Source organism: Lichenicola cladoniae (genome assembly GCF_013201075.1).
Taxonomy (GTDB): domain Bacteria; phylum Pseudomonadota; class Alphaproteobacteria; order Acetobacterales; family Acetobacteraceae; genus Lichenicola; species Lichenicola cladoniae.
Window position 1 is genome coordinate 2641200 of record NZ_CP053708.1, and the last position, 57215, is coordinate 2698414.

The window sequence follows — 57215 nt, forward strand, 5'->3', positions numbered from 1 at the left end:
GTGTCGGGGATGATGATGCCGCCCGCGGTCTTCTCTTCGCCGGTGATGCGCTTAACGACGACGCGGTCGTGCAGTGGACGGAACTTCGCCATAGCGGTTCGCTCCTCAAAGCGTTGGCGGCGCCCCTCTAGAGGCGACGTCGCCGGTTGTTGTGCGTCCGGGCTTCGAGCCGACCACGGTAACCGCGGTTGGCACTCGGGGCCCGGGAGTGCCAAACGCGATGTAGGCGCTGCCATGGAGTGTGTCAAGAAATTGGCAGCACTCTCGGGTATAGAGTGCCAATCCGTTGATCTCGCATGCTTTTTTGTTGCGAACCAGGCCCTGGACCAGCCAGGATCGACGGAGCGTCACGTACTGTTCACGCATCCGACGCTTATCGGAGGTGCCATGTCGCTGTCTCTGCAGCTGAAGGACTACCGGCTGACCACGGCCGAAATCCTCTACCGCCTGCCCGACCATCCCGCCGTGCTGCAAAGCTATATCTGGCAGGAACTGGACATCGCCCCAGCCTATCCGGTGCTGCACAAGTTCCTTGGATTCTGGGAACGCAAGATCGAGGGACGACTGCATTCGGTCAGGGTCGGTTCGCTCGACCTGGTTGCCTCGGCGCGGGTGCGCTTGCCGGGACTGGTCCTCACTCTCCAGTAGCGACGGGGTCCGGGTCGATCCGGGCGCCATCGAGCAAGGCCTTGCCGCGCGCTGCGTCGGCCTCGTCCCGGGCTATTTGGGCGGGCGTGCGGCCGAAGCGGCTGCGATTGTCGGCCGCCTGCTGCGCGTCCTGCTTGCGGGCGCGCTGTCGACGGTGGGTTCTCAGATTGACGATATCGCCCATGCCGCAACCTGCCATGGAACGGCGAGACCAATCCAGCGGCCGGGCTAGTTCACGGCGGGCATGGATGCGGGTGCGGGCCCGTCGCCGCACGCGGCCAGATAGGATGCTGCCTGCGCGCTTCCGGATATCGACTTGGACCAGGACTGTGCAAGCGGCGTGACGAGGACCGTCATCGACCGGGACGTCCCCAGTTTTTCGAGCAGCGCGATGCCCTGCGACTGGGGCAACTCACCGTTGAGTTCGTCGCCGGACGCGTTGGCGAGGGCCGACAGATCGACCGTGCGCGTCCGCAACGTTACGGTTGGCGTCGCCCGGCGCTGGAATGCTCAGCCGTCGTTCCCGAGACTGAACCCGACAGTGTCGGCCCCGGGGCCGGTGGCCGCGAGCATGATGATCATGGCGTGACCCGGCCCACTGATCGGGACGGTGCAACCGATGCCTCGCATGCTGATCCAGTCGCCCATGCGGACGCGATCGGGGGCGGGTACGCGTTCCGGCAGAGCGGAGGCATGCTGGCGTGCGCAGACGAACACCTGATCGAGCTTGGGTCCGACCCGGTCCAGGGCGACGTCGAACCCGGTATGCAGCACATCGTCCAGCGACACATGCATCGTCGTGTTCCGCATCAGCAGCGAGTTCAGCCTGGCGAGGGCGGCGGGACCGCTGAAGTCGGCCAGGACCGCATGGTTTCCGATGCCTGTGCGCGTCCTGACGCCTGCATCTGATCGGACGGTCCAATCCCGGGTGTGAAGGTGATGGTCCAGTGCAGCCACGTCGGCGTACGGTACGACCATCTCGACTGTGTCACCGCGACAAAGAGTTCCTTCGGCCGGACCGGCGCGTACTCCACCGCGATCGTGGCACCGGCGCGGGCAGCATCCTCGTGCGCCCGTCCGGAATAGACGCGGCACGCTACCTTCGACGGCGAAACGGCGACGCCAGGGGGTGCCTTGAAGTCCGTGGCCGCACCATCATCGCCAGAAGCGGCGGCACCCGCGGGTGCAAAGGCGGTCGCGCAGGCGAGCATCACGGCGGCCAATCGGGTTCGGAAAGGCTTCATCGCGGCGGAGCGCTCCGGGCACGGTCGGTCGAAAGCTGACCAGTCGGATACAGTCGGCGACTGCTTGACGCCGCGCGCGCTGTTGTTGCAACGACTCGGTCCAGTGCGAGTGTCTGCCGGCAGGTTGTCCGGCCTGCTGTCACCTAAACGCCACGTTGCGGTGAACGACGCGTTTCGATATCGAACCGGACGATGCAACCGTCGTTGTGACGGCGCGAAGTTCAATTACGAGGGGACGTTACACATGCTCGGCACTATTCTCCTGATCATCCTGATCCTGCTGGTCATCGGTGCGCTGCCGACCTGGGGCTACAGCGGCCAGTGGGGTTATTTCCCCTCAGGTGGCCTCGGGCTGGTCCTGCTGGTCGTGATCATCCTGCTGGTGCTCGGCCGGATCTGATCCCGGTCCAAGCGAAAGCGGCCGGACCATATCGGGTCCGGCCGTTATCCTTCAGGTTCGATCCAGCACGCGGCCGGCGATGACGGTCAGCCGGCTCACCATCTCAGGATCGCGCGCCGCCGGCGCGGTCATGACGGCGTGTTCCAGGGCGCGGTCGCACCCGGCCCAGCAGGGGTCGCGACCCTGGCCCAGCACCGGGATGACGGCGCGGATCAGGTTCCGTGCGTTCTCGGCGTTCGACATCATGACACCGACCACCTCCTCGACCGTCACCGCGTCGTGGCCCTCGCGCCAGCAATCATAGTCGGTCACCATCGCCACGGTGGCGTAACAAATCTCGGCTTCGCGGGCGAGCTTGGCTTCCGGCATGTTGGTCATGCCGACCACCGAGCAGCCCCAACTCCGGTACAGGTTGCTCTCGGCACGCGTCGAGAATTGCGGGCCTTCCATGACGATGTAGGTGCCGCCGCGGGTGACCGGCAGGCCGAGCCCGCGCGCGCTGGTCTCCAGCACGTCCCCGATGCGCGGGCAGAGCGGGTCGGCGACCGAGACGTGGGCGACCAGGCCGGTGCCGAAGAAGCTCTTCTCCCGCGCGAAGGTGCGGTCGATGAACTGGTCGATCACCACGAAATGGCCGGGCGGCAACTCCTCCTTCAGGCTGCCGACGGCGGACAGCGAGACGATGTCGGTGACGCCGGACTGCTTCATCGCCGAGATGTTGGCGCGGTAGTTCAGCTCGGATGGCGGGATCGGGTGCCCGCGTCCGTGGCGCGGCAGGAACACGCAGCGCACGCCGTCGAGACGGCCGAACAGCAGCGCGTCGGAGGGCGCGCCCCAGGGGGTTTCGACCCGGCGCCATTCCTTATCTTCCAGGCCCTCGATGTCGTAGAGGCCGGAGCCGCCGATCAGGCCGATGACAGGCTCGATGAGTTCGTTCGCTTCAACCGACATTCGACCAGATCCGACGCTTGAGGAAAAACAACAGCCCGATCAGCAGGGCCACGTAGAGCACGACACTGGCGCCGACCCGGCGGCGCTGGTCGAGATGCGGTTGCGCCGCCCACCCGAGGAAGGTGGCGACGTCGTGCGCCATCTGCGGCACGGTCGCCTTGATGCCGTTGGTGAAGGCGACCTGCCCGGCATGCAGTGGTGGCGGCATGGCGATCTGCTGCAGGGGGGCGGCGATGTTGTAGTAGCTGCCCGGCGATAGGGCGAGGCCGGCGGGCGGCGGGCGATAGCCGGTCAGCAGGCTCTCGATATACCGCTCGTGGCCGGGCAGCGTCAGAGCAAGCCGCGACATGTCCGGGGGGAGCGCACCGTTATTGGCGGTGCGGGCGGCGGCATCGTTTGGGAACGGCGACGGCAAATGGTCGTCGGGACGGCCGGCGCGACGGACCGGTTGGCCCTCGGCATCGACGCCGTCGAGCCGGGTGTGGGCGGCGGCGAGCGTGGCGATCTGCTCGTGATCCAGGCCGAGCCCGGCGAGGTCGGTGTAGGTGACCTGTTTCATCGAGTGGCAGGCGCTGCAGACCTGGGCATAGACGGCATAGCCGCGCTGGGCGCTGGCGAGGTCGGTGGCCCGGGCCACTAACGGTGCGGCGATGGCGACTGCCAGCGGGAGGAACAAGCGACGCATCAGCGCGCGCCGCCGGCGATGCTGTCGGGTTCCGGCAGGGTACGCTCGAAGCGCGGCAGCAGCGGCAGCACCACCAGGAAATGGATGAACCAGTAGAGCGCGGCGAGCCGGCTGATTGCCAGCCATAGTCCCTCGGGGCGCTTCAGGCCGGCGATGCCGAGCAGCACGAAGGACAGCAGCAACAGCGGCATCAACCAGCGATAGATCGGGCGGTAGCGCGCGCTGCGCACCGGCGAGCGGTCCAGCCAGGGGATCGCGAACAGCACCAGGATGCTGCCGACCGCCAGCACCAGGCCGCCGAGCTTGGAAGGCACGGCGCGCAGGATCGCGTAGAACGGCGCGAAGTACCATTCCGGCGAGATGTCGGCCGGCGTGCTGAGCGGATTGGCCTCGACATAGTTGTCGGACAGGGTCAGCCAGCCTGGCAGGAAGAACACCAGGATCGCGAACACCAGCACGAACACGGCGAGGCCAAGACCGTCCTTCGTGGTGTAGTACGGATGGAACGGGATGGTGTCGCGCGGGCCCTTCACCTCGACGCCGGTCGGGTTGTTGGAGCCTGTGATGTGCAGGGCCGCCACATGCAGCACCACCACGCCGATCGCGGCGAAGGCCATCACGAAGTGCAGCACATAGATCCGGTGCAGCGAGGCGTCGCCGATGGTCGGGCCGCCCTGCAGCAGCCCGGCCAGCCAGTGGCCGAGCACGGGGATTGCAGAGGCGGCGTTGGTGGCGACCACCAAGCCCCAGTAGGACATCTGGCCCCAGGGCAGGATGTAACCGGCGAATGCGGCGGCCATCACCATCGCCAGCAGCGCCATGCCGGTCAGCCAGAGCACCTCGCGCGGGCTCTTGTAGGAGCCGTAGTACAGGCTGCGCCACGTGTGCACATAGAGCACCGCAAAGAACATCGACACGCCGCCCATGTGGATCGAACGGAGTAGCCAGCCGCTCGGCACCTGGCGGTCGATCGCCTCGACGCTGGCGAAGGCGAGCGAGGTGCTGGCGGTGTAGTGCAGCGCCAGGAAGATGCCGCTGAGCAACAGCACTGCTAGCGCCACCGTGGTGAAAGCGCCGAAATTCCACAGATAGTTGAGGTTGCGCGGCATCGGGTAGGCCACGTATTCGCGGCGGAACCCTGAGATCAGCGGCAGTCGGGCATCGAACCAGTGGGCGATCGGATGCGACGCGGCCGGCAATGCCGAGGTCGGTTCGCGGCCATAGCGGTGCTCGGCGATCTGGTCGTCCGCATCGGCCGGCAGGGCGGCGTCGGGCTGCGCGCCGGGAGCAGGGTCGTCCGGCCGCTGGGCCATGCAGTATTCCTCTAGGCAAGCTGGCCGGTCGGAGCGCGACCGGCACGGGATGTATTATGGTTCGCCGGTCTTCACCAGCAAATGGCATGCCTTCGGGTCGAGCATGCCGGCGCGATCCGATATAAGGGCGCGATGACCAGCACGACCGATGATATCCCGTCCCTGCCCCCGGCCCCTGCCGACACGTCCGGCCGGCCGCCGCACGAGGCGTTGAAATCGGCGGCGCGGGCCTGGTTCGAGGGGCTGCGCGACCGGCTGTGCGACACGTTCGAGGCGATCGAGCGGGAGCAGGACGGGCCGCTGTCGGACCGGCCGCCCGGCACGTTCGAGCGCAAGCCCTGGAGCCGGCTCGAGGACGGCGCCGGCGGTGGCGGGGTGATTGGGCTGATGCGCGGCCGGGTGTTCGAGAAGGTCGGCGTCAACGTCTCGACGGTCGAGGGCGAGTTCAGCCCGGAGTTCCGCAGCCAGATCCCGGGTGCGGAGGAGGATCCGCGCTTCTGGGCGTCCGGGATCAGCCTGGTGGCGCACATGCAGAGCCCGCTGGTGCCGGCCGCGCATTTCAACACGCGCATGCTGATCACCACCAAGGGCTGGTTCGGCGGCGGCGGCGACATCACGCCGATGCGGCCCGAGGCGCAGAAGTCCCAGGCGGACGCGATCCGCTTCCACGACGCGTTCCGGGTGGCCTGCGAGAAGCACGACCCGGACTATTACCCGCGCTTCAAGGAGTGGTGCGACCGGTACTTCTTCCTGCCGCATCGCAACGAGCCGCGCGGACTGGGCGGGATCTTCTATGACCGGTTCTTCAGCGGCGACGCGGACGCGGACTTCGCCTTCACCCGCGATGTCGGCGAGGCGTTTCTCGGGTCCTACCCGGGAATTGTCCGGGATCGCATGCGGCAGGGCTGGAGCGAGGAGGAACGCGAGCATCAGCTCGTCCGCCGCGGGCGCTACGTCGAGTTCAACCTGATCCATGATCGCGGGACCCTGTTCGGGCTGAAAACCGGGGGAAACGTTGAGGCAATCCTGATGAGCCTGCCGCCGGAAGTGCGCTGGCCATGACCGGATTGCGCGATTCCGGGGGCGTCGATCCCATCGCACGATCCAGGGACGCCACATTTGGGACATCGTTTGCGGTGATGTATGACGGTCGGATGAACTGCAAGGCCAACCGTCGTTGACCAGGGTATCTCGGTGACTGTGGACAGCCCGCTTCCGCGTCGGGCACTGCTACTGGGTCTTCCGGCTGCGGCGCTTGCGGCGACGATCGGGTCGCGGGCGGCACGCGCAACCGGCGGCAGGCAGACCGATCCGGTCCAACTGGCGTCCGCGACGTTGGAACAAGGCCCCTCCACTCTCCGCGACCCGACGCTCCTGGTTGCCGGCCCTGCCGATGCCGGACCAGGCTTGTGGGCCAAGCTGCTGGCGCCGCGCCTTGGTGCTGCGATGATGACGCAGTCCGCCCTGTCCGTGTCCGCCACCGGTGGGCGCGACGGCGTGACGGGCGCCAACGCGTTCGAGGCGTTGACCACGCCGGACGGATCCACGGCGATGCTGGTCCCAGGAGCTGCGGCGATCGCCTGGCTCGCGGGAGACCCGAGGGTGCATTTCGATGCCGGACGCTGGGTGCCGGCGCTGGCCAGCCTGTCGTCGGGCGTGCTGGTTGCCAAGGTCGATCCGGCCGGGATTCTGGCCGGGCGGCATCTGCGCGTGGCGGCCTCGACCGCGACCGGGCCGGAACTGCCGGCGCTGCTGGGGCTGTCGATGCTCTCGGCCGAGCCCTCCCCGGTTTTCGGTCTGTCGGAGCCGCAGGATGCGGTGGCGGCGCTGAAGGACGGAAGGGTGGATGCGGTGTTCCTGACCGGCCACGACGTGCCGCAGCGGCTCAAGGTGCTGGTGCGTGCGGGCTACGTGCCGCTGTTCTCGCTGGGCGGCAGCGACGACGATATCGAGGTGCGCGATCCGGCGGTGCCGAACGTGGCGACGTTCGCCGAGCGGTTCCGGCAGCAGAATGCGCGGTCGCCGAGCGGACCGCTGTTCTCGGCCTGGCGCTCGACGGCTGCGGCGGCGCGGCTGGATGTGGCGCTGGTGCTGCCGATGCTCTCACCGGCCACGGTGGTCGCGCGGTGGCGGAGTGCCTGCCAGACGGCACTCGGAGATGTAGGGCTGGTGAGTGCGGCCAAGACCGCGCAAGTCAATCCGGTGCCGGCTCCCGAGTGTGTGCAGGCGCTGGCGCGGATCGGGGCGGACGAGACGACGCAGTTGACGCTGCGGCGGTGGCTGGCAGTCAGGAAGGATTGGCGGCCGGCTTGAGAATCTGGAGGGCCACATGGATAAGGTGTTTCTGCTTAACAGAAGCCACTGCTTACCAGTGAAGCCTGAGGCGACATAACCTGAGGTCGAGAACTTCAGATATCACCCGTAGTGGTTAATGTTGTTTCCCACGTAACAGCGCTCGCGGCTCTTTCAGGCACCTATCCGTCGCTCCTAGGGAATACGCCGCGGGCGTTCTGATTCCCGGCTGGCGTCGCAGGCTCCATCCGTTCCAGCGTGTGAAGCAGCATCGTCATACGCAGGCGCTGGCGAGACGGCCGGCGTGACGGCTCTTCCCCGGCGTCAGTCTCACCATCGGCCGATTCCGTAAATCCATCGAACCGCGTAATTCATAAACCGGTGCAGAACCGGATGAATGTTGTGCGCGTTGTCTCGGGCAAAGGCCTGGCTTCGAGGTAATCGAATTAAAGATTAAAGTTAAACCCGTCTCTACAGGCTTATTGATTGGTAACTTATTACCCTCTCTAAATAAAGATCGACTTGAGCGGCTGTAACGAGATTAATTAGGTATATTGACTGTCTGTAGACTTAGCCGTTCTAAACCCGGGGCGAGAAACATGATATTCATACACTCGAGTTTCCGGACCGGGAGCACCTATATCTGGTCGCACTTACGGAAGCCGCGATCCACTCTAGCCTACTACGAAATATTCCATGAATCCCTGCACCAACTTCGACCCGAAAATATCGGCGGCTGGCGCCCAACTCTCTGGGATTCGAGGCACCCACCGGGATCGCCATATTTTCTCGAATTCCTGCCCTTATTAGAGGCAGGCGGGGGCCTGAACGGGTTTGACCCTTCAATGAGCTATGCGCGGTTCATTCCAGCAGGAGGCTGTGGTGGCCAAGTCAGCAACGCCGAAGTCACTTATATAGGTCGGCTTATACGGCACGCGGAAGCGCGCGGCCGCATTCCAGTATTGACTTCGACGCGAAGCCTCGGCCGTGTACGTGGTCTTAAACGCAGCGCGCCAGGTCTTCATGTTCTGCTGTACCGGAACCTATTTCAGCAATGGTGTTCGATCAGCCAACAGGTGGAGATCGGAAATCCTTACTTTTTCGATCGCCTCCTCGACTGCGTGCGCCTGAGCCGGCACGATCCAATCCTGGATGACCTGCAGAGAGTATTCCCGCTCGACGGGGCATCGATCGAGAAGCCCGATACATTTGCCGTTTTTGCTCTACTGCATCTGCATCTTTATGCGCAATCCGCAGGAGCCGCTGATCTCGTCATAGATCTCAACCGGCTGGAGAGTAATCCTGCGCATCGCCAGACCGTTGAACGGGCTTTTGCCGGGCAGAACGTCGACGTGGATTTTTCCGACGTCAAGAACGCCACCACTTACTCGCGTTGCCCGTTGGGCACGGCCCGGGAGCTGCAAGAGCGGCTCAAGGTCGTCGGTGACATGATCCTCGACCACGCTCCCGATACGGCGGGCCGCGAGTTCGGGGAGACCGTGCTCTCGGACCTGATCGTCGAGTACGATCGCCACGAATTCTATGCGTCGGGTTCGCGGAAAACGTTGGTCGAATTGCTGGAGCTGAGCCTATCGCGCGATCATCTCCGTCAGCAGATGGCTGTCGTTTCGGCGGAACGTGACGCGCTGCAGCAGCAGGGTGACGAAGCCAGGCATCTGATTGCGCAGCTTCAAAACGGTCACAACAATACCCTGGCTGAACTCGAGCAGGTCCACCATCAGTTGGGCGTCGCTGTTGCCGCCTGCACGATCTCGGCCGCGGAGCGTGAGACAGCGCTTCGCGAAACGGACGCGGTCCGGATCGACCGTGACGCGGCCGTCGCAGCATTTGACCGACTGACGATCGAGCGTGACCGGTTGCTGGCATGGCAACAGGGTGAGCGCAACGAGTGGAACGTCGCACGGGCTGACTCCGCGTCCCGGATCACCCGGCTTCACGCCCAACTGGCCGAGCAGGAAGTCGCTGCTCGCGTGATGCAAGATCAGGCCCAGGCTGCTCAGGCAGACCTCCGGGCAGAGCGCGACAGGGCGCTCGCGGGGGCTCGGCTGGCGTCTCTTGAACGCGACGACCAGCAGACCCTCAACCGGGAACTGTATCAAGCCCGGGCCGAGGCTGTGGCCGATCGGGACCGAGACCGCGCGTGGAGCGGACAGCTCGCCGCCCGGATCAGCCACTTAGAGCAGGAAATCGATCTGCTCGTTGTCGGGTGGTCGACGGAAAGCCCAGGCCGACCTGTCAGGAAGGAGCCTGCATGGTTCACGATCATGCAGGCTTTAAGGCAACGACCAACACCGTGGCGCCAGGTGGCCGACCGGGCACGCGACCTGCAGGACTGGCCACGGGCCGCTCAGGCATACGGGCACTATCTGGAAATGCAGCCCTCGGATCACGCGATCTGGGTCCAGTATGGTCACGCCCTGAAGGAGGCGGGCACTCTCCAATGCGCCCTGGCCGCATATCGCGAGAGCCAGCTTCTGCAGCCGGTCGACGATGATCGCGACACGCATCTGCTGGATCTGCAGCGGCGGCTCACGCTGGATCCACCGGGCCGGACCGACCCCGTCGGTTCGATATCCTCGCCGCAGTTGCTGGTGACGACGACGACCGCGGCCTGGGTGTTGGACACCGGAACCGGGCAGGCTTTTTGCATCCACCAGGGGTGCGGGGTCTATTACGGGATCACCTTCAGCGAGGACACGCTCTTCATCGCCTGCCGCAACGCTGCTGTCGGCGCCGAGCAGGCGACCCAGGATAATGTCATTCTCTGCTTTGATCGGGATCTCGTGCAGCGCGAGGTATTGACGGCCCCCTGGCCGATCCGCGACGTGCACCAGATATTTTATTATGACGGTACACTCTACATCTGCGCCACGTATGACGACGCCGTGCTCGAGTACGATGTCGTGCTCCGAAGCTGGCGGCGATGGCACCCGTTCGGCGAACCGGATGGCGCGCCTGACCAGCATCACATCAATTCGATCCTGGTGGATAGAGACGGCATATTGCTCGCCGGCAATGCGCCTGAAGGCTGGGCGGCCTGGTTCGGGCCCGATCGCGTCTACCTGGAGGAAAACCGCCGTCCGATCGGTTTGGGAACCCACAATGTCTGGCGAGAGCGCGGCAAGATGACGGTCTGCAGCTCCACCGAAGGAGGAATCCGGTCGGAGGATCATCAACTGAGGATCGTAGAGGAGCGTGGCTGGGTGCGCGGCGTGGCCTCGGTCGGGCGGGAGACCTATGTCGGCGTCTCGCAAAATCTGGTCCGTGACGCGCGCGAGCAGTCCGATTGTTCGGTCCTGCGGATCGAGGCCGCCGGCGCAGTTTCTGGGTGCTACACATTTACAAATTATGGGATGTTACATGATCTACGCGTGCTGGGACGGGCAGACTCGACGCATAATGATATCGAGTTCCAGTTGACGAAGGGCGCGCTTGATCGCGTGGATCTCGTTTATCCGATTAGTCCCGCCATGATCAGTCTTCGACTAGATCGGGATTCACAGCACATATAAGGCCAAAGAGAGCTCCATGATTATCTCACATAAATATCGTTTCATCTTCCTGAAAACTACCAAGACCGCAGGCACCAGCCTTGAAGTGTTTCTCTCGACGGTCTGCGCAGAGACCGATGTCGTGACACCTTTCGGAAATCCGTTTCCTCCGCACAGGCCTAGGAATTTCGACGGCTTCTACAACCACATTGCCGGCGATGAGGTTCGGACCAGGGTGGGTGACGATATCTGGAACGAGTACTTCAAATTCTGTGTCGTTCGGAATCCCTGGGACAAGGTCATCTCCCATTACAGCATGGTAAAGAACTCACCAAGACACCGGAATAACGGGAACCCGGATCTGACACTGGACGAGTATCTAGAGCAGGGTCTCTGTAACGTGGACTATTCGATTTACACCGATCAAGTAACAGGTGCTGTCTTGGTTAACCACGTTGCTCGCTATGAGTCCCTGGAACCGGACCTACAACGAATCATGGGATCATTGGCGGTCCCATTTGACGGTGCCCTACATGTTCGAGCCAAAGGCCATTTTCGTACTGACAGGAGACATTACAGAGAAATTCTAAATACGCGGCAGGCAGAGCATATCGCGCAAATATATAGCCACGAGATCAAAATGAACGGTTACTCATTCTGATTTCTGTGCCATGAATGATGGAGCTTGCCCGCAATCTCTACCGGCGAGGGTGATTTTGGCGAGTGGATACGGTCGGTCATAACGTCCAGCCGTCCGCGCTTGAAGCAGCATAATAGGAGTAAAGGCCTATTTTTTACTCATAACCAAAAACTGTGAGTCTCCGCGCGGCTAGTCTTGATCTTCTATCAGGACCATCGTGATCGCATCGCGCCGCTGGGTTATTAACGAGGAGACCTGAACAAACACGCGTGAAGTACTCTCAATGGCGAACCGTTCGGCGCCATCCGACGCGATGGTGTTCACGAACGGAACTAACAAACGTTCTGGGAAACGCAAACATGTCTAGACAAATATCGGCTTTCGCTGCTGCCAAGCGGATCGCTGCGGTCAGTGCTCTCGGTCTGACACTGTCCGCGATTTCCGCCCACGTTCAATCGACTGCACAGCCGCCGGCCCTGCCCTCACCGGCGATCGATTACATCACGACGGTCAATGGCAGCCAGGTCACCTTTCGGCTCTATGCCCCCAACGCGTCCAAGGTCGGTGTATCCTACGGCAATGTCGGACTGGGTCTTACACCCATAGTCACTCCGATGACCAAGAATAGTAAGGGCACCTGGACAGCAACTACCACTCTCTCCCCTAACATGTACGAGTATTTCTTCGATGTGGATGGCTTCCGCTCGATCGATACCGGCGCCTCGCTGCAGAAACCGCAGCGCCAGGTGTCGAGCAGTCTTCTTCTCGTTCCGGGCTCACTTCTCGATGACAATTACGATATTGCCCACGGACAGACCCGGGAGGTGACTTACTACTCCGCTGCCTTGCACAAGGAGCGGCATATGCTGGTCTACACGCCGCCCGGTTACGATGCCTCATCCTCGAGGTATCCGGTCCTCTATTTCTACCATGGTGGTGGCGACACGATCTGGAGTTGGGCCCGGGAGGGCAGAGGTCCCGAAATTCTCGATAATCTCCTGGCACTCCACCTCGTCAAGCCGATGATCCTGGTCATGCCGGACACCCAGACGGATGAGCCGCTTCTTGAGGCGGCCAGCAACTCGACCGACGCCATCAGCAAGAACGCGGCGACTGCCGATGCCGAACTCATCCAGGACATCGTTCCCTACGTCGACGGCAACTTCCACACCATTGCAAACGGCGCCTCACGGGCGATTTCCGGGCTCTCGCTCGGCGGCATCCAGGCGCTGGTTTCCGGACTTGGTCATCTGGGGACGTTCGACTCCATCATCTCGCTCAGCGGCGGTCCGATGTCCGGCTTCGCCAGTACCGTATTGGATAACGGCCTCAAGCAAGCGACTGCAGCGAACAAGACCTTGCGCGAATTCGTGGTCACTGCCGGCGCGTCCGGCGATATCGCCTACCAGAATACGGTCAATTTTCAGCACGAGTTGACCTCACTCGGCTTCAAGGACAAGTTCTACGCCCCGACGGGTTATGCCCATGAGTTCAATTTCTGGCGGACCGCGTTCATCCTCTACACGCCTACCCTGTTTCGCTGAGATCGGGATCAAGTACAGGTCCTGCTGGGTGGCACGATCGGCTGACGTATCGGCGGCATCTCAGGTGCTGCTGAACGTGAGCCGATCGGTTCTTGCGAGGCGCGGGTGCGGCCGATCTTGCTGCACGTGCGTCTGATTTTATTGTCCTTGCTCTACCGATAGGATCGCGACGACCATTTCGCATACGGAACTTACTGCGGCTCTTCCGGTCATGCCCGACGCGCCTACGTTTATATCGCTCACACCACCTCCCCTCGATCCATAGCCTTCAGGAACCTGGCCGTCTGCGCCCTGAGGGCGGCCACCTTCCCCGGGTCCATCTTCTTCAGCGTCTGTAGCGGCATCGCCATGCGTACGTTGCCGCCGAGGCGGTCGGCGTGGCGGGCCATGAAGTCCCAGTAGAGGGCGTTGAACGGGCACGCCTGCGGGCCGGTCGACTGTTTCGGGTCGTCGGCGCAGGGGGCGCAGTAGTCGCTCATGCGGTTGATGTAGGCGCCGGACGCGGCATAGGGCTTGGAGCCCATGATGCCGCCGTCGGCGAACAGCGCCATGCCGCATGTGCCTGTCGAAGCTGGCTCGTCACGCCATACCCCAGCAACGTGGCTGGCAAAACAGGGAGATGGCGCGGATGTTGGTTGCCGCCGAACGCCACGAGCGTCTTGATGGACAGGGACCATCTTTGACAGCAAAGCGGTATCATTGAGATGCATGGGTCTCTGCGAAGCAGCCGAGAAATGAGAATGAAGCGGTCGTTGCTCTCGATTCTACAGGCTTTAGCGATGTCCTGCACCCTGGTTTCAGCCTCGGCTGCTGAACTTCAGATTGCTCCAGACTATCCTAACTGCGTAAAGCCGACTGCGATCCACTTCAGGCATGATGCCAGTGTCGCATCGGCAAGTGGGACAGTCTTACGCGCGGAAAATGCCTGCTACACGCTTTCAGCTCGCGCCGGTCAAACACTGACGGTGAAGGCGAACGGTGCAGACGACAACGTTGTCTTCTCGGTCTATGAGCCTGGCTACGTGTTCAAACAGGCGAGCGACGGTCCTGATATCATCGGGCCATCGCTTCCTGGAGCGGGCGACCAAGATGATGCAACTTCGCTTGTTCGGAAGCTTCCACGAAACGGGCAATATCTGCTTCTGTTTGGAACAACTCGTGGCGCGGGCGGAACCTGTACCGTCCGGTTCGAGATCAAGTATTGGCGCAATCCTTCATGTCGTAGCTGGATCGGGACAGAGACGTAGCCGAGCATAGCCTTCAGTCTGCTTTATGCGGCTTTCTTCTGCTCCGCTCGCGGCCTGGAGGAACGGTTTTAGGTGCTCGTAATGCCTGCCTGGACGCTGCGGCTCGTTGGGCGATCTCCGAAGGCTTCATGAGGCGTCGGTCTGGTCCTTCCGACTGCAGAAGGCTTCGCTGCAAGGCAAGAACGGATAACAGCGAGCAAGCCACTGTAATGATGAAGGCTATCGCAAAGAGCCACAGCTCCACATCGGTGTCATGTGAAGAGTCCAGGACGCCTTTATCGCTGTTATACGCGATGACGAGGAGCAGCAAACTGACTACCGGAAGCACGATCGCTGCCGGTCTTATGGTTCGGACGGAGCGCGGACTGAACGTGCTGAGATCCCATGCCCACAGCACGAACGGCAGCATGAGAAGCCAGTAGAGAGCGCTACCTCTGTTGTGCATGGCCCCGTCACTATGGGGGAAGACGAGTGCGATGAGGGAAAGGGTCGTCACGAACGCGCCGATCACCAGCCCACCGATCGCGAGATTGCTCGGCTTGTCCTTGCGGAGGCGCTGCCAATAGGCCATCGCATCCTGATGCGAACTACTCATGATGTTCTGGTTTCCTTCGACCGGACCCAGATGATCATCTCGTGGATGGCACCGGTCATGGCACTTCCGGTCATGCCCAGGGCACCGGTGATGCCGTCGAGCATTCGCTGCTTGACCACCGCGTGAACGTTATGGGCGGAAACGCGCTTGGCGCCCTGAAGCTCAAGCTGTTCCGTTAGTCGACGACGCATCGGTCTCGAGATCGGATCGGTGGCTGCCTTGCTCCAATTGAGTGACTGGCCTGCAAGAATGTCGCCCGTCTTCTTGACTTCCATAAGGGCGCCATGCGCGCCTACCAGTCCGACGACATCGGCACCGAGCATCGTCCAGTAATAGACGTTGTTTTGATCGAGGCTTTCGTTGATATCGGCACGCTTTCGATAGACGTTTCCGACCCGGTATATGGATGCAGCGCATGCGCCGCTGGCTCCTATGGCGCCCGCTTAAAGAATCCCTGTACCGACAAGGCCCAGGCCGCCTGTAACCGGGGCCAGCGACGTCGTGCCAACGACGCCGACCCATGCCAGCACCGCACCACTGCAGTTGAAGCCGAAACTCAGCCATTCGCTCGGAGCGGAACTAGCTTCCGTCCGGGGAACCGGCTTGCCACCAGCAATCGACAGGCGATGTTCCAGAATGATGTCCGATCCGCCAGCCGGCGTTGCACGAAGCACCCGGACCACACCTTGGTCGATGGAGATCACACCCAGACCGTTCGCGTCAGGCACCTGATTGATGGCGGACATTACGGCCACCGTGCTGAACACGCCGGTCGGTGCAGATCGACTTCCCGATAAGGATTGGCTCATTTCGTTCCACCCATGACTGACCAGGATACTGGTGACCTAGTCGATCCAGCTTTCGCATACGTTTGTACGTCGATACACGAGTAGAAGTGGGAAATCGTCAGATAAGTCGAGGGTCGACTATCCGCCTTGGATCTGGCTTCAGGACTAAACCACCTCCCCTCGATCCATAGCCTCCAGGAACCCGGCCGTCTGCGCCCTGAGGGCGGCCACCTTCCCCGGCTCCATCTTCTTCAGCGTCTGTAGCGGCATCGCCATGCGCACGTTGCCGCCGAGGCGGTCGGCGTGGCGGGCCATGAAGTCCCAGTAGAGGGCGTTGAACGGGCACGCCTGCGGGCCGGTCGACTGCTTCGGGTCGTAGGCGCAGGGGGCGCAGTAGTCGCTCATGCGGTTGATGTAGGCGCCGGACGCGGCATAGGGCTTGGAGCCCATGATGCCGCCGTCGGCGAATAGTGCCATGCCGCGCACGTTGGGCATCTCCACCCACTCGTACGCGTCGGCGTAGACGATCAGATACCACTCGTCGACCTGATCGGGGTCGAGGCCGGCCAGCAGCGCGAAATTGCCGGTGATCATCAGGCGCTGGATGTGGTGGGCGTAGGCGTTGCGGCGCGTGTCATCGACCACCTGCGCCATGCAGTTCATCCGGGTCTGGCCGGTCCAGTAGAACTCGGGCAGCCGGCGGGTCGCCTCCAGGGCGTTGCGGCGTCCGTACTCCGGCATGTTCAGCCAGTAGATGCCGCGCACATACTCGCGCCAGCCCAACACCTGGCGGATGAAACCCTCCACGGCGTTCAGCGGGGCCAGGCCTTCGGTCCAGGCGCGCTCGGCGGCGCGGCAGATGGTGAGCGGGTCGAGCAGGCCGAGATTGAGCGAGGTCGAGACCAGCGCGTGGAACAGCACCGGGTCGCCGGAGCGCATGAAATCCTGCCAGTCGCCGAAACCGGACAGGCGCTCGGTCACGAAATGATCGAGCGCCAGAGCGGCCTGCTCGGCGGTCACCGGCAGCGAGAAGGCGTCGACGGTGCCGAAATGGTCGCCGAAATTGCGCTCGACAAGGGCGATCACCGCCTCGGTTACCCGGTCGGGCGCGAAGCTCGGGGCGACCGGAGGGACGATGCCGGCGGGCATACGCTTGCGGTTCTGGGCATCGTAGTTCCAGCGGCCGCCGGCGGGCTGGTCGCCGTCCATCAGAATGGCGTGGCGACGGCGCATCTCGCGGTAGAAGAACTCCATGCGCAGGCTCTTGCGGCCGTCGGCCCAGTGCCGGAACTGGCGCAGGCCGCAGAGGTAGCGGGTGTCGTCCAGGAGTTCTGTGGCGATGCCGGAGGCCTGCTGCCAGCCGGACATGTCCTCGGTGATGCGGAACTCGCCGGCCAGGGTGGCGAGCACGCGCTCAGGACGGTGGCGCTCGACGGCGCGCAGCATCTCGCCGCGCAGGGTGTGGGTGTTGGCCGGGTTCTCGAACTCGATGTAGTCGACGCGGATGCCGCGCTGGCGGAGGCGCTCGGCAAAGTGGCGCATGCCGGACAGTACCAGCACCAGCTTCTTCTTGTGGTGGCGCACGTAGGTGCACTCCGCGCGGACCTCGGCCATCAGCACGACGTCGCGGGCGGGGTCGATACCGTCCAGCGCGGAAAGCGGGTCGGAGAGCTGGTCGCCGAGGACCATGCGGAGGGTGGCGATGCCGAGGGGTGTGGTCGTCATTTGGTGCGGACCGGGCGGTTTCGGGTCGGCGTCGGGCGCTGCTGCTTCATGCCCGGTGCAGGGTCCTGCTGCTTGGCGCCCGGTGCCGGGTTTTGTTGTGGTGCACCCGGTGCCGGGTTTTGTTGTGGTGCGCCAGGTGCCGGGTTTTGTTGCGTTGCGCCCGGTGCCGGGTTTTGTTGCGTTGCGCCCGGTGCCGGGCGACGCCGCAGCAGCACGCGGACGGAGCCGACATTGCCGGAGTGCGGGTGCACGGCGGCCAGGACCAAGTGGCGAAGGTCGTGACGGCTCAGCCAGTGCGGCAGCTCGCGGCGGAGGATACCGCCCTCGGGGCCGGAGCCGGCACCGGTGATAATCTCGACGCAGCGCAGACGCTCATGCTGGGCACGGAGCAGGAAATCATGCAGCAGCATGAAAGCGGTCTGCGCGCGCTGGCCGTGCAGGTCGAGCCGGCGCTCGGCGCGCAGCCGGCCATTGGAAAGCGAGCGCCAGCTGGTGTCGTCCAGGCCGGACAGGCGCACGCCGATCTCGACCGGCCGACGTGCCAACGGGGAGCGCGGCGGCGCAGGTTTGGGCGCGGCCGGCGCCGGCGGCATCGTCGCGGGTGTCGGTGGCGGCGCGGAGGCAGGCGGGGGGTCGGCGAGCTTGGGCAGGGCGGAGGGCGGCCGGCCGCGCAACGGCCGCACCTCGCGCGCGTATTCGACCCACAGGCGCTGCTCGCCCTCCTTCAGGCGGCGGACCATGCAGCTCCATTTCGGGTTCGCGGCTCCAGCGGGCACGGATGGCACGGCGGGACGGACAGGAGAGCGGACAGCTTGTATCCTCGGGACCATACAGGGAAGCTCAGTCTCTCATGGAGGCGACGGCGCTTCCAGCATCGGGCCGCAGCGTTCCGCCCGGCAGAAGGTCTAGCGATCGGACGCGTCAAAGTTCCCCCCTCGTTCCTGGCGGCCATGCTGATCGTGCTCGTGCTCGGTGGGCTGTGGACGCGCACGCGTGTGCAGCCGCTGGGCACCTACGATCAGGGTTTCTACCTCGGGATCGCCTACGACCTCCTGCATCACGATCGCTTCACCGATGGTTACCGCTTTGCGGGCGGCGGGGCGGACACGGATCGCCCCTCGGGGATGCGCTTCACGCCGCTTTATCCGGCGCTGCTGGCCGCGGTGGCGTCGGTGGATCCGGAGCTTCGGCGCAACATGGATTGCTCGATCGCCCACGGTGGTGCCGGAACCGACTGCCGGCATGGCGCGGGGCCGATGCGGTCGCTGCAGTTCCTGATGATGGCGGCGACGCTGTGGATGCTGTGGTGGGCGGCCGGGCACTGTACCGGGCGCGCCCGTACCGGCTGGATCGCGCTCGGGCTGGGGCTGCTGACTGCGCCGCTGCTGCTGCTGTCGGTCGACTACCTGATGACGGAAACCACCAGCCTGTTCCTGTTCGTGGGCGCCAGCACGCTGGCTCTGGCGGCGTGGCGGTCGGCAACACGGCGGCTCGTGTGGGCGGGCGCGGCCGGACTGGTGTTCGGGCTGGCGGTGCTGACACGGCCGGGGTTCTCGTGGCTTGGATACGCGGTGCTCGCGGCCGGCGCGGTGTGGGCGCTGGCGGGAACACCGGCACCGGGCCGATGGCACCGGTGGCGGTTAACAGGCGGGCTCACAGCGGGCGCTGGGCTGGTGGTGCTGCCCTGGATCGTGCGGAATGCGATCGAGTTCGGCCGGGCTTCGCTGACCTTCGGATATGCATCGCACACGTTCGTGCAACGGCTCAGCTTCGACAGCATGACCTGGCACGAATACGGGATGAGCTTCGTCTGCTGGCTACCGGACGGGAACGGCATCGGCAAATCTCTCGCCGGCGCGGGCGCCTGCGACCGCTTCGGCTGGGACGACCATCCGGACAGCTTCTATTCAATCGGTATCGGACCGATGCTGGCGGACAGTCTGCGCCAGTCGGGCGGATGGGCGAACCACATGTCGTTCCTTGTGCATCACTATCTACTGCAGGATCCGCTGCGGCAGTTGTCGTGGCACGCGATGGTGACGCTGCCGCTGGCGTTGCGCGGACTCTATGTCGACCATTACTGGGGCTTCGTGCTGGGACCTGTGTGCGCGGTGCTGACGATGCGGGCATTGCTGCGACGGAACGACGTGGACCGGCGGTTCCTGCTGCTGGCCCTGCCCGCCTGGTTCATGCTCGCGTTCAATGCGGCGGCGGCGGTGAACCAGGTGCGCTACAACCTGATGCTGATCGTCCCGTTCTCGATCGCCGGGGCAATGGCGATCGAGGTAGCGATCGCGTACCTCAACCGGTTACGCGCGGTTTCGCATCGCGCGCTATAGATGCGCGATGCGATGGGCGATTGCCTGCCACCCGGCCGGATCGCCGATGATCTCGATGGCGTTGTTCCGCGTCCAACGCGGCATGTCGTCGCGAAACAACATGAACACGATCTCGGTGAAGATATCCTGGGAGGTATCCCGTGCAATCGCGGTCGCCGTGACCGGAGCCGGAAGGATCTGCAGCTCGATACCGCTCGCCGTCGCGTGGAAATCGTTCACTCCGAGTGCGGTCATCCGCTCCTTGTATGCAATGAAGTGCAGGTTCTTGGCCATGAGTTCAATTCCATGAGCAAACCCGATATCGGCCATCAAGCCGACAAAACCGAGACCCGCCAGAACGCTCAGTATCTGCTGGTTTGACATCCATGGCAGCGCCGACTCAGCGGTTCGTGCCGCTGCCCGGTATCCCTTGATCGCCAATAGGGCTGCCAGCCACTTGGTCGCCTGATCCAGGTTTCGTTGTTGCAGGACGTGCGCGATCAACTTCAGCAGCGACCATCCCGTGCTGTAATATGCCGATGCGGCGGGCAGCATATGCAGGAGCGAGTTCAGTAGTTTCCCGGTGTCGCCGTTGAAATGACCCCCGACCAGGGAGCCGACAGCTGCGACAGACTCAAGGGCGCCCCGGACCGACTGCGCTCTCATGTAGTCATAGGTGGCGTCGGTCAACGAGCGCTGGCAGACGCGGTTTTTTGTCATCAGGAATTCGACAATCGACTCGTTAAAGTCCTCCTGTATTTCCCTCTTGCCTGCTTCCGTTCGGTTGCTGAAGAACTGGCCGCTCGAAACAAGCCCGCCAATCGCAGGGGTGCCGGCCCACCAAGCGACCGGTGTGTTGCTCGCAGCCAGTCCGGCAGCAGAGGCAGCGCCAGCCAGTTGAACGAGACGCCCGGTCGAGTAGTATTTGACGATTGACAGACGCAGCTTCTGGAGAATACTCGCCCGGCTCTGCTCAGGCGTGACAGGCCGGCTGCCGCCCGCCGATGACACCAGCGACAACGCCGGCATCGTCGGTGCAGGAGTGATGATATGACCGGTGCTGCTGGTGTCGGTTCCGACCGTCTGATACAGCGCCCAGAGGATGCCTTCCTCCCCCAGATCCACCGCGGAGCCGGAGCTGGCGGCCGTCAGTGCGGGCCTGTTGCCCACCGGCGATGCTGACCTTGTGCCGGCAGGCGACGGGGACCGGCTTCTGATCGAGCCACTCATGTATTGTCTCCATGAGCAACGAGCGTGGACTTGAGACGAGTGCCAGCCGATCGTGCCCGAACGTTTTCCTGTCTCGACGATTTGCTCGCCTGCGCCTCTTAATTCATGATCCAACTCTGCGGACCCGACTCTGTCAAGCGCAGGGCTGGTCATCGGGCTTGGCCAGGAGCTCGAGCCGCCTCGGGAGCCGGTCGCCGTTGGTAAGGCAGTCGGCGGCCGAGCGAAACCGAGTTTCCATTTTTCGGTGCGTCAGCACCTGCTGCGCGATCCGGTGCGGGAATAGATGTGGCGCACCACGGCGAGACTGCCGCAGGGCGCAGATGGGTGATTACCTGGGGCCGCTATCCAAGAGACCGATGATCATGCCGTTGCGTTAACGGAACGGAGAAGACTGCCCGTCGACGTTCCCGATCTCGCAAGTGAGTGCACGGCGAGAGCTGAGCGTGACCTGCCAGGCACGACAGCAAAGCCGCAAACAAGATCCGAGGCAGCCGGACCGGATCGGATCGGATCGACGAAAGTATTCCAGGACTTGCGACGCCGTCGAGAAGGCGGTGGCGGCGCCGAGCCGAAACCGGATCGCCCGGCCGGGGATCAGATGCCCGATACGAACGCTCCGGGTTCGATCGGCAGGATCAAACTTTCTGCACGTGAAGTTCCGTTGACCGTGCATGGCTGGGCGCGCGTCGGTCTGATGCCAGCAACATATACACCGCAGGCAGCACGAACAGGGTGAACAGCGTGCCGATCGACAAGCCCGACGCAATCACCAAGCCCATCACGAAGCGGGATGCGGCGCCCGCGCCGGTGGCGAACACCAGTGGCATCACGCCGAGCACCATTGCCGCAGTGGTCATCAGGATCGGGCGCAGCCGCAGGGCGCAGGCGCGCTCGATCGCCGCGCGGCGGGACAGGCCGAGCATCTGCTGCTCCTTGGCAACCTCGACGATCAGGATGCCATGCTTGCTGATCAGCCCCATCAACGTAACGAGACCAACTTCGGTGAACAGGTTGAGGCTGGCGCCGCCGACGCCGAGCCAGACGAACAGCAGGGCCCCGGCGATCGACATCGGCACCGAGACCAGGATGATCAGCGGATCACGGAAACTTTCGAACAGGGCGGCCAGTGCCAGATAGGTGATCACCACCGCCAGCGCGAAGGTGGTCGCGAAGCCGCCGGTTTCCTGCACGAACTGGCGCAGCGGTCCGACGGTATCGGTCGCGTAGCCGGTCGGCAGCATCTGGGCACTCAGGTTCTGGAGGTAGGCGTAGGCGTCGGCCTGGGTGACACCCGGCATCGGCAGGGCGCTGATGGTGGTGGCATTGAGCTGCTGGAAATGCGCGATGGATTCCGGAACGACGCTGTTGACGATATGCGCGACGGAACGGAGCGGCACCGATACGCCGCCCACCGTGGCGACCGGATAGTCGAGGACCTGCTCGGAGTTGAGCCGGAACCGGCGCGCGACCAGGGGCTCGACCTTGTAGGAGCGCTGGTCGTTGGAAAAGAACCCGGCGAAATTGCCGCCGAGCAGCGCGTTGAGTGAGTTGCCGACATCGCTCATCGTCAGGCCCAGACTGGAGAGTTTCTCGCGATCGACGACGATGGTCGATTGCGGCTGGTCGATCTTGAGGTCCTCCTCGGCATAGGCGAACAGGCCGCTTGCGCGCACTTTCCCCAGGAAGGCATCCGAGATTGCGCCGAGCTGCTGGAAGTCGCCCGAGCTCTGCAGCACGAAACCGATCGGCATGCCGTCCGCGCCCGGAAGATAGGGCGGCTCGAACACTGCCATCTCGACGCCGGCAACCTTGCGCAACGCAGCCTGGACTTCATTGCCGATCGTGAAGACGCTGCGCTTCCGCTGGCCCCAGTCCTTGAGGACGATGCCGCCCTGCATGGAAGGCGGCTCTACCAGGTGCCAGTAACCTTTAGCCTCGGGTACCGACGTGTAGATCCTCTGCAGCTGGCTGTCATAGAGCGTCAGCGCGTCGAGCGTCGCATTGGGAGCACCCTGCCCGCTTGCGATCAGCAGGCCCAGATCCTCGGCAGGTGAGAGCTCGGCTTTCGAGCCCTTATAGAGGAAAAAGATGCTGATCAGCACGGCAAGTCCGAATGCCAGCACCAGCGGCTGCACAGCGAGGCTGACACGCAGCGCCGCGCTGTAGCCACGCTGCACCCGGTCGAGTGCCAGCTCGGTCGCATGTTCCATCCGCTCGGACAGTCCGGGTGTCTGGCCGGGCAGACTGCGTGGTTTCAGCAGACGCGAACACATCATCGGCGAGAGTGTCAGCGCCAGCAGCGCGGACATGGTGACGGAGCCGGCAAGGGTGAACGCGAACTGCGTGAACAAGGCGCCGGTCAGGCCGCCCTGCAACCCGAGCGGCAGATAGACGGCGATTAGTACCACCGTCATCGCCAGGATCGGCTGCAGCAACTCGCGCGCCGCAGCGGAGGCGGACTGCACCGGGCTCATGCCGGCGGCGAGATGCCGATTGACGTTCTCGACGACGATGATGGCATCGTCGACGACCAGCCCGGTCGCCAGGACCAGTGCCAGCAACGTCAGCAGGTTGATGGAAAATCCCATCAGCGCCATCATTCCGAACGTACCGATCAGGGACAACGGGATGGTCACCACCGGCACCAGCACCGAGCGTGGCGAACCCAGGAACGCGAACACCACCAGCGACACGATGACCAGCGCCTCGATCAGCGTGGTGACCACCTCGTGGATCGAGGTGCGGATGAAATCGCCTGCGTTGTAGACGATCTCCATCTTGAGGGCGGGCGGGGCCTGCAACCTCATCTCGTCCACGACCTTCTTGAGTTCGCTTGTCAGGTCGAGGGTGTTGGCCGTTGGCGAGGGCTTGATCTGGATGAACACACCTTGCGCGCCGTTGCTGACGACCTCGAACCCGTCCGGATCATGGCCGAACTCGACCTTCGCGACATCGCTCAGCCGGATGATGTGGCCCTTGTTCTGGCGTAGCACGAGATCACGGAACTGAGCTTCGGTGTGGAGCCCGGAATTGATGTCCAGGTTCACGAACGTCATCGAGCCAAGCGTCGAACCGACGCCAGATACGAAGTTGTTGTTGCCGAGTGCGGTCTGGACGTCGGCCGGGCTCATTCCCACGGCGGCGAGTTTGTCGGCATCCAGCCACACGCGCATCACCACGCGCGGTGCGCCACCGACCCTGACCTTCTGCACACCGGCAACCGCCTGCAGCCGCGGCTCGACGATGCGGCGCGTATAGTCGCTGACCATACCGGCGTTCAGCTCCACGCTGCTGACGAACAGGTCCAGCACATCCTGGCCGGACGAGCTCAGGCTGATCGACGAGGCTTGCACGCCGGCCGGGAACTGCGCGGTGGCAGCCGTCACATACGATTGTATTTCTGCAAGCGCGCGGGCCGGATCGTAATCGAGCTTGAGGTAGACCGTGATGTCGGACTGGCTCGTGGTCGAGCTCGACGTCATGTAGTCGATGCCCTGCGCCTGGCTGATCTTGTTTTCCAGAGGCGTGGTCACGAATCCGGCGATCGTTGCGGGATCGGCACCGTAGTCGGCGGTCTGGATTTCGATCGTGCCGCTGACGGTGTGCGGGAACTGCTCGACCGGCAGCGATTGCTCGGCACGGAGGCCGAACACCAGCACCAGGATCGAGACGACACAGGACAGGACGACGCGGTGGATGAACAGGTCGGTGAGGCGCATGGCGTCGGGTCTCACTCTTCCGGCGGATTTGGATTGAGCTGGTTCGCCGGCTGCACGGTGTTGTCCACACGCACTGACGCACCGCTGCGCAGCTTGACCTGGCCGGCAGTCACCACGGTCTCGCCCGGCTTCAGGCCGGTCAGCACCACCACCCGGTCGCCCTGGGTTTCCCCGGTGGTAATGACGCGGGACGTCGCGGTCATGATTCCAGACGTCTTGTCCTTAGGCGTCAGCACGTAGACGAAATTGCCGTATGGGTTGTAGCTGACCGCAGTTGTCGGCACCGCAACCACCTGGCGCGGTCCGCCGTCGGCAAGGCCGGTGATCGCGAACATGCCAGGTAGCAAGGCATGATCGGGGTTACGCAGGCTGGCGCGCACCGAGGCCATGCGGCTCGACGGATCGATGCGACTATCCACCGCGAGCACGCTGGCGGCGAAGATCCGGCCGGGATAGCTGTCCACCGTCACCTGCACCGGCTGGCCCGCCGCGATGCGCCCGACCTGCTGCTGCGGCACGTTGAAGTCGACATAGATCGGGTCGAGTGCCTGCAGCGTGACGACCGGGGTGCCGGCGACCAGATACTGGCCGAGATCGACCATGCGTATGCCGAGACGGCCGGCGAACGGCGCACGCACCACCTTCTCCAGCATCAGCGCCTGCTGCGCCGCCACCTGGGCGCGATAGCTGTGGAGGTTGGCATTGTCCTGGTCGAGCGTGGCGCGACTGATCGCCTGGGCGTCGAACTGCTTCTGGTCGCGGGCAACGTTGGCGGCCCAAAGGTCGGCGGTAGCCTGCAGCGTGGCGAGTCTCGCATCGTCGTCGTCAGCGCGGAGACGCAGCAGCACGGTGCCGGCGGGGACCTCGGTGCCCGACTGGAAATCGATCCGGTCGACGATGCCCGGCACCTCGGAGGAGAGGTCGGCGCCCTGCACCGCCCTCACCTGGCCGAACGCCTTGATCCGGCTTTGCCATGTGGATTGCTCCACGGTGATCGCGGACACGATTTGAGGCGCTTCCGCCCCGCCATGGCCGCCGACCGCGGCATTCGGGCGATGCCAGGTGCGCCAGCCGACGATCGCCGCCGCCACCGCGATGCAGAGCAGCAGCAGATACAGGAGTTTCCTGGTCATTTTGGGACGGTCCTGCGACGGGATGGCGGGGGAACGGGAACGGCTGCTCATGGGAGTGGCGAACTGAACAGGCCGGGCGGCGGCGGTGGCATGTCGTTGCGGTTCCACCAGCCACCGCCGAGCGCCTGGAACAGTGCCACGGTATCGGTGAAGCGGGCGGCACGGGCGCGGATCAGGGTGATGACGGTGTTCTGGTAGATCTGCTGCGCGTTCAGCACGCTGAGATAGGAGACGCCGCCGAGCTTGTATTGCAGCGTCGCCAGCGACAGGCCGCGCGACGCCGCCTGCTGCGCGGTCAGCGCGTAGTTGAGGCCGATCGCGTCGTTCTGCACCGCCGCGAGCACGTCGGCGACGTTCTGGAACGCGCGCACCACGGTGTCGCGCCACTGCGCCGCCGCCTGCTGCATCGCCGCCTTCTGGGCACGCTGCTTGTGCAGCAACTGGCCGGCATCGAAGATCGGCTGCACCGCCTGGTTGACCAGCGACCACATGCCGTTGGTCGGGCTGAACAGCTGGTGGGTGTCGGCGGCATCGGACCCGACCGAGGCGGTCAGGGTCACGTTCGGCAGGCGCTGGGCGATGGCGACGCCGAGGGCCGCCATCTGCTGGTGCAGGTTGGCTTCCGCGGCCCGGATGTCCGGACGTTGCGAAAGCAGGGCCGACGGCACGCTGACCGGGATGTCGGTCGGCAGGGTCAGGCCGTCGAGCGTGAGCGCCGGGATGACGACGTCCGAAGGCGCCTGCCCGACATAGGCAGCGAGCTGGTCGCGCGCCTGTACGAGCGAGGTCAGCAGCGGCACGAGCACCGTCTGTGCCTGCGCCACCTGCGCCTGCTGCGTCGCCACGTCGGTGCCGGTGGCGCCGCCGAGCTCGAACTGCTGCCGGACGGTGTCGAGCTGCTTCTGCTCGAAGCCAATCAGCTGCCTCTGCACCTCGATCTGGCCGGCCAGGGATGCCGCCAGGATCGCGGTGTTGGCGACGCCGGCGCTGAGGCCGAGATAGGCGGCTTCCAGCTGGTAGCGCTGGTAGGCGACCTGGGCGCCGGTCTGCTCGATCGCGCGACGCAGGCCTCCCCAGAAGTCGAGCGTGTAGGACAGGTTGAGGTGGGCGCCATAGTCGCTGAATAGCAGCGGCGGCGTCTGGCCGCCGCCTTCATAAGAGAGCGGCAGCTCCTGGCGTGACCGGCTGATGTTGCCGGTGATGGTCGGGAACAGCGTGCCCTGCTGCGACAGCTCCTGCTCCTGGGCGACGCGCAGGGCGGCGTTGGCGGCCTCGATGGTCGGGCTGTCGCGCAATGCGGTCGCGACCAGCACGGTGATCGCCGGCGACCGGAACAGCGTCCACCACTCGGCCGGGATGTCGCGCCCGACCAGCAGATGCTGCGCTTCGCCGCCCGGCACCTTCGACGAGACCGTGTCCGTGACCGGTGCGACCTCATTGTAGCGGTCGGGGGTGCGGGTCGATGGGCGGTGGAAGTCCGGACCGACCGCGCAGCCGCCGATGCAGAAGGCAAGTCCGATCGAGACGGCTCTGGAGACGGTACCGGCCGACGCGATGGCACGCGCCGATGCCCTGGGTATTGGTTCAGCCGACATGAAACCTCATCGCCAAGACCGCATCGTGACGATGCAGCCCTTCATTTCGTTACAGCAGCTTCCGTGCCAGCTTGGCCGGTTATGGTCGGGTGGCTTAACCCGTTCTGTTCGCTCGTAAATAACTGGATGTCGACGAACTAGCCGTACGGTCCGTGGCGTGGTTCGCCATGATGTGGGCTGTTCCACCAACGGCGATCATGCGGGCTTATCCGTTTCGGTATCGTAATCTAACAGGTCGCCCGGCTGGCATTGGAGGTGGCGGCAGATCGCCTCAAGGGTGGAGAAGCGCAGGCCTTTCACCTTGCCGGCCTTCAGCAGGGACAGGTTGGCCTCGGTGATGCCGATCGCCCTGGCCAGTTCGTTCGACCTGATCTTCCGGCGCGCCAGCATGACGTCGAGCCGCACGATGATCGGCATTACACGAAACCCTCGCGGTCGCGCTCGATCTCGTGGCCGAACAGCATGACGCGGGCGACGGTGAGCAGCACGAGGCCGGCAACCAGAGCATCGAGCTGGCGGATCTCCCAGGCGAACGCGTATGCCGAGATGTGCGCCAGATAGAGCGTCGCGTGCGTGACGACCGGCACGAGGGCGTAGGCAAGCAGCGCGAAGGCGATCAGCCGCACCTGCCGCGCGTTGGCCGCGCCGAACACACTGCCACCCGCATAGAGCCCGAACAGCAAGTGCAGGTTCCACAGGATGAACAGGCCGGGCAGCAGGCGGATCGACAGCATCAGGGTGATCAGCAGCGACTGCCCGACCGCGAAGTCCGAGATCGGCACGACCCCTGCCGTCCAGGGATCGGGCTCGTAGGGGAAGTTGAAGGCGAAGCCCGCCCCCGCCATCGCCGCCATAGAACCTATCCGCAGCAGGAATGCGCCGACCATGAGAACGGCCAGCAGCGCCAAGAGCGCGAACAGGGTCAGAAAGAACACCGACAGCAGGCGACTCTGGAAGCGCAGCCGGCGATCGGGCGCCGGTGCGGACGCCGTGTTCTGCAGGATCGGCATGACATCAGCTCCAGACTGGAGCCCTCATGTCACAAAGCGAATAATTATTGCAAGACGATAATTTAGCGTAGCCGGCGGGACGATGTTCCAGCAGCGTCGGCGGCATCGCGCATCGCGCCCAACAGGCGTGTGCGGGCAATGCCGACATAGCTGGCATCGAGGTCGATGCCGATACCCCGGGCGCCCTCGGCCTCCGCCGCCAGCAACGTGGTGCCGGTCCCCATGAACGGGTCGAGCACCACCGGCGACGGCAGGCCATGCAGGCGCATGCACATGCGCGGGAGCATGATCGGGAACGTGCCCGGGTGGTTGAATTTTTGGGCCCGCTTGTGGACCGTCTCGTAGGGGATGAACCAGCTATCGCCGCGGCAGCGCAGGTCCTGCGCATGCTGGCGACGCTTGATGTTGCTCTTGTCCTTGAACGGCACGCCGACCGCGAGCCGCTTGAGCGGCACCGCACCGTCCAGGGTCAGGTGGAAGATGTGCTCGTGGTTGCGGTGCAGGAACCGCTCGCTGCGGATCGGTTTGAAATGGCCCACCGAATTGTCGCCGATCGAGATCGACTTGACCCAGGTGATGTGGTTCTGCAGCCGGAACAGGCTGCGCAGCCTGACGATCAGCTCGAACGGCAGCCAGGGCATGGCGCTCGAACCGGTGATGTTGAGAAAGAACGAGCCGTCCGGCCGCATGACCCGCCTGATCGCGGTGGCGACCGAGACCATCCAGTCAAGATAATCCTCCTCGGCGCGGCGGTCGTCGTAGCTGCGGTAGGACAGGCCGATATTATAGGGCGGCGAGGTCACCACCACGTCGACCGATTCGGCGTCGAGCCGGTTCATGACCTTCACGCAGTCGCCGCGATACAGCAGGTGCCGGCCGACACTCTGGCGGCGCATGACGGGCGCCGGCGCGGCCACCCGGGCGGGCCGGACGGGGTGGGTCAGTGTCGACTCGAGGGCCGGCGCGTCGAGCTGCGTCATCCGAGCAGTATCGCCAGCCAGGCCATGGTCCGGCCACCCTCGCAGGGTTGCGAACGCGAGGTGCCTTGCACGTGCGGGATCGCCACCGGTTCAGCTGCTCGGCTGGCGCGGCAGCAGCAGGATGATCCGGCCGCCGGAATGCATGGCGCCCGCATCGCGGCCGGCGGCGGCGCCCCAGCCGAAGAACAGGTCGGCGCGCTGCGGACCGACGATGTCGGTGCCGAGATCCTGGGCCAGCACCAGCCGGTCGAGCGGAGCACCGGATGGCAGCGTGGTCTCGACGAACATCGGCAGGCCGAGCGGCAGGAAGCTGCGATCCACCGCCGCCGACCGCAGCGGCGTCAGTTCGAGACCGAGCGCACCGGGGGGCCCGTCGTTCGGCGTCAGGTCGTCGAGGGTGCGGAAGAACACGTAGTTCGGGTTCTGTTCCATCAAGGCCTGAGCCTGGTCGGGATGGGCTTCGAGCCAGGCACGGATCGACTGCATGCTGACTGCGTCGGGTGCGAGTTGCTGCTGCTCGATCAGCTTGCGTCCGATCGGCACGTAGGGCTGACCGTTGCGGCCGGCATAACTCAGCCGGACGATCTGGCCACTCGGCAGCCGGACCCGGCCCGAGCCCTGGACCTGCAGGAAGAACAGGTCGACCGGGCTGTGCAGCCACAGGATTTCGAGCTTCCGTCCGCGCAGCCGGCCCTGGTCGATCTCGGCGCGGGTGAGGTAGGGCACGACGTGACCGGCCTCGACGTGGCCGGTGATCGCCGGCTGGCCCGGAACCGGATTGGGGACGGTCACCAGGTCGGGCGGACGGCCGTAGACAGGCACGGGGAAGTCGGGGCTCTCGCTGAGCGAGCCGGCGAACTCGGGCTCGAAATACCCGGTGAAGTTGGCCTTGACGATGGTCTGGTCGGAAACCTCGTACGGCAGGAACCAGGTCTCGAAATAATGTCGGACGACCGCATCGTCGCGGGACGGCAAGGCGCGGGCAGCGCGGCAAGCAGGCTGATAACGCCCGGCCTTTGCGGCGGCCTGCACCGCCTCGGAATCGGCCGGGTCGGACTGTCCGCCCAGCACCGTGTCCACGGGCAGCCTGCCGAGCCGCTCGCACTCGGCAAGCAGCGGCACCAACACCTCGCCGACATGATCCTGCGGCCAGCCGATCAGGTCAGGGAAGGTGATGCGGCGCAGCGTCAGGGACGATGGACCGGCAGGCACGTCGCAGCCGGACAACAGCATCAGGACGCCCGCCATGGAACTGGCGCAGCGAAGCGAGGATCTCAAGCGGGAACTACCTGGAGCTAGGGCTGATAGGGAGCCTGGATCGGCCGGATGGACTAGGCGCTACGGGCCGCCGCGAGGCGCCAGGCCGCTGCACCATCGGTCGGCCGCGGTCCGCCGATCCAACGCTCGAAGCTCCAAAGATCGGCAAGCTCGGTCACCGCGTCCGCGCCGGACACCGGGATGCCGTCGCGCGCCATCAGCACGCTCACCTGGTCGGACACGAACCGCACGTCGAGGATCGCCTTCCAGATGCCGTTCGCCTGCGACAGGGTGGCGTCGGCAAGCTGCGTCTGGGTGACGGCACGGATCTCGGCTCGCTGGGTCTGTCCGGCCTCCTCGCGGGCGATGATCGCGGTCTCGAAGGCGCCGAACGCCTCGTTGGTGAGATTGCTGCGCAGCGTGGCGCGGTCGCCTTCGGCAAAGGCCTGGACTATGCGCCGGAATGACGCTTCCGCCTGGACCAGGAACTCGGCCGGATCGAAGCTGCGCTCGCGCTCGCGGATGCGAGCCAGGGTGACGCCGATCGGGCTGGATGGGTCGGGCAGCCTGCGATCCGCCGTCGGTGGGATCGGTTCGGCACGCGCCTCGATGATCGGGCCGGCGTTGCGCATGACCCCCGGCGGTGGCGCCGGACGCTCGAGGCCGGTGCGCTTGCCGAGGATACTGCGGAGGCGCAGGACCAGGAAGGCCGCGAACAGGCCGATGAGAACGAGATCGACCGGGAAGTTGCCCGCGAAGGAATGCATAGGGGTCTCGATCCTCTCGAAGGCCTCGTTCACGTCGCCGGCAGATCCGGCAGGGGCCATCCCGCACTGTCACGGGACACACAAGAGATAGGCGCAGCGTGCCCCGGAGACAATCGCCCCCGACGTTCCCCGGACGTTCCCCGGCCCGGGGATTCTAGATCACGGCTTCGATTGCGGCTGCCGGGCGAGAGGCGTATCGGGAATGCGATGATCCTGCTGCGACATTGTCAGAGCGAATTCAACCTCCACTTCACCCGCACGCGCTGCGATCCGGGCATCGTGGACCCGGCTCTAACGACGGATGGGCTGATCCAGGCGCAGGCGGCGGCCGATGCGCTGGCCGAGCCGCGGATCACCCGGATCATCGTGTCGCCGTATCGGCGCGCCCTGCAGACGGCGACGCCGATCGCCGAACGTCTCGGCCTACCGCTCACCATCAGCAGCCTGATCCGCGAGCGGTATGCGTTCGTCTGCGACGTGGGGTCGCCGCGCTCGGTACTGGAACGGGAATGGCCGGGGATCGATTTCTCGGGCCTGGACGAGATCTGGTGGAACGACGGCAGCAGCAGCGCTGACGGAACACCACAGCGGGAGAGCGAGGACAGCGTTATCGCCCGGGCCGCCACCTTCCGCGCACAGATGGCGAGCATGCCGGACTGGCAGAACGCGCTGGTGGTGTCGCACTGGGGTTTCCTGCTGGCGCTGAGCGGCCGCAGCATCGAGAACGGACGCTGGCTGCGGATCGACCCGACCGAGCAGCTGGAAGGGCCGATAGTCTGGCGGCACGACCAGAAGCCGAGCGACCAGAAGCCGGACGCAAACCCCGCCTAGCTTCTCGGCCCAGATCCGACGCCGCGCTCCTGGCGCGCGTCAGCCGGGCGTGCTAGCGGCGCACCGAACCAGGAGACATGCCATGTCCGACACCATTTCCGCCCCGCCATCCGGTCAAGCATCGGGTCCGCCGGCACTGCCGATGACCATGAACCTGCAATACACCAAGGACCTGTCGTTCGAGGTGCCGGCCGGCGCCGAGATCTTCGCGACACTGCGCGCGAACCCGCAGATCTCGGTCAACATCGACGTGCAGGCGAACCGGCTCCAGCAGGAGCAGAACGTGTTCGAGATCATCCTGTCGATCAAGGCGGAGGCCACCGAGCCCGCCGCCGAGGGTTCCAGCGCCGCAGCCGCATCCAGTGGCCGCACCGTGTTCATCGTCGAGCTCGCCTACGCCGCGATCGTGACGCTGGGCGACACGCCGGAGAACATGTTCGAGCCGCTGCTGCTGGTCGAAGTGCCGCGCCTGATCTTCCCCTACGCGCGCAACATCGTCAGCGAAGTGACGCGCGACGGCGGCTTCCCGCCGGTCGTGCTGCAGCCGATCGACTTCGTGGCGCTGTGGCAGGCCAAGCGGGCGCAGGCCCCAAATGCGATCGGCGAGACCGCCGGCAACGCATGACGTGACGACTGGGTCAGCGCTGACGGCGTTGACCCAGTAGAGACAGTATCGAGGCGGCGGTCGGTGTCGCCGCCGTCTCGACGCACTGCCAGCCGAGGTTCCGCAACGGGGCCGCAGCGGCCGGACTGATCGCCAGGGCGCGTGTTCCACCCAGGTCGGGCAGCAGTGCCGACGGAAGCACCCTGGCAAAGACGGTTGCCGTCTCCGCGGAAAAGAACAGCGTCGCTGTAAGGCTCTGAGCCCGTACGGCTTCGATCGCCGCAGGCGGCAGTGCATCGACCGGCTCGGCCACATAGACGCAATGCCTGATGACCTCGAACCCGGCGCCGGTCAGCACCCGGGCGAGCGTGATCCCCTGCCCTTGTCCGCATGCCAGCAGCAAGGGCCCGTCCTGTGGCCGGAGCAGGTGGACCACCAGCGACGCCAACGCGGGTGCATCTCCGGACGCACTTTCGACGATCCCGAATCCGCTTTCGCGAGCCCGCCGCGCGGTGGCATCGCCGACGGCGAGCACCCTCCGACCGAGCAGCGCCGGACAGAGGGCTACCAACGGGTCCACCGCCTGGCCGCTGGTCAGCAGGACGGCCTGGATCCCCGCGGCCATCGCCGGAGCAAGCAGTGGCCGAAGCGGACGCAGCGCCAGCAGCGGCGACGGGATCGCGGTGAAGCCGGCAGCCTCGACGGCCCGCATGGTTTCGGTCAGGCCCGGTTCAGGCCGGGTGACCAGCACTCCGCGTGGTTCGGTCACGTGGACCGGCCGGTTCAGGCAAACAGGTCGGACGGGCTGTCCGCGCGCAGGCTTGCCCCGAGTTCGCGCCCGATGCGCTCGGCATCCGCGGGCGCGCCGCCGATGTTGCGCCTGAGCAGGAAGGAGCCGTCCGCCCTGGCCACCAGGCCGGTCAACTCGAGCTGCGGCGGACCGCCGGCGACCAGCGGGATCAGCCGCGCATAGCCGCCGATCGGGGTCTGGCAGGAGCCGTCGAGCTCTGCCAGCAGCGCGCGTTCGGCGGTCGAGACGGCGCGGGCCTCGTAATCCTCGATCGCGCCCAACAGCTCGCGCAGCTCGATGTCGTTCTCGCGCACCGTGACGCCGACGATGCCCTGGCCGGCAGACGGCACCATAACCGAAGGGTCGAGGATCAGGTCGGCGCGATCCTCCATGCCGAGCCGCTTCAGCCCGGCCATTGCCAGCAGGCTGGCATCGCACAGGCGCTGGGACAGCTTGTCCAGCCTTGTCTGCACATTCCCGCGCAGCATCACGATTTTCAGATCGGGCCGGGCGTGCAGCAGCTGCGCCTGCCGGCGAACCGAGGAGGTGCCGATCACCGCACCGTGGACCAGCGCGGTAAGCGGCGCCTCCGGGTCCGGGATCGGGGTGTCCGGGCGAAGCACCAGCACGTCGCGGGCATCCTCGCGCTTCAGGGTGCAGGCCAGCACCAGGCCAGGCGGCATCGCGGTCTCGAGGTCCTTGAGGCTGTGCACGGCGAAGTCTATCCGCCCGTCCAGCAGCGCCTCGTGGATCTCCTTGGCGAACAGGCCTTTGCCGCCGATCTCGGCGAGCAGGCGGTTCTGAACCATGTCGCCGGTGGTGTTGATCGCGTGTTCCTGGAACGCGCCCATGTCGCGCAGCACCGGGCAAAACCTGGTCAGCATGGTCAGGAAGGCGCGGGTCTGCACCAGGGCCAGCGGCGATCCGCGCGTGCCGACCCGGAGTGGCAACATGCGACGATGCGGGACCACGCTGGTGCCCTGCCGGGCCAGGGCGGCGCGTGCGGCTTCCTGCATCGCTGCCGAAGGCGCGTCTGGGTGTATCGCCGACGGCGCGTGTTGCGTTGGCGATGCCACTGGCGTGCGCTCCTGCGAGCCCCCGGAGGGCACGGGCTTGGAGGGAGACGGGCCGTTCGCGGGATCGGGCTGTGCGGGGAGCATCGGCATGTCCTATTACCGGCACAGCTTAATGGAAAGACGTGGATGGGCCGATCGAGGGCGGACGTGACCTGGGACGGCCGGCCGGTGCTGGCAATCGAGTCGTCGTGCGACGAAACCGCGGTGGCGATTCTCGACGCATCCGGGGCGGTACTGGGCGAACGGGTGCTGAGCCAGCAGGACCATTTGCCGTTCGGTGGCGTGGTGCCGGAGATCGCGGCGCGGGCCCATCTGGCGCATCTGCCCGGATTGGTGCGGACCGTGCTTGACGATGCCGGACTGGCGGTGGCCGGACTGGGCGCAGTGGCGGCGACCTGCGGTCCGGGACTGATCGGCGGGCTGCTGGTGGGCAGCGGGCTCGGGCGCGGCATGGCGCTGTCGCTGGAAGTTCCGTTCGTGGCGGTGAACCATCTGGAAGCGCATGCGCTGACCGCGCGACTGCCCGGCCTGACTGCGGACGGGGCGCCGTTCCCCTATCTGCTGCTGCTGGTGTCCGGCGGGCATTGCCAATGTATCGCGGTCGAAGGGTTCGGCCGGTATCGCCGGCTGGGCGGCACCATCGACGATGCGGCAGGCGAGGCCTTCGACAAGGTGGCCAAGATGCTCGGCCTCGGCTGGCCCGGCGGGCCGGCGCTGGAACGGCTGGCGCGGGACGGTGATCCGAAGGCGCATCGGCTGCCGCGCCCGTTGATCGGGCGTGCCGGCTGCGACTTCAGCTTCAGCGGCCTCAAGACCGCGGTGGCACAGCGGCTGGCCGCCTTGCCGGCACCGCTCTCGGCCGGCGATGCGGCGGATGTCGCGGCGTCGTTCCAGGCGGCGGTGGCGGATGTGGTGGCGGATCGGGTCGGGCATGCGCTGGCAGTGATGCCGGCGGCACGGCTGCTGGTGGTGGCCGGCGGAGTGGCGGCCAACGGGGCGCTGCGGGACCGGCTGACCACGCTGGCGGCCGCACGCGGGATCGGGTTCGCGGCGCCGCCGCTGCGCCTGTGTACCGACAACGCGGTCATGGTGGGCTGGGCGGCGATCGAGACGCTGCGAGCGGCGGCGGCGGCGGGCATCGCGCCGGACGAGCTGTCGGTGCCCGCACGGCCGCGCTGGCCGCTCGAGGAAATGGCGACACGGTTTGCGGTGGGGGTGCAGGCGTGAATTATCGCCACGCCTTCCATGCCGGCAACTTCGCCGACTGCATGAAGCACGCGCTGCTGGTTTGGCTGTTGCGCGCGCTGCAGCGCAAGGAGACGCCGATCGTCGTGCTGGATACCCATGCCGGGACCGGGCTCTACGATCTCTCATCCGAGCAGGCGCAGCGCACCGGCGAGTGGCGCGAAGGGATCGGCCAGCTTCTGGAACAACCCGCCTCCCCGGCCCTGATCGATTACATGGCGCTGGTGCGCCAGCTCGGTGGGCCAGCCTTCTATCCGGGATCGCCGCTGCTGGTGCGCGAGCTGCTGCGGCCGCAGGACCGGCTGATCGCCTGCGAGCTGCATGAGGAGGACCAGTTGGCCCTGCGCTCGCTGCTTGGCCGCGAGACACGCGCGGCGGTGCATCGTCGCGACGGCTACCAGGCGATCCAGGCGCTGCTGCCGCCGGACGGGATCCGGCGCGGACTGACCCTGATCGATCCGCCATTCGAGGAGCCGGACGAGTTCGGCAGGCTGACGGCGGGGATCATGACGGCGCGACGCCGGTTCGGCACCGGGGTGATCGCCGCCTGGTATCCGATCAAGCATCGGGCGCCGGTGCGGGCGTTCCATGACCAACTCGCGGATGCCGGGGTGACCGACGTGGTGACCGCGGAGCTGCTGCTGCGGCCCCCACTCGACCCCACCCGGCTCAACGGGTGCGGCCTGCTGGTCGTGTCGCCGCCATTCGGCTTCGAGGCGGCGGCCGGGGCGATCCTGTCGGCGATCGACTCGACGATTGGGGTCGGCCAAGCCACCAGCTCGGTGCGCCGGCTGACGGCGGAGCGGGCAGGCGCTTGACCCCTCGGATCGCGGTCATCGGCGCGGGTGCCTGGGGCACGGCGCTGGCGTTGCAGGCGGCGCGGGCGGGAGCAACGGTCAGCCTGTGGGCACGCGATCCGGGGGCGCTGCAGCCGGACGGGTGCATGCGGCGGCTGCCGGGGCTCATGCTGCCGCACAAGATAGAGGTGACCGGGACATTGCCGACCCGGGCGGACCTGGTGCTGCTGGCGGTGCCGATGCAGCAGCTTCGCCGGATCGCCGGCCAGTTGACGCTGGAAGCGCCATTGATCGCCTGCTGCAAGGGCGTCGAGAGCGGGACCCTGTGCCTGCCCGGCGAAGTGCTGGCGGACCTGCACCCGGGGCTGCCGCGCGGGATGCTGTCCGGACCAAATTTCGCCGGCGAAGTGGCGCGCGCCCTGCCCGCGGCCTCCGTCCTGGCCTGCTCCGATGCGGCCCTGGCCGGACGGCTGGCCCGGATGTTGGCAACAGCATCGTTCCGCGTCTATGCCGGCGACGATCCGGTCGGGGTGGAGGCCGGTGGGGCCGCCAAGAACGTCATCGCGATCGCGGCCGGCGCGGCGATGGGTTCGGGTGCGGGCGAGAACGCGCGCGCGGCACTCATCACCAGGGGCATCGCCGAGCTGGGGCGGCTGATCGCGGCACTCGGCGGCAAGCCGGCGACGGCGGCGGGGCTGTCGGGCGTGGGCGACCTCGTGCTGACCTGCACCGGGCCGGGATCGCGGAACTATAGCCTGGGCGTGGCGCTCGGCGAGGGTATCGTGCTGCAGGACATACTGGCCGGTCGCTCGACGGTGGCCGAGGGCGTGGAAACCGCGCCGGCCCTGGCCGCGCGGGCGGCGTCGATGGGGGTGTCGGTGCCGATCATCGAGGCGGTCGCGGCATTGCTGACCGGGCGGATCGGGCTCGCCGAGGCACGCGAGCGGTTGCTGGCGAGACCGCTCGGCATCGAGTAGCGCCGATGGCTAGCGGAAGCTGAAGGTCAGAGGCCCTCCCTTGTCGATGGTGCGGGCCCAGGCCGGGCGCGCTTCGAGGCGGGTCAGCCAGGCGGTCAGGTGCGGACGATCCGCCAGCCTTCCGGTTTTGCGCAGGGCCTGAACCGCGAAGCTCATGATGATGTCGGCACCGGAGAAGTCGTTGCCGCCGCACCACGGGCGGCTCGACAGCTCGTTCTCCAGGAAGCCGAGATGGGTGGCCAGTTGCGGGCCGAGGAACTGCGTGCCGAGACCATGCGAGATCAGGGTGGCGACCGGGCGGAGCGGGAACGGTATCTGCTTCGGCAGTCTGGCGAACACCAGCGACAGCAGCATCAGCGGCGCCAGCGACCCCTCCGCGTAATGCAGGTAGTAGCCGTAGAGCAGCCGGTCGGCCGTGCCGGCTTCGGGCCGCAGCCGGCCGCCGTGGCGCTCGATCAGGGTATCGATGATGTGGCCGGTCTCGGCGAGAACCTCGTCGCCATCGGTAACGACGGGGGATTTGCCGAGCGGGTGTATGGCCTTCAGGGAAGCGGGTGCCAGCATGGTCTTCGGGTCGCGGCTGTAGTTCCGGATCTCGTAGGGAACGCCCAGTTCCTCCAGCAGGAAGATGACGCGGTGCGAGCGGCTCTCGTTCAGATGATGGACCGTCAGTGTCAAGGCGCGGGCTCCCTGCTTGAAGCGAATGACGTCGACGATTGTTAACACTTCAAGTGTTTCCTGGCACCGGCTGACAGCATCGTTCCGGAGCAGGAAGGCCCATGCAGATCAACCCAGTCGGCGCCGCCGCGCCGATCGATGTCGCACCCGGCCGTGGCAAGACCTGCGCGGACGAAGCCGCGGCCTCGTCGCCCACCGGGGCCGGGCGGGTGCCGGCGACCCGCCTGCTCAACCCGCAACCGACCATCGATCCGGCGCTCGGCATCGTGGTGACCGAGTATTTCAACCAGTCCGGCGAGCTGACCGCGCAATACCCGTCGGCACGGGCCGTCGACAGCTACCGCATCTACGGATTGCACGACCCGGATGCGGCTTCGTCTCCCGTTCACGATTGAGCAATGTCGGCTTGCTAGCGTCTCCGAATGGCGATCGAGCTTCTCTCCCCCAATACCGGATTTCATGCCGCGCGCGACGCGCTGGAGCAGGCGACGCGCGATCCTGCGCTGTGTACGGAGGCGCATTACCTGCTGTGGGAAATCTGCCAGGCGTGCGGGGACCGGGACGGGGCGATGTCGCATCTCAATACGGCGATCGCACGGAATCCGCTCAGGACCAGGCTGATCCCGGATACCACGCCCACCCGCACGGTCCTTGCGCTGGCAGTTCCGGGCGACTTCCAGGCCAATCTTCCGCTGGGGATGCTGCTCGATGGATCGACCCTGCTGCACACGCTCTGGCTGGCAGATCCACAGGCAGTCATTCGTGATCCGCGCGCCGCGATCCCGCGTGACCTGCCGTCGATTGATTGCGTGTTCGTGTCGATCGCGGAGGACCGGAACCACGCAGCCGCGTTGCGGGCCGCAGACCTGCTGGCGGCCGAACTGGTTGTTCCGGTCATCAACAATGGTCAGTGCGTCGCCGGGCTATCCCGCACGGGTGCGGCAATGCTGCTTGCCGATGTCCCGGGCGCGATCGTTCCGGGCCAGGAGATACACGGTCATGCGGCGCTGAGGACGGATCCGCCTGCTTTTCCATTCATCGTGCGGCCGGTCGGGCGGCACGCGGGCGATGGGCTGTGTCTGATCACCGACACTGCCGGACTTCGTGCCTACCTCGCGAACCATGTGCAAAGCGCGGAGTTCTTCAACGCGCCGTTCATCGATTATCGAAGCCGGGACCGGATGTATCGCAAGCTGCGGGTGGTGTTCGTCGATGGCGTTCCCTATCCGGTGCATCTGGCGATCCATTCGGATTGGGCCCTGTGGTATTACAACGCGCGGATGGATCTCGACGCTTGGAAGTGCGAGGAGGAAGAACGCTTCCTGTCCGATATCAGGACCTATGTCGGCGGGCGCGCGATGTCGGCGCTGCGTGAAATCGGTGCTCGGGTCGGCTTGGATTATTTCGGACTGGATTGCGCGGTCCTCGAGGACGGGCGACTTCTGGTCTTCGAGGTCGAGACCGGCATGATCGTGCACGATCGTGACCCAGCCGATCTCCATCCGGAGAAGAAGCGGTCTGCAGCACGCATCTTTCGGGCGGTCGAGCGGATGATCGATAGCCGGGTCGCAGAGCACCAGTCGGGCCAGCTCGGCGGTCGGGGTGACCCGGCAGGATAGCGAGCCGTTCGCGCGCCCAGGCGCGTTGTTTGAGACGCTAGCCTCGCACTGCGATCAAGCTCTTGGTCATTCCAAAGAATCGCTCGCGTTCTATGTTCGCCCCGGCGAACAGCTTCTGCATTTGCGTCCGGGTGAGGCAATTGGCGTCATGAATATGCGACAGCGCCTCATCAACGGTTCTGGCGCGCGGATAAAAGCCACAGCGGCGGTGCATCAGGAGCTTGATGCGGAGCCGGACAGGGAGCCAGTGGAAGAACGGGGTTCGCGAGTGCATATCAAGCGGAAACCACAAATTCGGTGTCTGGACGAAGTAGGCCGGTGCCAGGCGGGTCGCCTCGCCGGCGAATGCCTGCAACCTGGTCCAGTCGCCGACATGCTCGATCACGCTGTTCGAATGGACGATGTCGAAGCTGTTCTTCCCGAAATGTGAAAGATCGGTGGCGTCGCCGACTATGCAGCTGATCCGGCTTGATGTCGCCGGCTGCATGAGCAGGTTGACGATGGTGACCGAAACGTTCCGGCTTTTGAGTTCACGATCGAAACCTGCCCAGTAGGCCGGCGTGCCACCGAGATCGAGGATGCTGCAGGAACCTCGATCGGCCAGGATCACGTCGATCATCCTGAGGAACCGACGGAATCGAGCAGTCCGGAAACGGCTTTGCTGGTGTCCCGGTATCACGACATGGCCGGTCGTGGGGTCGATGATGACCGGATCGCGCCGGGCACGTCTTTCGTGGTAGCCCGCTAGAGAATTCGACTTACTCGCGCAGGCACGACCTGAGATTGGATTGAGCGACATTAGCAAGCTGCGAATACAGTTTCATAGACCGGCGAGTGTTCGCACGCCTAACAGTAACGGCAACCGGCTGCGCTACAACGAAGTGCATCAGGACATTTAAATTGCCGCCGCATGGTTGACCACGCGGCGGCTACCGGTCGGTGGGCCGATCAGCTACCGAGGAAGCTGGTCGACTTCAGGGTGCTGACGTCGGTGAACGTGACCTTCGTGCTGTCGGCGAGAGTGATGGTGGTGTTGCCGCCGCTTGTGGTCGCGGTCGCCAGTGCGCTCGAGACCTGATTGGCACCGTAGCCATACAGGGCGACCAAGTTGCCGCTGGCGCTGCCAAAATCGCTGATGGTGATGGAGGCGGCGCTCAGCGTGGCGTTGGCGGCGATGGTGAAGATGTTGGCGGCGCCCGAACCGCCATCCAGGGTCTGATTGCCGGTGCCGGCGACCAGGGTGTCCGCGCCGGTCCCGCCGGCGATGCTGATGTTGCCGTTGCTGCCGCCATTGGCAACGAACGCCGTGAAGCCGGTGGTGCTACCGGACCCGTTAAGGGTCTCGTTGCCGGCTCCTGCAATCACCACGCCGGACCCGAAATAGGTGATGTTCGAGCCATTTACGCCGAACACTGTGGAGGTCCCGCTACCCGAATGAACGGTTTCCATGCCGGCGCCGCCGATGAACAGCAACGAGGCGCTGCCTATCCCCATGAAGTTGGTGCCGGCCGCACCGGTGACCGTTGCGTTGGCGGATGCGGTGATGGTGTCGCCCTGGCCGGACTGGACCGTCGAGACGCCAATCAGCATGTAGAAGGCGTTGGTGCCGCCGAAGATCAGGGACGAGCCGGTACCACCGGCCAGGCTGGTGTTGGTCCCGGCGGTATCATCGACGACCAGGCTGCCACTGCCGCCATAGATCGTGCTGGTGGAGCCGGTCAGGGTGATGGTCGCGTTGCCGGTCCCCGTGGTGATCCGGTCGGTTCCGGAAGATAGTACGCTGTCCGACCCGGCGCCGAGATTGATGATGTTGCGACCGGTTCCGGCGGCAATCGATGTCGCGCCGGAGCCGGCGAAGAGGCTGTCGTTCCCGCTGCCGGTCGCGATGCTGTAGGTCCCGGCACCGCTGCCGAGGAAGATGTTGTTGCCACCGCCGGCGACAAACGTTCCAGATTCGCTGCCCGAAAGGAAAACGGTGCCGCCGGTGCCGACCAGCGTGCTCAAGGTCTGGGCGCTCGTCGCTGCGGTCGCGTCGATGAACAGGCTGCTTGTCGTGTCGGAAAGGAAATGATCGTAGCCGCTCGGAAAGGTATAGAAGCCGCCTGAACCGGCGATGTACTGGTTGACTGCGGAACCCCCGGCGGCAGGAACGGCTACGCCATCGCCCTCAACGGAGAAGAGCGAGCCGCCTGAGGCTGCAGCACCCACGGCCGAGGCATAGGCCTGTGCCAGCGTATAGGCCTGGCTCCCATCGACCGTGATCGAGATCACATGGCCAGATGAACCGCTTACCGTGAGTACATCTGCCATTCTCGTAGCTCCTTGATCGTCCAGGGGGCGCCGCTGCGCGCCGGGCGGTCAGCCTTGTTCTGACGTGGGCAACCTAGACCGAACCCCTGGCTGTTCTGTCGTTAAAAGAATATCAATCTTGTGATGTAATCATCACAATTTCTCGTACACTGAAACAAAGCCAGTATTTGTCTCGGCGGTTGCGTGTTGCAAAAATGACATGCTTTCCTGCCGGGACAAGGCAAACGCGAGCCTTGACTGTGGCTCAGGCCGGCGACGGTGCCAGCCGACGGTCGGTGGCCAGCACGGACCGCAACAGCACGGACGCTCCTGCAACGACGTGATGCCGTTCCGCACTCTCCGCCTCGTTGTGACTGAGCCCTCCGGCGCAGGGCACGAAGATCATGGTGGTCGGGGCGACGCGGGCGACATAGGCGGAGTCGTGCCCGGCGCCGGATATGATCTCCCTGGCCGGGAGCCCCAGCGCGGCGGCGGCATCACGGACTGCGTCGACGCAGGCACCGTCGAACATGACAGCCGGATTGTTCCAGACCTGTGTGACCGCGAATGCCAGTGCGCCCGCATCGCGCGCGAATGCGGCGTGCATCTCCTGTTCCATCGCTTCCAGCACGGCATCGTCCGGGTGGCGGAAATCCACGGTGAAGAACACCTGCCCCGGCACCACGTTGCGGCTGTTCGGGCGGCTCTCGACCAGTCCGACCGTGCCGACCGCGTCCGGCGCGTGGACGAGTGCGATCGCGTTGACCGACTGGATCATCCGGGCCGTAGCCAGCAGGGCGTCCTGGCGCAGACGCATCGGCGTGGCGCCGGCATGGCCCTCCTGCCCGTCCACCGTCACCTCGTACCAGCGCATGCCCTGCACGCCGGTGACGATGCCGATGATCCGGTCCTCATCCTCCAGGATCGGGCCCTGCTCGATATGCAGCTCGAAATGCGCGGACAGAGGATGGGCGCCGCAGCGCTCGGGGCCGCGATAGCCGATCCCGTCCAGTGCTGCCTCGAACGTGTCGCCGGTGCGATCGGCGCGGCCATAGGCCCATTCGCGGGTGAAGGCGCCGGCGAACACGCCGGAGGACAGCATCGCCGGGGCAAACCGCGAGCCCTCCTCGTTGGTCCAGTCGATCACCTCGATCGGCGCCTCGGTGTCGGTACCGCTCTCGTGCAGCGCCCGCAGGATCTCGAGCCCGGCCAGCACGCCGATGACCCCATCGTATTTGCCGCCGGTCGGCTGGGTATCGAGATGGCTGCCGATGGCGATCGGCGCCAGGGCCGGGTTGCGGCCGGGACGGCGTGCGAAGATGTTGCCCATGTCGTCGATCGTCACGGTGCAGCCGACCGCGACGCACTGGGCGCAGAACCAGTCACGCACCTCGCGGTCGAGCTCGGTGAGCGCCAGCCGGCAGATCCCGCCCTTCGGGGTGGCGCCGATGCGCGCGGTTTGCATGATGCTGGCCCAGAGCCGCTCGGGATCGATCGCGAGGTTGTCGCTCACGACACGGTCTCCGGCATCAGGCGATGCGGATTGTTGGGATGCATGCCCCAGGTGAGTTTCGGCCCGGTGGCGGGCTGCGGCACCATGGTGATGCAGTCATCGACCGGGCAGAGATGCGCGCATAGATTGCAGCCGACGCATTCCTCCTCGATGATCTCGTAGACGCGGCCGGGCAGCTTGGCGATCGACTGGTGCGAGGTGTCCTCGCAGGCGATGTAGCATTTGCCGCAGGAGATGCAGAGCGACTGGTCGATATGGGCGATGGTCTTGAAAGCGATGTTGAGCTGGCCCCACGGTACGTAGTTGCGCGTGGCGAGGCCGCGGAAGCTGTCGATGTCGGTGTGGCCCTTGCTGTCCATCCAGTTCGACAATCCGTCGATCATCTCGGTGACGATGCGGAAGCCGTGATGCATCGCCGCGGTGCACACCTGCACGCCGTTGGCACCGAGGGCGATAAATTCGGCCGCATCGCGCCAGTTGGAGATGCCGCCGATCCCGGAAATCGGCAGACCATGCATGTGGGGATCGCGGGCGATGTCACCCAGCATGCGCAGCGCGATCGGCTTCACGGCGGGACCGCAATAGCCGCCATGCGTCCCCTGCCCGTCCACCGCCGGCAACGGCGTCATCGCGTCGAGATCGACACCGGTGATCGACTGGATGGTGTTGATCAACGACACCGCATCGGCGCCGCCGGACATGGCTGCGCGGGCCGGTGCCAGGATGTCGGTGATGTTGGGAGTGAGCTTGACGATCACCGGCATCCGCGTGGTCTGCTTGCACCAGCGGGTGACCATTTCGACGTATTCGGGAACCTGGCCGACGGCAGCGCCCATGTTGCGTTCCGACATGCCGTGCGGACAGCCGAAATTAAGTTCGATGCCGTCGCAGCCGGTATCCTCGACGATCGGCAGGATCGCGCGCCAGCTTTCCTCGACGCAGGGCACCATCAGGCTGACCACGATGGCGCGGTCGGGGAAGTCGCGCTTGATGCGCTTGATTTCGGCGATGTTGGTGGCGAGCGGCCGGTCGGTGATCAGCTCGATGTTGTTCAGCCCGGCCATGCGCTGGCCGGCATAGGACACCGCGCCGTAGCGGCTGCTGACATTGACCACCGCCGGGTCCTCGCCGAGGGTTTTCCAGACCACGCCGCCCCAGCCGGCCTCGAGGGCGCGGCGGACGTTGTATTCCTTGTCGGTCGGCGGCGCGGAGGCCAGCCAGAACGGGTTCGGCGAACGGATGCCGCCGATGGTGCAGCGCAGGTCGGCCATGATCAGAAGCTCCCGGCGATGGTGGCGCTTGCCGGCACCAGGGCGGCATGGATGGCGAGAGCGGCGAGCTTGCCGTCCTGCACCGCGCTCACCGTGAGGTCCGGGCCGGGCGTGCAGTCGCCGCCGGCATAAACCATCGGCAGCGAGGTCCGACCGTCCGCATCGACCATGATGCGTCCGCCGGCGATGTCGGGAACGATCGTGCCGGACCCGAGCGAGCCGCCGTCGAACAGCTGGCCGACCGCCTTCAGCACCATGTCGGCAGCCTCGAGATCCGGGCCGCTGCCGGTGTCCTCGAACTCGATGCCGGTGACCATGCCCAGCGCTCCGTGCAGGCGCTTCGGGGTGCACCAGGTGCGGATGCGGATGCCCGACGTGCGGGCCCAGTCCTGCTCGAAGCCGGTGGCGGACATGTGCTCGAGGCCGCGGCGGTAGGCGATGGTGACGTCGCGGGCGCCGAGACGCTTCGCCTGCATCGCCGCGTCGATCGCGGTGTTGCCACCGCCGATCACCACGACGCGCGCGCCGACCGGGACCGCGTGCTTGTCGGGCGCTTGGCGCAGGCCGGCGATGAACTCGACCGCGTCCAGCACGCCGGTCAGGGGCGTGTCGGACAAGGTCAGTGCCCGGACGGCGGTCTGGCCAATGCCGAGGAACACGGCGTCGTGGGTGCGGCGCAGCGTGTCCAGGTCGATGTCGCGGCCGAGGCGGCGGTCGTGCAGTATGGTGATGCCGCCGATCCGCAGGATGAAGTCGAGCTCGTCCTGTGCGAAGTCGCCGGCAAGCTTGTAGGCGGCAACGCCGTATTCGTTCAGGCCGCCGCCCTTGGCCCGCGCCTCGTAGACGGTGACGCGATGGCCGAGCATGGCGAGCCGGTGCGCGCAGGAGATCCCGGCGGGTCCTGCACCGACCACCGCTATATGGCGGCCGGTCTCGGGGCTGCGGGCGAACGGATGAATGCCGTGCTGCATCAGCGCGTCGGTCGAGTGGCGCTGCAGTGCGCCGATGGTGACCGGCTTGTTCTCCTGGGTGGTGCGCACGCAGGCCTGCTCGCACAGGATCTCGGTCGGGCAGACGCGGGCGCAGGCGCCGCCGAAGATGTTGGCGGACAGGATCGTTTCGGCGGAGCCGCGAAGATTTCCGTCGACGATCTTGGCGATGAAGGACGGGATGTCGATACCGGTCGGACAGGCCTCGATGCAGGGTGCGTCATAGCAGAAATAGCAGCGCTCGGCCTCGACCCGCGCCTTGGTCGGGCTTAGCGCCGGATGCGCGTCGCCGAAGTTGTCTGCCAGGGACGTCGCGTCGAGCCGGCCGGCGCGGATGCGAGCCTCCGGGGCAACCAGGGTGTCGACCATGCAGCAACTCCGTTCCGTGTTCGCACTCTAGGGACGCAGCGCGATCAACGTCAAAGAAAAAGCTGATCGATTGGTCAGGTTTGGTTTAGTCACCGGTGGTCATGCGCGAATGTGCTGCTGTTTGAGGTCATTGCCTTTGAAATAGGCAGTCAGGTCCTGTGGCTGTCCAGCCGAGGCGGGCTGTGCTTCAAGAGCCGTTCTGCTCGAAGCCTGTTCGAAGGAAGACGCAATGAATGCGACGGCCGTGGTTCACCATCCGATCGAGGCGGCGATCTTCGACATGGACGGGCTGTTGCTCGACAGCGAACTGCTGGCGATGGAAGCACTGCTCACCGCCGGTGCCGAACTCGGCTACGACATGCCGCGCAGCTTCTGCCACTCGATGATCGGATCGTCGCTGGATCTATGCCGAGCGATGGTCGCTGCGAAATACGGGTCGGAGTTTCCGGTCGAGGCGTATTTCAAGCTGCAGGAACGGCATCTGCACGCCCTGGTCGCCCAGGGGAAGCTCGCGCTGAAGACCGGCGTGGTGGAGTTGCTCGACCTGCTCGACCAGAGGGGGATCAAGCATGCGGTCGCCACCTCCTCCGGGCGGGCCCGGACGCTGCACCACCTGGGTATCGTCGGCATCGCCCGGCGCTTCGAGCACATCATCACCCGTGACGACGTGACCCATCCCAAGCCAGACCCGGAACCGTATCTGCTGGCGGCCTCGCGGCTCGGGGTGTTGCCGACTGCGTGCTTGGCGCTGGAAGATTCGCATAACGGCGTGCGTGCCGCCCATGCGGCCGGGATGCGCGTGATCATGGTTCCGGACCTGTTGCATCCCAACGAGGAGATGCACGACAAGGCTCACCGGATCATGGAGAGCCTGCACGACGTGATCCGGTTCCTGAACGAGGCAAAGGGCCATGGATAAGCATGAATCGGGACCCCGACTGGAAGATCCGGCTGAACATTCCGGGCCCGACAGCGGCCGGGAGCAGGACAGTTCCCCTACAGCGAGTGTGCGCGAGAACTGACGACGCGGTTGCGACCGGCGTGTTTGGCCTGATACATCAGCAGATCGGATTCGTAGAGCGCGCGCTCGATCCCACCCAACTCGGTCGAGACGGATGTGACGCCGATGCTGACGGTGACCTTTATGAGATGGTTGCGGAATCTTGTCTTGGCGATAGCGACCGTTTCCCTCAGGCGCTCGGCCAGTAAGATCGCGCCTGGCAAATCGGTTTCCGGCACCAGGATTGCGAATTCCTCACCGCCCAGACGCCCGGCGAAATCGGTGCTCCTGAGCACCTCCCGAAAAAACACGGATAACCCGCGCAACATCTCGTCACCCGCTTCATGGCCATACGTATCGTTGATCTGCTTGAAGTTGTCTGCATCGAGCATCAGCAGGCACAACGGCCGATCATGACGTTCCGCGCGGACGCGCTCCACCTCGCATCTCTCGAGGAAACCGCGGCGATTCAGCAGTTCGGTCAACGGGTCGATCGTCGCCAGGCGGGTAATCTCCCCGGTGTAGAAAACGATCCGCTCGATCATCGGGCGGAAGATCACGAGGGCTTCGATCATGAGGGTCGCCAGGACGACACCGATGATGCAGAGCTGCAGATCCCTCAATTCGGCCAGGACGCGTTCCGTTTCCCGCTGGTGGATCTGAACGATCGTGTTCAACTTGCCCAGGAGCGAAACGCGAGCTGCTTCGAACAACCGCGTCCGCGCCGTGGCACCCGCGGGATCCGCCGGTGACAGGCTGGCGATGAGCCGCGCATCCGCGATGAAGCCGTTCGCCTCCGCTTCCAGCGAATTCTCGCTCCCGACATAGATGCTCTGGATCTGTTGTGTTTCCGTATCACGCGAGGTCGAGAGCCGGCTCTCCGCACTCAGCCTAGCCTCGGTCGCCTCGAACTCGTCTGTCGCAGTCATCATTGCTGTGCGTGCGGTCATGTCTCCCAGCTGGTACTCCGCAGCCAGGCTCGCGATGCGCTGCGAAAGCATACGCTGCCGGCCGGAAACGTTGATGATGGCGGCAGTGCCCTGGTTGTGTTGCAACACGTAGGTGAGCAACAGGTGTGACGCGATGGTCAGGCCAGCTATAATCAGCAGGGCGGTCGCATAGTACCTGGTGAGCCGCCTTGCCGACAGGGGGTTCGCGGACTTCAGAGGTTTCACCCGGGGCTGCTCCAGCACATCAAGCTATCCTCGGGTCCGGTCGATGCTCATGTGTCTTTTCCGCTAGAACGTGCTGATGAGAGATGGATCAGGAAGCCCGGAACCATATCTCATCCGCGCATCATCTCGGGAGACGGACGTCCCTGGACACTCCAGGGATTAGTCTCAAGTTCGACTGGTCCGCCGCCTTCTCCTGGCATTCATAGCATGACCAGCCAAACCGGTGATGCAGTAGTTGAAGGTTCGGCTGTAAATGACCGGGAGCCGAAAATTTGGACGGCTTGACGGAGACGACACTCTGTCGCGGAAACGGAGAAGGATCGCATGGTACTGCATCAGGACCGGCGGTTCTTCAGGGTCGACGACGGGCGAAATTGCTCGGGAAATCCAGAGAGGGATCAAGCACGCGGTCGCCACCTCCTCCAAACCGGCTCGGGCTCAGGCGTCGATCGGGCGCTGGCGCAGAAACCGTTGCAGGGCGGCGCGGGGCGGCACCGGCGGCCCCACCTGCGCCAGAAGATACCGTCGAATGAAATGCTCGACATTCTTTTGCGGTATCGGGTGCCCGAGCAGGAATCCCTGCAGCTCATGACAGCCTCTGGCGCACAGCAGATCGAACTGCTCGATGGTCTCGACACCTTCGGCCGTGACTTGAAGGTTGAGGCTCCGGCACATGGCGATGATCGCGCTGACGATGGCGCGCGATCCCTCGTCTGCTTCCATGCGCTGGACGAAGGAGCGATCGACCTTCAGCTTGTCGAACGGGAAAAGCTGCAGATACGACAGGCTCGAGTAACCGGTGCCGAAATCATCGAGCACCAGGCGTACGCCGATATCGCGCAGTTCGGTGAGGGCTCGGATCGCACCCTCGGTATTTTCCATCAGCACGCCCTCGGTGATTTCCAGCTCCAGCCGGTTGGCCGGCAGACCGGTCTCCGCCAGGATGGTCGTCACCGTTGACCGCAAGTCGCTGCGCAGAAACTGGGCCGGCGACAGGTTGACCCCGACCCGGCAGGGAACATCCCATCCTGACGCCGCAAGACACGCGGTCCGCATGACCCATTCGCCGAGTGGGATGATGAGGCCACATGCTTCCGCGACCGGGACGAACTGCGCCGGAGAAACCAGGCCGAGGGTCGGATGCATCCACCGCACCAACGCCTCGAAGGCGACCAGTTCGAGATTGGTGTCGAAGATCGGCTGGAAGTGCAAGGCGAACTCGTTCCGCAGCAACGCGGCGCGCAGATCCTGTTCCATCGCACGCCGTTCGCGCAGATCCACTTCCATGCTGCTCTCGAACATCCGGTACCAGCCAAGCCCGTGCTCCTTTGCCTGGTACAGGGCGATGTCGGCGTTCTTCAGCAGCTCGGCCGCAGTACGGCCGTCCTGCGGATACAGGGCAATGCCGACGCTCACGCCGACGCTCAGTTCCTGTCCGTCGATGCAGAAGCTTGGTTCCAGGCAAGCGATCAGGCGCCGGGCAAGCTGCGTCGCCTGCTCTGGCTGCGCGCCCGACGTTTGCAACACGACGAATTCGTCACCGCCGACACGGGCTACGAAGTCGTTGACGCGTAGATCCTTACGCAGCCGTGTCGCCACCTGGTAGAGCAACTGGTCGCCGACCACGTGTCCGCGCGTGTCGTTGACGATTTTGAAGCTGTCGAGATCGAGGAAGAGCACCGCCATCGACGCGCCTGTCAGCGCCGCCAGGTCAAGCGCCAGATCCAGGCTCTCGCTGAGTAACACACGGTTCGGCAGCTCGGTGAGCATGTCGTGGTGGGCGAGGAAGCGGATCCGTTCTTCCGAAGCCAGTCTCTGGCGCACGTCGCGCAGCGCGGTGACCAGCGCTGGACGGCCACCATGGCTGATCACCCGCGACACGATCTCGACCGGCATTCGGACGCCGCTGGCGGATAGGATATTGGTCTGTACCGGTGCAGTTCCCCGAAGCCCGCTCCATAGCGTGGCGTCGCCGTCCGGCGTCATGAAACGGGACAGCTGGCTCGCACGCAGCACGCCAAGCGGCAGGCCGAGAAGTGCTGCTATGCTCTCGTTGCCATCGATGATGTCGCCATCCCGGTGGATCAGGATTCCCTCCAGAGTGCTGTCGGCCAGTTGACGGAAGCGGTCGGCGTCCATCCGGTCCCGCGCCGCGACACGGTTGTCGACCAGAGACCCGGTCAGGCTGAGCACCAGCACCGCGACCGCTTCGGCCGCCGCGATGATGGCGATCGGCGAGGAAGCCAGGTCATCCGGCTGACTGACGGCTTCCATCCAGGCATCGAACGGCAGGATGGCGGCGAGTGATCCGAAGCAGAGCACGCTGATTGCCAACACGGTCAACCCGTGCCCGATTATCCAGGGGCGGCGTCGACGGGAATGCTGGCTGCTTTCCCACAAGGCAAACGTAGACAGCGCAGCGCCAAGCACCATGACAGCGAGAATGGCGGTGAGGTCGTAGGCCAGCGCAAAGGGCCGCACCAACCCTGCCATGCCGGTGAACAGCATGCAGGAGAACCCACAGGCCAACAACGAGCCGCCGAGCATGGCGTTGCGAGCCGACCGGTGACCGAATTTCTGGATTGCACCCGCCGCCATGCCGCTCAGGAGCGACATGGCAAGCGCCGGGACGACCCAATGCAGCGGAATGTTAAGCCTGAGCCTGGGATAGGTTCCGGCCAGTGCCGTGATGAAGGTCACCCAGGAGACCAGGGTCACGACCATGCCGAACGATGCTGTCGTGACGGCGACGGCCACGGCAGGGCGTCGTCCGGGCGGACGACGCCGAATGATCAGCATCAACGTGGCACTACCGCATATGGCTTCCAGCAGAACCAGCACGACCATGCGCGGATCGTGGTAGCGCAACAGTGCGGCGATGAGATGGGTCAACGGCCGCGAGCCTCGACGCAGGTCCGGGTCTGGTGGAATGGCATCAGAACTTGACCTCGATGCCACCGACAAAGCGCCGGTTGACCTGCAGTCCGGCGGTCCGGGCAAGACTCTGCTGGTTCAATTGCTCCACCAGAAGCGACGCGGTGATCCGGTTCGTCAAACGATAGCCCAGGCGGACATTCATGGTGATGTAGTTTGGCACAGTCACCGGTGCTATGACCCGGGTGTCCAGGTCGATCCTGAAATCCTGGATATGCGACTGCCAACGGGCCTGCATGTCGAGGTCCAGCCGTCTCCAGCTATAGCCGGCCCCCACGATGACGGAATGGGTCGGCGACTGCCGCTGGTAGCTGACCGATGCCGCGGAAAACAGTTCAGCCTCGGGCGTATCGTCATGCACGAGGGCCAGGGCGTAGCTCAGGTTCCAGCGCAGCCCGGACCGACTGCGGCCCTTGATGCCGATCTCGCCGCCGACTTCACTGCTGTCGCCGAAGTTGCGGGCAATGAACACCGGAGCACCATTCGGAAGCACGGTGATACCCGAGCCGAACGGGGAGCCGATGGCGGTGGTGGTGCGTTGAGCGAAAACCGATACCCGCAACATGGCACCGAATGCCGGCAGCCGGCGGTCCAGGTCGACCTCGTAATTCTGGACTGCCGAAGGCTGCAGTCCTGCGTTGCCTGCCACGATGGTGCCGCTGAAGTTTCGTGCGTAGCCGAAATCCACCAGGCTCGGCAGCTGGACGGCGCGGGCAGCCGTGAGCCGGACCGTATCGAAGTCGGTAACCTTCAGGACCGCACCACTGTTGAAACTCGGCTCGATGAGGTCGACGTCATGATAGACGCCGCCGGCTCCCGGCAACTCGAACTGGGCGCCCTGATGGCTGACCGAGACATCGTCCACACGAACGGCGTTGGTCAGCGACAGGTTTCGCAAGATCTGCCAATCCCACATCAATGAGCCGGCGACGATGCTGTAGCCGATGCGACCGTTGAAGCTTTCCAGCGACGAAGCCACATTGTTGCGATATTCGGCAGCAAGGCGGAACGCGTGGTTTCGTCCGAACTTAACCAGATCGCTGGCTTGAACAACTACGACATCTTCCTGCCAGTGATCGTTGGTGACCGTCTGATTGTCCGACGTCCGGTTCTCGTTGCGATAGGCATCGAGCTTCAGCGTGCCGAGGCCGGTATCGGCGGACAATCGACTGCTCAGGCTGTTGGCCTTGAAGCCGACCGGCGTATAGGAGCCGATATCGATGTAGTAGTTGCTGTCGACGCTGCCGATCGATCCGGCGAGATCCCATTCGATACCGGGCGCAAGCTGGAAACGCGCATCCAGGGCGACCGAGCCACTATGCGGCTGCTGTCCAGTATTTCCGGCGGCATTGCCCCTGAATTCGGTAGAACGAAAACCTTCCGCCGACAGGCGTATGCCCATGCGGCCAGGGTCCTGCACGGTGGCGACAGCTTCGCCATAAGCCAGGCTCTGGCTGCCGCCTTCAACACGGGCGGCAATCGTTTTGTCGCGTAACGGATCGTAGGTGACGATATTGATCACGCCGGATACCGCATTGAAGCCATACAGCGCCGAACTGGGCCCCTTGATGATCTCGATCTGGCGGATTGCGCTCAACGCGACGGGGATCAGCGGCCAGACCGTAAGCCCGTAATCGTCCTCATAGACCTGCCTTCCATCGAGCAGCACCAGGACGCGGGGGTTCAAGGCGGTATTATAGCCGCGAATGCCGACGGCAGCATCCTGCATGCCATAGGGGCGGACATCGAGTCCGGCGACAAAATTAAGCACGTCCGGCAGATTGTCCGCGCCCGAGAGGCGGATATCCTCGGCGGTCACGATATCCATCTCGGCCGGCACGTCGCTCGCCCGCTGGGGTTTGCCCGTGGCGGAGTCTGTGACCGGCTCACCGAACAACTGCTCGAAAGCGGCGTGATCGAGGGACTGGGCATGGGCCGGAGAGGCAGTCGCCGCCAGCAGCGTATACGTGACCGGCAGCAACGCGAGACGCGGAAAGCTGATCATATCTCGACAACCATCATGCGGAACGCGGTCGCGAAATGCACTCCATCCGCGGCCGCGTTCGCTGCGCTGAGAACGATGCTGACCGTGGGCTCCGTGCCGATCGCAACGGTGCAGGCGCCGTGCTGCACCTGCTCCGGATGCCGGGTCAGGCATGGCACGTGACGCTGCTTGAGGCTGGCGCCCAAAAGCGTCTGATCCACCCCGGTCGTGGCAAATATGGCGCCGTAACCAACGACCGTAGCCAGTTTATCCTGCGCGACCAGGCATGGGCGCAGGGTCAGGCTACCGACGGAGAGACCGTGGCCGGCCAGCCCAGCCAACGCGACAGCCTCGGCCCGTGAAGCGGCGTCGGAGGGGTTGAATACGATCGCGAGAACCAACTCGCCGGAGACCGGATCGTCCAAAAAATGCAACACGCGCGCTGCGATCTGCAGGTCCTGCAACGTTGGCGCTCTCTCCTCGACGGGCCCGGATGCCGACAGCATCAGGATCGCTGTGACGAGGCAGGGCGTCCGATACAGGGCAGATGTCTTGAACGCGCTCACGATCCCCCTGATCCGCCGCCGTCGGAGATGGTCGTTTACAGACCGTTACGGGGTTTAGATAGGTTATGTCATAGGATTTCGATTTGGATGTGGCTTATTTATTACTTGGCGGATTCAAGTTCCGGAGCGAACACCCACGCCGAAGACTTTGTTTACACCAGCCTGCCCGGCCAGCAACATGCTGAATTGCTCGCTTGGCGTCGCGTAGTCGAGCGTCTTTCGAGGACGGCTATTCAGGCTGTCGGCAACGATGTCGAGATCGTCCTGATCCAAGCCCGACAGAGCCGTGCCTTTCGGGAAATACTGGCGCAGCAGACCATTGGTGTTTTCGTTGGAGCCACGCTGCCAAGGTGAGTGAGGGTCGGCGAAGAAGATCCTCATGCCAGTGCTCAGCGCCACGCTTTCGTGCTGTGCCATTTCCTTGCCTTGGTCGTAGGTCAGCGTCTTGCGCAAAGATGCGGGAATGGCATTCAGCGCGCCGGAGAAAGCGCTCGCCACCACATCGGACTTGCGCGTAGGCATGTGCACCAGCACCACAAAGCGGCTTGTCCGCTCGACCAACGTGCCGATGGCACTCGCTCCGCCGGTGCCCAGAATAAGATCGCCTTCCCAATGGCCCGGGACCAGCCGGCCCTCGATTTCCTCAGGTCGTTCCTTGATGTTGGTCATGTTGCAAAGTTTGCCGCGGCGTTCGCTGCCCTTTGGCTTGCGGCCGCGCATTGGCTTGTCCTGTCGCAAATACGAGATCAGCTCACGGCGTAGTTCACCGCGCGGCAAGGCGTAAATCGCCGTGTAGATTGCCTCGTGCGATACCGACAGACCAGGTGGCTGCTCCGTTCCCGCCTCCATCCGCTTACGCCTGCCCGATATCTGCTCGGGGGACCAACCCAGACGCAAAAGCCCCGCCACACGGCCGAACAGCTCACCATCATGCGCCAGAACAGGCCTGCGTCCAGTCAGGCGACGATCTGCCTCGGCCTGCGTCGCCGCAGCCTGCGCCCGGTAGGAGGTCGCGCCGCCATGCCGATTGATCTCGTCCGAAATCATGCCCGCAGAGCGATCCAAGTCGCGTGCAATCGCCCGCACGCCCCAGCTATCACAAAGGCGAACCTCGATCATCGATCGATCAAACACCGTTAGCTTACGTCGTTGCCCTGCCATCCCACCACCCTACACCCGTTGGCCCGGCGTGGGTGTTCGCTCCGGAACTTGAATCCGCCCTTAGATTATGCGCTTATATTGGTTGCACGTGAGGTTGTTCCGCCAAGGCGGGGGTGGCATGCAGGCCATGGTCGAGCGGCAATGTCCAGGCGGCCCGCCGGTCCCGGATTGCCGGTTATAGTACATGGCCAAAATAACGAGCGGGAGCCCGCCGCGGCGGACGCAGGCGGGTCATCCCGGTCATTCCAGACCGGAACTCGTCCACACGGATCTCAAGGGACCGCACCAATAGGTCTGCAAGGGGGGAAGACTGCCGGTTGAGACGGGGGAACCAGATACTCTCGGACGCCCCGAAGCGGACATAAGCCGCGGTTGCTTAACCTCCGTCTCTGGCAGGTGCTGCTGGTCCACCGTTTCCAGCGATCGCCGAGGTAGCTTTATTGGCCGGATATGTCCCTCATCCGGCAAGGGCGGTGGTTTCGCGGTGTTGTGACTAGGCAGACACTTAGGAGATATCATTAGCTGCGAGGCCCGTCATGTCCGACACCGCACTTATCGTTATCGACGTCCAGGAATCTTTCCGTCATGCTCCGTATTGGAGCGAGGAGGATGTCGCGCCATTCGTCTCGACCCTCCAGCGCCTGATCGACGGCGCGGCGGCGCACGGTGTGCCGGTGCTGCAGGTGTTCCATATCGAAGAGTCAGGCCACTTCTCTCTTGCTTCAGGACACGTCCGCACGCTTGCACCGCTGGCGATCCGGCCGGACGTGGTGTTCCACAAGCGCAGGCACAGCGCCCTGATCGGCAGCGGCCTCGATACCTGGCTGATACGGCACCGCACACGTCGCGTTATCGTCTGCGGCATTCGCACCGAGCAATGCTGCGAGACCACGACCCGGCACGCGTCGGACAGTGGCTGGGAGGTCGATTACGTCACCGAGGCGACACTGACCTTTGCCATGACCGCCGCAGATGGCCGCCGTTACCCGCCCGAGGAGATCAAGGCGCACACCGAGCTGGTCTTGGCAGACCGCTTCGCCCGCATCGCGACGGTCGAAGAGGCACTGTCCGATGCCGCGATGTCCGCTGCCGCATGACCGAGGTGCCGCGGCACATTCCCGTTCTCGTGGTGCTGCCGCCGCGCGTGCTCCTGCTGGATATCGCGGGCCCATTGGAGGTGCTGCGGATCGCCAACACTGTCCAGGATCGCGTCAGGTTCGACCTTGTAGTTGGGGCGCCCCGGATCGCTATCCACAGCTCGGTCGGGTTGCGGTTGAGCGGCCTGGGTCGGCTGCCGGAGACCGTCGAGCCGGGCACCGTCATCCTGGTGCCGGGCTCGTCCGACCAAGCGCTCGGACCGGCGCCGGATCCACAGGTCGATGCTGAGGCGGAAGCACACATCGTCGGGTGGCTGCGCGACACGGTACGGCCCGGGCATCTGCTGGTGATGGTTTGCGAAGGGGCGCTGCTGGCGGCGCGCGCGGGGTTGCTCGACGGCTACGCCTGCACCACGCACCACGAGAGCTGCGCCCGGCTTGCGGCAATGGCGCCGCGGGCGCGGGTGCTGGAGAATCGGCTCTTCGTCGAGGATCGCGACCGGTTCAGCAGCGCGGGCGTGACGGCCGGCGTGGACCTGATGCTCCACCTCGTTTCCGCCTGGGTCGGCCCGGCGGCTTCCATCGCCACCGCGCGCAGCCTGGTGGTCTACATGCGCCGTGGTGCCGACGATCCGCAACTGTCGCCATGGCTGGAAG

The 57215-nt window shown here is 64.9% G+C and carries 54 protein-coding genes (2 of these 54 cut by a window edge); 19 read left to right on the forward strand and 35 right to left on the reverse strand.

Annotated features, from left to right (window positions below):
• Positions 1 to 92: the beginning of a co-chaperone GroES gene (groES, locus tag HN018_RS12160; RefSeq protein ID WP_171835641.1), read on the reverse strand. 208 nt of this gene lie to the left of the window's left edge; the window shows 92 of its 300 coding nt (coding positions 1-92); it begins with the start codon at positions 90 to 92; its stop codon lies off the left edge, out of view.
• Between the two features lie 295 nt (positions 93 to 387).
• Here groES and HN018_RS12165 point away from each other — a divergent pair, with 295 nt between their 5' ends.
• The gene (locus HN018_RS12165) at positions 388 to 648 is read left to right on the forward strand and encodes an usg protein (protein WP_171835642.1); all 261 of its coding nucleotides are present in this window, start codon (positions 388 to 390) and stop codon (positions 646 to 648) included.
• Here the strand turns inward: HN018_RS12165 and HN018_RS12170 are convergent.
• Genes HN018_RS12170 through HN018_RS12180 form a run of 3 tightly spaced genes read right to left on the reverse strand, consistent with a single transcriptional unit; the run spans position 635 to position 1626 of the window.
• Complete coding sequence (locus HN018_RS12170) at positions 635 to 832, reverse strand: DUF4169 family protein (protein WP_171835643.1); 198 nt, start codon at positions 830 to 832, stop codon at positions 635 to 637. The genes HN018_RS12165 and HN018_RS12170 overlap by 14 nt on opposite strands.
• Positions 833 to 876: 44 nt before the next feature.
• Positions 877 to 1125 (reverse strand): hypothetical protein, encoded by a 249-nt coding sequence (locus HN018_RS12175; protein WP_171835644.1) that lies wholly within the window; start codon positions 1123 to 1125, stop codon positions 877 to 879.
• Between the two features lie 33 nt (positions 1126 to 1158).
• Entirely contained in the window at positions 1159 to 1626 is a 468-nt protein-coding gene (locus tag HN018_RS12180; RefSeq protein ID WP_171835645.1) for a hypothetical protein, read from the reverse strand.
• Positions 1627 to 2136: 510 nt separating this feature from the next.
• Between HN018_RS12180 and HN018_RS12185 the strand changes: the two genes are divergently transcribed.
• Positions 2137 to 2292: a DUF3309 family protein gene (locus HN018_RS12185; RefSeq protein WP_171835646.1), complete on the forward strand. Its 156-nt coding sequence runs from the start codon at positions 2137 to 2139 to the stop codon at positions 2290 to 2292.
• 51 nt (positions 2293 to 2343) lie between these two features.
• Here HN018_RS12185 and HN018_RS12190 read toward each other — a convergent pair whose 3' ends face one another.
• The 3 genes from HN018_RS12190 to HN018_RS12200 are packed head-to-tail and all read right to left on the reverse strand — an operon-like array spanning position 2344 to position 5241.
• The gene (locus HN018_RS12190; RefSeq protein WP_171835647.1) at positions 2344 to 3243 is read right to left on the reverse strand and encodes an S-methyl-5'-thioadenosine phosphorylase; all 900 of its coding nucleotides are present in this window, start codon (positions 3241 to 3243) and stop codon (positions 2344 to 2346) included.
• Positions 3233 to 3928, reverse strand: a complete 696-nt coding sequence (locus tag HN018_RS12195; protein ID WP_171835648.1) for a cytochrome c1 — start codon at positions 3926 to 3928, stop codon at positions 3233 to 3235. The genes HN018_RS12190 and HN018_RS12195 overlap by 11 nt, the downstream gene beginning before the upstream one ends.
• Positions 3928 to 5241 carry a cytochrome b gene (locus HN018_RS12200; RefSeq protein WP_171835649.1) on the reverse strand — a complete coding sequence of 438 codons (1314 nt, stop codon included), beginning with the start codon at positions 5239 to 5241 and terminating at the stop codon, positions 3928 to 3930. Before HN018_RS12200 ends, HN018_RS12195 begins: the two co-directional genes overlap by 1 nt.
• Positions 5242 to 5373: 132 nt before the next feature.
• On the opposite strand from HN018_RS12200, the gene hemF reads away from it, so the two are divergent.
• The 5 genes from hemF to HN018_RS12225 all read left to right on the forward strand — a co-directional run bounded on the left by hemF (position 5374) and on the right by HN018_RS12225 (position 13229).
• Positions 5374 to 6303, forward strand: coding sequence for an oxygen-dependent coproporphyrinogen oxidase (gene hemF / locus HN018_RS12205; RefSeq protein WP_171835650.1), 930 nt, complete (start codon positions 5374 to 5376; stop codon positions 6301 to 6303).
• Positions 6304 to 6435: 132 nt separating this feature from the next.
• Positions 6436 to 7554, forward strand: coding sequence for a hypothetical protein (locus tag HN018_RS12210; RefSeq protein WP_171835651.1), 1119 nt, complete (start codon positions 6436 to 6438; stop codon positions 7552 to 7554).
• An 824-nt stretch (positions 7555 to 8378) separates the two neighbouring features.
• Positions 8379 to 11066 (forward strand): tetratricopeptide repeat protein, encoded by a 2688-nt coding sequence (locus HN018_RS12215; RefSeq protein WP_171835652.1) that lies wholly within the window; start codon positions 8379 to 8381, stop codon positions 11064 to 11066.
• A 16-nt stretch (positions 11067 to 11082) separates the two neighbouring features.
• Complete coding sequence (locus HN018_RS12220) at positions 11083 to 11706, forward strand: sulfotransferase family 2 domain-containing protein (protein WP_171835653.1); 624 nt, start codon at positions 11083 to 11085, stop codon at positions 11704 to 11706.
• 248 nt (positions 11707 to 11954) lie between these two features.
• Positions 11955 to 13229 carry an alpha/beta hydrolase-fold protein gene (locus tag HN018_RS12225; RefSeq protein WP_171835654.1) on the forward strand — a complete coding sequence of 425 codons (1275 nt, stop codon included), beginning with the start codon at positions 11955 to 11957 and terminating at the stop codon, positions 13227 to 13229.
• Positions 13230 to 13468: 239 nt separating this feature from the next.
• Here the strand turns inward: HN018_RS12225 and HN018_RS12230 are convergent, their stop codons facing one another.
• Entirely contained in the window at positions 13469 to 13780 is a 312-nt protein-coding gene (locus HN018_RS12230; RefSeq protein ID WP_408886716.1) for a hypothetical protein, read from the reverse strand.
• A 189-nt stretch (positions 13781 to 13969) separates the two neighbouring features.
• On the opposite strand from HN018_RS12230, the gene HN018_RS12235 reads away from it, so the two are divergent.
• A complete protein-coding gene (locus HN018_RS12235; RefSeq protein WP_171835655.1) occupies positions 13970 to 14476 on the forward strand; it encodes a hypothetical protein in 507 nt (168 codons plus the stop codon).
• Positions 14477 to 14489: 13 nt separating this feature from the next.
• Here the strand turns inward: HN018_RS12235 and HN018_RS12240 are convergent, their stop codons facing one another.
• The 5 genes from HN018_RS12240 to HN018_RS12260 all read right to left on the reverse strand — a co-directional run bounded on the left by HN018_RS12240 (position 14490) and on the right by HN018_RS12260 (position 18324).
• Positions 14490 to 15071 carry a hypothetical protein gene (locus HN018_RS12240; RefSeq protein ID WP_171835656.1) on the reverse strand — a complete coding sequence of 194 codons (582 nt, stop codon included), beginning with the start codon at positions 15069 to 15071 and terminating at the stop codon, positions 14490 to 14492.
• Complete coding sequence (locus HN018_RS12245; protein ID WP_171835657.1) at positions 15068 to 15394, reverse strand: hypothetical protein; 327 nt, start codon at positions 15392 to 15394, stop codon at positions 15068 to 15070. Before HN018_RS12245 ends, HN018_RS12240 begins: the two co-directional genes overlap by 4 nt.
• Before the next feature lie 120 nt (positions 15395 to 15514).
• Positions 15515 to 15838 carry a hypothetical protein gene (locus HN018_RS12250; protein ID WP_172443478.1) on the reverse strand — a complete coding sequence of 108 codons (324 nt, stop codon included), beginning with the start codon at positions 15836 to 15838 and terminating at the stop codon, positions 15515 to 15517.
• A gap of 186 nt (positions 15839 to 16024) precedes the next feature.
• Positions 16025 to 17584 carry a cryptochrome/photolyase family protein gene (locus HN018_RS12255; protein ID WP_239478630.1) on the reverse strand — a complete coding sequence of 520 codons (1560 nt, stop codon included), beginning with the start codon at positions 17582 to 17584 and terminating at the stop codon, positions 16025 to 16027.
• Entirely contained in the window at positions 17581 to 18324 is a 744-nt protein-coding gene (locus tag HN018_RS12260) for a Smr/MutS family protein (protein ID WP_204259517.1), read from the reverse strand. Before HN018_RS12260 ends, HN018_RS12255 begins: the two co-directional genes overlap by 4 nt.
• 210 nt (positions 18325 to 18534) lie before the next feature.
• Here HN018_RS12260 and HN018_RS12265 point away from each other — a divergent pair, with 210 nt between their 5' ends.
• Positions 18535 to 19923, forward strand: coding sequence for a hypothetical protein (locus HN018_RS12265; RefSeq protein ID WP_171835659.1), 1389 nt, complete (start codon positions 18535 to 18537; stop codon positions 19921 to 19923).
• Here HN018_RS12265 and HN018_RS12270 read toward each other — a convergent pair.
• The 9 genes from HN018_RS12270 to HN018_RS12310 form a co-directional block, all read right to left on the reverse strand.
• A complete protein-coding gene (locus tag HN018_RS12270; RefSeq protein ID WP_171835660.1) occupies positions 19918 to 21132 on the reverse strand; it encodes a hypothetical protein in 1215 nt (404 codons plus the stop codon). The two genes, HN018_RS12265 and HN018_RS12270, sit on opposite strands and share 6 nt — an antisense overlap.
• A gap of 635 nt (positions 21133 to 21767) precedes the next feature.
• The gene (locus tag HN018_RS12275) at positions 21768 to 24851 is read right to left on the reverse strand and encodes an efflux RND transporter permease subunit (RefSeq protein WP_171835661.1); all 3084 of its coding nucleotides are present in this window, start codon (positions 24849 to 24851) and stop codon (positions 21768 to 21770) included.
• Between the two features lie 11 nt (positions 24852 to 24862).
• Positions 24863 to 25984: an efflux RND transporter periplasmic adaptor subunit gene (locus HN018_RS12280; protein WP_171835662.1), complete on the reverse strand. Its 1122-nt coding sequence runs from the start codon at positions 25982 to 25984 to the stop codon at positions 24863 to 24865.
• 47 nt (positions 25985 to 26031) lie between these two features.
• Positions 26032 to 27579: an efflux transporter outer membrane subunit gene (locus HN018_RS12285; RefSeq protein WP_171835663.1), complete on the reverse strand. Its 1548-nt coding sequence runs from the start codon at positions 27577 to 27579 to the stop codon at positions 26032 to 26034.
• Between the two features lie 195 nt (positions 27580 to 27774).
• Positions 27775 to 27984, reverse strand: a complete 210-nt coding sequence (locus HN018_RS12290; protein ID WP_456306995.1) for a helix-turn-helix domain-containing protein — start codon at positions 27982 to 27984, stop codon at positions 27775 to 27777.
• An 11-nt stretch (positions 27985 to 27995) separates the two neighbouring features.
• Positions 27996 to 28589 (reverse strand): hypothetical protein, encoded by a 594-nt coding sequence (locus HN018_RS12295; RefSeq protein WP_171835665.1) that lies wholly within the window; start codon positions 28587 to 28589, stop codon positions 27996 to 27998.
• Positions 28590 to 28651: 62 nt separating this feature from the next.
• On the reverse strand, positions 28652 to 29569 hold the full coding sequence (locus tag HN018_RS12300; protein ID WP_171835666.1) for a DNA-methyltransferase: 918 nt from the start codon (positions 29567 to 29569) through the stop codon (positions 28652 to 28654).
• A 90-nt stretch (positions 29570 to 29659) separates the two neighbouring features.
• A complete protein-coding gene (gene mltA / locus HN018_RS12305; RefSeq protein ID WP_171835667.1) occupies positions 29660 to 30817 on the reverse strand; it encodes a murein transglycosylase A in 1158 nt (385 codons plus the stop codon).
• A gap of 83 nt (positions 30818 to 30900) precedes the next feature.
• A complete protein-coding gene (locus HN018_RS12310; RefSeq protein ID WP_171835668.1) occupies positions 30901 to 31593 on the reverse strand; it encodes a Tim44/TimA family putative adaptor protein in 693 nt (230 codons plus the stop codon).
• Between the two features lie 207 nt (positions 31594 to 31800).
• Between HN018_RS12310 and HN018_RS12315 the strand changes: the two genes are divergently transcribed.
• Positions 31801 to 32424, forward strand: coding sequence for a histidine phosphatase family protein (locus HN018_RS12315; protein WP_171835669.1), 624 nt, complete (start codon positions 31801 to 31803; stop codon positions 32422 to 32424).
• Between the two features lie 82 nt (positions 32425 to 32506).
• On the forward strand, positions 32507 to 33049 hold the full coding sequence (secB, locus tag HN018_RS12320; RefSeq protein ID WP_171835670.1) for a protein-export chaperone SecB: 543 nt from the start codon (positions 32507 to 32509) through the stop codon (positions 33047 to 33049).
• Positions 33050 to 33062: 13 nt separating this feature from the next.
• Here the strand turns inward: secB and HN018_RS12325 are convergent, their stop codons facing one another.
• On the reverse strand, positions 33063 to 33797 hold the full coding sequence (locus HN018_RS12325) for a uroporphyrinogen-III synthase (protein ID WP_171835671.1): 735 nt from the start codon (positions 33795 to 33797) through the stop codon (positions 33063 to 33065).
• A gap of 14 nt (positions 33798 to 33811) precedes the next feature.
• Positions 33812 to 34834 (reverse strand): hydroxymethylbilane synthase, encoded by a 1023-nt coding sequence (gene hemC / locus HN018_RS12330; protein WP_239479296.1) that lies wholly within the window; start codon positions 34832 to 34834, stop codon positions 33812 to 33814.
• 186 nt (positions 34835 to 35020) lie between these two features.
• Between hemC and tsaD the strand changes: the two genes are divergently transcribed.
• Genes tsaD through HN018_RS12345 form a run of 3 tightly spaced genes read left to right on the forward strand, consistent with a single transcriptional unit; the run spans position 35021 to position 37913 of the window.
• Positions 35021 to 36121 carry a tRNA (adenosine(37)-N6)-threonylcarbamoyltransferase complex transferase subunit TsaD gene (gene tsaD / locus HN018_RS12335; protein WP_171835673.1) on the forward strand — a complete coding sequence of 367 codons (1101 nt, stop codon included), beginning with the start codon at positions 35021 to 35023 and terminating at the stop codon, positions 36119 to 36121.
• Entirely contained in the window at positions 36118 to 36957 is an 840-nt protein-coding gene (locus HN018_RS12340) for a 23S rRNA (adenine(2030)-N(6))-methyltransferase RlmJ (RefSeq protein WP_171835674.1), read from the forward strand. Before tsaD ends, HN018_RS12340 begins: the two co-directional genes overlap by 4 nt.
• Positions 36954 to 37913 carry an NAD(P)H-dependent glycerol-3-phosphate dehydrogenase gene (locus HN018_RS12345; RefSeq protein ID WP_171835675.1) on the forward strand — a complete coding sequence of 320 codons (960 nt, stop codon included), beginning with the start codon at positions 36954 to 36956 and terminating at the stop codon, positions 37911 to 37913. Before HN018_RS12340 ends, HN018_RS12345 begins: the two co-directional genes overlap by 4 nt.
• Positions 37914 to 37922: 9 nt before the next feature.
• Here the strand turns inward: HN018_RS12345 and HN018_RS12350 are convergent, their stop codons facing one another.
• Positions 37923 to 38639 carry a glutathione S-transferase family protein gene (locus HN018_RS12350; protein WP_239478633.1) on the reverse strand — a complete coding sequence of 239 codons (717 nt, stop codon included), beginning with the start codon at positions 38637 to 38639 and terminating at the stop codon, positions 37923 to 37925.
• Positions 38640 to 38692: 53 nt separating this feature from the next.
• On the opposite strand from HN018_RS12350, the gene HN018_RS12355 reads away from it, so the two are divergent.
• Together HN018_RS12355 and HN018_RS12360 are read left to right on the forward strand one after the other, a co-directional pair.
• Positions 38693 to 38986, forward strand: a complete 294-nt coding sequence (locus tag HN018_RS12355; protein ID WP_171835676.1) for a hypothetical protein — start codon at positions 38693 to 38695, stop codon at positions 38984 to 38986.
• A gap of 27 nt (positions 38987 to 39013) precedes the next feature.
• On the forward strand, positions 39014 to 40210 hold the full coding sequence (locus HN018_RS12360; RefSeq protein ID WP_171835677.1) for an ATP-grasp domain-containing protein: 1197 nt from the start codon (positions 39014 to 39016) through the stop codon (positions 40208 to 40210).
• Between the two features lie 37 nt (positions 40211 to 40247).
• On the opposite strand, the gene HN018_RS12365 is transcribed toward HN018_RS12360, so the two are convergent.
• From HN018_RS12365 to HN018_RS12385, 5 genes are all read right to left on the reverse strand, one after another.
• Positions 40248 to 40829 (reverse strand): class I SAM-dependent methyltransferase, encoded by a 582-nt coding sequence (locus HN018_RS12365; RefSeq protein ID WP_171835678.1) that lies wholly within the window; start codon positions 40827 to 40829, stop codon positions 40248 to 40250.
• Between the two features lie 329 nt (positions 40830 to 41158).
• Positions 41159 to 42520, reverse strand: a complete 1362-nt coding sequence (locus tag HN018_RS12370) for a beta strand repeat-containing protein (protein WP_171835679.1) — start codon at positions 42518 to 42520, stop codon at positions 41159 to 41161.
• A 244-nt stretch (positions 42521 to 42764) separates the two neighbouring features.
• On the reverse strand, positions 42765 to 44012 hold the full coding sequence (locus HN018_RS12375; RefSeq protein ID WP_171835680.1) for a M20 family metallo-hydrolase: 1248 nt from the start codon (positions 44010 to 44012) through the stop codon (positions 42765 to 42767).
• Entirely contained in the window at positions 44009 to 45283 is a 1275-nt protein-coding gene (gene preA / locus HN018_RS12380) for an NAD-dependent dihydropyrimidine dehydrogenase subunit PreA (RefSeq protein ID WP_171835681.1), read from the reverse strand. The genes HN018_RS12375 and preA overlap by 4 nt, the downstream gene beginning before the upstream one ends.
• A gap of 2 nt (positions 45284 to 45285) precedes the next feature.
• Positions 45286 to 46641, reverse strand: a complete 1356-nt coding sequence (locus HN018_RS12385) for an NAD(P)-dependent oxidoreductase (protein WP_171835682.1) — start codon at positions 46639 to 46641, stop codon at positions 45286 to 45288.
• Between the two features lie 229 nt (positions 46642 to 46870).
• On the opposite strand from HN018_RS12385, the gene HN018_RS12390 reads away from it, so the two are divergent.
• Positions 46871 to 47560: an HAD family hydrolase gene (locus tag HN018_RS12390; RefSeq protein ID WP_171835683.1), complete on the forward strand. Its 690-nt coding sequence runs from the start codon at positions 46871 to 46873 to the stop codon at positions 47558 to 47560.
• Between the two features lie 77 nt (positions 47561 to 47637).
• Here HN018_RS12390 and HN018_RS12395 read toward each other — a convergent pair whose 3' ends face one another.
• From HN018_RS12395 to HN018_RS12415, 5 genes are all read right to left on the reverse strand, one after another.
• Positions 47638 to 48816, reverse strand: a complete 1179-nt coding sequence (locus tag HN018_RS12395; RefSeq protein WP_171835684.1) for a GGDEF domain-containing protein — start codon at positions 48814 to 48816, stop codon at positions 47638 to 47640.
• Positions 48817 to 49254: 438 nt separating this feature from the next.
• Positions 49255 to 51708 (reverse strand): putative bifunctional diguanylate cyclase/phosphodiesterase, encoded by a 2454-nt coding sequence (locus HN018_RS12400; protein ID WP_171835685.1) that lies wholly within the window; start codon positions 51706 to 51708, stop codon positions 49255 to 49257.
• A gap of 43 nt (positions 51709 to 51751) precedes the next feature.
• On the reverse strand, positions 51752 to 53755 hold the full coding sequence (locus tag HN018_RS12405; protein ID WP_171835686.1) for a TonB-dependent receptor plug domain-containing protein: 2004 nt from the start codon (positions 53753 to 53755) through the stop codon (positions 51752 to 51754).
• Complete coding sequence (locus HN018_RS12410) at positions 53752 to 54198, reverse strand: hypothetical protein (RefSeq protein WP_172443479.1); 447 nt, start codon at positions 54196 to 54198, stop codon at positions 53752 to 53754. The genes HN018_RS12405 and HN018_RS12410 overlap by 4 nt, the downstream gene beginning before the upstream one ends.
• 216 nt (positions 54199 to 54414) lie before the next feature.
• Entirely contained in the window at positions 54415 to 55461 is a 1047-nt protein-coding gene (locus tag HN018_RS12415) for an IS30 family transposase (protein WP_172443453.1), read from the reverse strand.
• Positions 55462 to 55997: 536 nt separating this feature from the next.
• Here HN018_RS12415 and HN018_RS12420 point away from each other — a divergent pair.
• Both HN018_RS12420 and HN018_RS12425 read left to right on the forward strand, forming a co-directional pair.
• Positions 55998 to 56558 carry an isochorismatase family protein gene (locus HN018_RS12420; protein WP_171836382.1) on the forward strand — a complete coding sequence of 187 codons (561 nt, stop codon included), beginning with the start codon at positions 55998 to 56000 and terminating at the stop codon, positions 56556 to 56558.
• Positions 56555 to 57215, forward strand: partial view of a GlxA family transcriptional regulator gene (locus tag HN018_RS12425; protein ID WP_171836381.1) — the 5' portion only. It continues 335 nt past the right edge of the window; 661 of the gene's 996 nt are visible here — the first part of the coding sequence; its start codon is at positions 56555 to 56557; its stop codon lies off the right edge, out of view. The genes HN018_RS12420 and HN018_RS12425 overlap by 4 nt, the downstream gene beginning before the upstream one ends.

Coding starts and splice junctions, on each gene's coding strand:
- HN018_RS12240 (WP_171835656.1), bottom strand. CDS start 15,071: ATGAGTAGTTCGCATCAGGATGCGATGGCCTATTGGCAGCGCCTCCGC.
- tsaD (WP_171835673.1), top strand. CDS start 35,021: ATGGGCCGATCGAGGGCGGACGTGACCTGGGACGGCCGGCCGGTGCTG.
- HN018_RS12300 (WP_171835666.1), bottom strand. CDS start 29,569: ATGACGCAGCTCGACGCGCCGGCCCTCGAGTCGACACTGACCCACCCC.
- secB (WP_171835670.1), top strand. CDS start 32,507: ATGTCCGACACCATTTCCGCCCCGCCATCCGGTCAAGCATCGGGTCCG.
- HN018_RS12355 (WP_171835676.1), top strand. CDS start 38,693: ATGCAGATCAACCCAGTCGGCGCCGCCGCGCCGATCGATGTCGCACCC.
- HN018_RS12420 (WP_171836382.1), top strand. CDS start 55,998: ATGTCCGACACCGCACTTATCGTTATCGACGTCCAGGAATCTTTCCGT.
- HN018_RS12310 (WP_171835668.1), bottom strand. CDS start 31,593: ATGCATTCCTTCGCGGGCAACTTCCCGGTCGATCTCGTTCTCATCGGC.
- HN018_RS12215 (WP_171835652.1), top strand. CDS start 8,379: ATGAGCTATGCGCGGTTCATTCCAGCAGGAGGCTGTGGTGGCCAAGTC.
- HN018_RS12360 (WP_171835677.1), top strand. CDS start 39,014: ATGGCGATCGAGCTTCTCTCCCCCAATACCGGATTTCATGCCGCGCGC.
- HN018_RS12165 (WP_171835642.1), top strand. CDS start 388: ATGTCGCTGTCTCTGCAGCTGAAGGACTACCGGCTGACCACGGCCGAA.
- HN018_RS12245 (WP_171835657.1), bottom strand. CDS start 15,394: ATGCTCGGTGCCGATGTCGTCGGACTGGTAGGCGCGCATGGCGCCCTT.
- HN018_RS12415 (WP_172443453.1), bottom strand. CDS start 55,461: ATGGCAGGGCAACGACGTAAGCTAACGGTGTTTGATCGATCGATGATC.
- HN018_RS12170 (WP_171835643.1), bottom strand. CDS start 832: ATGGGCGATATCGTCAATCTGAGAACCCACCGTCGACAGCGCGCCCGC.
- HN018_RS12185 (WP_171835646.1), top strand. CDS start 2,137: ATGCTCGGCACTATTCTCCTGATCATCCTGATCCTGCTGGTCATCGGT.
- HN018_RS12265 (WP_171835659.1), top strand. CDS start 18,535: ATGCTGATCGTGCTCGTGCTCGGTGGGCTGTGGACGCGCACGCGTGTG.
- HN018_RS12390 (WP_171835683.1), top strand. CDS start 46,871: ATGAATGCGACGGCCGTGGTTCACCATCCGATCGAGGCGGCGATCTTC.
- HN018_RS12195 (WP_171835648.1), bottom strand. CDS start 3,928: ATGCGTCGCTTGTTCCTCCCGCTGGCAGTCGCCATCGCCGCACCGTTA.
- HN018_RS12200 (WP_171835649.1), bottom strand. CDS start 5,241: ATGGCCCAGCGGCCGGACGACCCTGCTCCCGGCGCGCAGCCCGACGCC.
- HN018_RS12315 (WP_171835669.1), top strand. CDS start 31,801: ATGATCCTGCTGCGACATTGTCAGAGCGAATTCAACCTCCACTTCACC.
- HN018_RS12365 (WP_171835678.1), bottom strand. CDS start 40,829: ATGATCGACGTGATCCTGGCCGATCGAGGTTCCTGCAGCATCCTCGAT.
- HN018_RS12230 (WP_408886716.1), bottom strand. CDS start 13,780: ATGGCGCTGTTCGCCGACGGCGGCATCATGGGCTCCAAGCCCTATGCC.
- HN018_RS12260 (WP_204259517.1), bottom strand. CDS start 18,324: ATGGTCCGCCGCCTGAAGGAGGGCGAGCAGCGCCTGTGGGTCGAATAC.
- HN018_RS12180 (WP_171835645.1), bottom strand. CDS start 1,626: ATGGTCGTACCGTACGCCGACGTGGCTGCACTGGACCATCACCTTCAC.
- hemC (WP_239479296.1), bottom strand. CDS start 34,834: ATGCAGGAAGCCGCACGCGCCGCCCTGGCCCGGCAGGGCACCAGCGTG.
- preA (WP_171835681.1), bottom strand. CDS start 45,283: ATGGCCGACCTGCGCTGCACCATCGGCGGCATCCGTTCGCCGAACCCG.
- HN018_RS12280 (WP_171835662.1), bottom strand. CDS start 25,984: ATGACCAGGAAACTCCTGTATCTGCTGCTGCTCTGCATCGCGGTGGCG.
- HN018_RS12295 (WP_171835665.1), bottom strand. CDS start 28,589: ATGCCGATCCTGCAGAACACGGCGTCCGCACCGGCGCCCGATCGCCGG.
- HN018_RS12405 (WP_171835686.1), bottom strand. CDS start 53,755: ATGATCAGCTTTCCGCGTCTCGCGTTGCTGCCGGTCACGTATACGCTG.
- mltA (WP_171835667.1), bottom strand. CDS start 30,817: ATGGCGGGCGTCCTGATGCTGTTGTCCGGCTGCGACGTGCCTGCCGGT.
- HN018_RS12220 (WP_171835653.1), top strand. CDS start 11,083: ATGATTATCTCACATAAATATCGTTTCATCTTCCTGAAAACTACCAAG.
- HN018_RS12285 (WP_171835663.1), bottom strand. CDS start 27,579: ATGTCGGCTGAACCAATACCCAGGGCATCGGCGCGTGCCATCGCGTCG.
- HN018_RS12270 (WP_171835660.1), bottom strand. CDS start 21,132: ATGAGTGGCTCGATCAGAAGCCGGTCCCCGTCGCCTGCCGGCACAAGG.
- HN018_RS12235 (WP_171835655.1), top strand. CDS start 13,970: ATGAAGCGGTCGTTGCTCTCGATTCTACAGGCTTTAGCGATGTCCTGC.
- HN018_RS12385 (WP_171835682.1), bottom strand. CDS start 46,641: ATGGTCGACACCCTGGTTGCCCCGGAGGCTCGCATCCGCGCCGGCCGG.
- HN018_RS12190 (WP_171835647.1), bottom strand. CDS start 3,243: ATGTCGGTTGAAGCGAACGAACTCATCGAGCCTGTCATCGGCCTGATC.
- hemF (WP_171835650.1), top strand. CDS start 5,374: ATGACCAGCACGACCGATGATATCCCGTCCCTGCCCCCGGCCCCTGCC.
- HN018_RS12275 (WP_171835661.1), bottom strand. CDS start 24,851: ATGCGCCTCACCGACCTGTTCATCCACCGCGTCGTCCTGTCCTGTGTC.
- HN018_RS12255 (WP_239478630.1), bottom strand. CDS start 17,584: ATGACGACCACACCCCTCGGCATCGCCACCCTCCGCATGGTCCTCGGC.
- HN018_RS12370 (WP_171835679.1), bottom strand. CDS start 42,520: ATGGCAGATGTACTCACGGTAAGCGGTTCATCTGGCCATGTGATCTCG.